The following is a 53,424-nucleotide window of genomic DNA, read 5'->3' as shown; positions in this document are numbered from 1 at the left end:
TGGCTGCCGTTCGCCGGGATCGCCCCGCACGTCGACGGCACCGAGGTGCTGCCGCCCACCGAGACCCGCTGCGTGGACCGCTTCGTACTGCTGGCCCTGGCCGCCGCCGACGACGCCCTCGCGGAGGCCGGCCTGGTGGTCGGCCGGGACGTGGATCCGGAGCGGGTCGCCGTGGTGATCGGCACCGGCGGCGGCGGTCTGGAGACCTTCGAGCAGCAGTCGCACCGCCGCCTGGAGCGCGGCCGCCCGGCCGTCAGCCCGTACCTGCTGCCGGGCATGCTCTCCAACATGGCGGCCGCCCGGATCGCCATCAAGTACGGGATGCGGGGCTACAGTTCGGCCCCGGTCACGGCCTGCGCGGCCGGTGCCCAGGCGATCGCCGAGGGCCTGCGGCTGATTCGGGCCGGCGAGGCCGACGTGGTGGTCTGCGGCGGCACCGAGTCCTCGCTGCACCCGACCATCGCCGCCGCCTTCACCAACGCCCGCGCCCTGGCGCAGGGTTGGGATGACCCGGCGCAGGCCAGCCGCCCGTTCGACCGGCGCCGCAACGGCTTCGTGCTGGGCGAGGGCGCCGGGGTGCTGGTGCTGGAGCGGGCCGAGCACGCGGCCGCACGGGGCGCCACCGTCCGGGCCGAGCTGCTCGGCTGGGGCGGCAGCACCGACGCCCACCACCCGACCATGCCCCGCCCGGACGGCGCCGGGGCGGCCGACTCGATGCGGGCCGCGCTGCGCAGCGCCGGCCTGGCCCCGTCCGACATCGGCTACGTGAACGCCCACGGCACCGGCACCAAGCTCGGTGACACGGCCGAATCCTCGGCGCTGAACGCCGTGTTCGGCGAGGACGGGCCCGCCGTCAGCTCCACCAAGGGCGCCACCGGCCACCTGCTGGGCGCGGCCGGGGCGGTGGAGGCGATCGTCTCGGTGCTCGCCGTGCAGCGGGGCCAACTGCCGCCCACCGTCAACCTGGAGGACCCGGACCCGGCCTGCGCGCTGGACCACGTCCGGCAGGCGCGCCACACCCCGGTGCGGGCCGCGCTCTCCAACTCCTTCGCCTTCGGCGGGCACAACCTCAGCCTGATCTTCGGCCAGCCGTCCACCACCGGCGCGCCTCACCAGCCTGGAGAGATCCGTTGACCGTCCAGAGCATCGCCCACGTCGAGTTCCACTGCGCGGACGCCGACCGCTTCGCCGCCGACCTGGCCACCGCCTTCGACTTCACCGTCACCCCGGCCCCGGCCGAGCCGGGGGTGCGCCGGATCTGGCTGACCCAGGGCACCATCCGCTTCCTGCTGGCCTCGGCCGAGCAGCCGGACCACCCGATCGCCCAGTACGTGGAGCGGCACGGCGACGGGGTCGCGGTCTTCGCGCTGGCCTGTGCCGACCCGGCCGCCGCACTGGACCGGGCGCTGCGCGGCGGGGCCCGTCCGCTCGCCCCCGGGCTGGTCGCGGGCTTCGGCGACGTGGCCCTGCGCTTCGTCCCGGAGAGCGACCAACCGGCCGACCAGCACGGCCTGCTGGGCTTCCTGGACCACGCGGCGCTGTGCGTGCCGGCCGGCGAGCTGGGCGCGGCGGTGCGGTTCTGCGAGGAGGCGCTGGGCTTCCGCCGGATCTACGAGGAGTACATCGAGGTCGGCCGCCAGGCGATGGACTCCAGCGTGGTGCAGAGCCCCTCGGGCCGGGTGACCTTCACCCTGATCGAGCCGGACGCGGCCCGCGAGCCCGGCCAGATCGACACCTTCCTGCGCAACCACGAGGGCGCGGGCGTCCAGCACCTGGCCTTCCACACCGCCGACATCGCCACCGCGGTGCGGGAGTTCACCGCGCGCGGGGTGAACTTCCTGTCCACCCCGGACGCCTACTACGAGCTGCTGCCGTCCCGGGTCGGCCCGACCAGCGTGCCGGTGGAGACGCTGCGCGAGCTGGCGGTGCTGGTGGACCAGGACCACGGCGGCCAGCTGTTCCAGATCTTCACCCGCTCGGTGCACGAGCGGCGCACCTTCTTCCTGGAGCTGATCGAGCGTCAGGGTGCCGAGACCTTCGGCTCCGCCAACATCAAGGCCCTCTACGAGGCCGTCGAACGCCAGCACGCCACCACCGCGGCCAACTGAGAGGAGCCGGAACCCATGACCGACGCCATCGCGAACGAGTTCAGCCTGACCGAGGCGGAGCGCGCCCTGCTCCCCACCCGGCAGGAGCTGGACCACTACGCCGAGCACGGCTGGTACCTGTCGAAGAAGCTGTTCACCGACGAGGAGCTGGACCTCCTCCAGGACGCCACCGACAAGTACTACGAGGGCCACCGGGACCGCACCCTGCCGGTCCGCCCGCCCCGGCTCGCCTCCTGGCAGCCCTCGGACGGCCCCGTCCAGCGGCACAACGACTACATCCACTACGAGAGCGAGGCGGCCGGGCGCATCCTGCGCAAGCCGCTGCTCGGCGCGGTGGCGGCGCTGCTGGCCCGCACCGAGGAGATCCGGGTCTTCCAGGGCACCCTGATCTACAAGCCCCCGGTGGCCGGCGAGCCGAGCAACCTGGTGCCCTGGCACTTCGACAAGCACTACTGGCAGACCAGCACCTCGGACCGGATGCTGACCGCCTTCATCCCCTTCCACGACTGCGGGGTGGAGAACGGCACCATCACCATGGTGGACGGCAGCCACCGCTGGCGGGAGCTGCCGGCCGGCGAGGACTCCAGCCGGCACTTCGCCGAGCGCGACAACTCCGAGCTGGACGACCTGCTCGCCGCCAACGCCGCGTTCAACGGCGTCGAGGTGGTCAAGGTCCCGGTCGAGATCCCGCGCGGGCACGTCTCCTTCCACCACTGCCGGACCTACCACGGCAGCGGTCCGAACCTGGCCGCCACCCCGCGCCGGGCCGTCTCGCTGCACCTCCAGGACGGCGCCAACGAGTACCGCCCGTGGGCGAAGGCCGACGGCACGCCGGTGGTCTACAACCACGACGTGCTGGTGCGCCGCACCCCGGACGGGCGCCCCGACTACGCCGACCCGGACTTCTGCCCGGTCGTCTGGCAGGGCGCGGTATGACCTCCCCCCACGGCCTGGACACGGTCCGGGACCGCTACCGGATGGTCCGGCTGATCCGCGGCTTCGAGGAGCTGGCGCTGGAGCTGGTCCGCAGCGGCGACATCGTCGGCGGCACCCACCCGTACATCGGCCAGGAGGCGGTGGCGGTCGGGGTCTGCTCGGCGCTGGCCCCGGGCGACCAGCTCACCTCCACCCACCGGGGCCACGGCCACGTGCTGGCCAAGGGCGCCGACCCGGCCCGGCTGCTGGCCGAACTCACGGGCCGTTCCACGGGGTTGAACCAGGGACGAGGCGGCTCGATGCACGCCGCCGACCTCTCGCTGGGCATCCTGGGCGCCAACGGCATCGTCGGTGCGGGCGCCCCGATCGCGGTCGGCGCGGCCTGGGCCGCCCGGCTGGCCGGGCAGCCGCGGGTGGTGGCCAGCTTCTTCGGCGACGGCGCGCTCAACCAGGGCGTGGTGCTGGAGGCCTTCAACCTGGCCGCGATGTGGCAGGTGCCGGTGGTCTTCGTCTGCGAGAACAACGGCTACGCCACCACCCTGCCCGCCTCGGTGGCGGTGGCCGGCAGCGCGCTGGGCCGGGCCGAGGCCTTCGGCATCAGGGCGGTGTCGGTGGACGGCATGGACACCGAGGCGGTCCGGGAGGCCGCGCTGGAGGCGGTCGAGCACGCCCGCTCCGGCGAGGGCCCGGTCTTCCTGGAGTGCGTGACCTACCGCTTCGAGGGCCACCACACCATGGAGCGCCGGCTCAGGCCGACCTACCGCACCGAGCAGGAGCTGGACGGCTGGCGGCTGCGGGACCCGCTCCAGCAGGCCGCCGCGCTGGTCGGGGACACCGCCGACCTGGACCGCGAGGTCGCCGAAGTCCTCTCGGCAGCAAGGGAGTTCGCCCTGAACTCCCCCGCGCCGGAGGTCTCCGGCGCGGCCGACCACCTGTACGCGAGCGGCCTTCGGCCCCGGGCGGGGGCGCTGGGATGAGCTGGCTCTCCTACACCAAGGCGCTCAACCGGGCGCTCGGCGACGCGATGGCCGAGGACCCCTCGGTGGTGCTGCTCGGCGAGGATATCGGCGCCGGGCTGGCCGGGCCGACGCTCGGGCTGCAGAAGCGCTTCGGTGCCGAGCGGGTGGTGGACACCCCGCTCTCCGAGCAGGGCTTCACCGGCATGGCGGTGGGCGCGGCACTGGCCGGGCTGCGGCCGGTGGTGGAGTTCCAGATCCCCGCGCTGCTCTTCCTGGTCTTCGAGCAACTGACCAACCAGGCGCACAAGTTCTCCCTGATGACGGGTGGCCAGGCCTCCGTGCCGCTGACCTGCCTGGTGCCGGGCTCCGGCTCCCGGGACGGCTGGGCCGGGCAGCACTCGGACCACCCGTACAGCCTGTTCGCCCACATGGGCGTGAAGACCGTGGTGCCGGCCACCCCGACCGACGCCTACGGCCTGCTCCGCTCGGCCGTCGCCGATCCGGACCCGGTGGTGGTCTTCGCCCCGGCCGCCGCGCTGGCCGTCCGGGACGACGTGACGGCGCCGCTTCCGGCCATCCCGCTCGGCCGGGCCCGGATCCACCGCGAGGGCACCGACGTCACGGTGGTGGCGGTCGGCCACCTGGTGCACGAAGCCCTGGCGGTGGCCGAGGAGTTGGCCGAGGAGGGGATCTCGGTGGAGGTCTTCGACCCCCGCACCCTGTACCCCTTCGACTGGGACGCGCTCGGCGCCTCGCTGGAGCGCACCGGCCGCCTGGTGGTGGTCGACGACTCCAACCGCAGCTGCGGCATCGGCGGCGAGGTGCTGGCCACCGCGGCCGAGCAGTTCCGCCTGGTGGCCCCGCCCCGACGCGTCACCCGCCCGGACGGCACCGTCCTGCCGTTCGCCCGAGACTTGGACCGCGCCCTGCAACCGGGCCGGGACCAACTGCGCCACGCCGTGAGGACCGTGGCCAAGCACTGACCGCAATCACTGTCCCCCTCCCGTTTCCACTTCCTGAGGAGCAGTCATGTCCAACCGTTACCACTGGGACCGTTCGCACCCCGGTCTGACCAGCCTGCAGGCGGCGATCGACCCGCTGCGCCGCGAGGTCGTCGGCCACACCATCTACGGTGAGCTGAACAGCCACGAGCGGGTCACCGCCTTCCTGGAGCGCCACGTCTTCGCGGTCTGGGACTTCATGTCCCTGCTGAAGAGCCTGCAGCGCGAGCTGACCAGCGTGGACGTCCCGTGGGTGCCCGCCGGCCCGACCGCCAGCCGCCGCCTGATCAACGAGATCGTGCTGGTGGAGGAGAGCGACGAGCTGGGCGAGGGCTTCATCAGCCACTTCGAGCTCTACCTCGGGGGCATGGCCCAGGCCGGCGCCGACACCACCGCGGTGGAGGCCTTCCTGGCCGAGCTGGGCCGGGGCACCGCCGTGCCGGAGGCGCTGAAGCTGGCCGGCGTGCCCGGGGCCGCGGTCGACTTCACCTCCACCACCTGGGAGATCATCGAGAACGCGCCGGTGCACTGCCGGGCCGCCGCCTTCGCCTTCGGCCGCGAGGACCTGATCCCGGAGATGTTCGAGCAGGTCATCAGGATCGAGGACCCGGACGGCAAGCTGACCACCTTCAAGGACTACCTGGCCCGCCACATCGAGGTGGACGGCGAGCAGCACACCCCGATGGCGATGCAGATGCTGATCGACCTCAACGGCGACGACCAGGCCAAGTGGGACGCCTGCGCCGAGACGGTCCGTCAGGCGCTGGCGGCCCGGGTCCGGCTCTGGACGGGCATTCAGGAGGCGTTCCCGGCGGTGCCGCTGACGGTCTGACGACCTGACGGACGGTGAGGGGCGGACGCGTCCGCACTCTGGACAGATACTGACGGGTACATGTACAAAAGCTGTCCCGGCAGCGTCCGCCCCTCTCGCCCTCACACGTTCAGCGCGCCCTCGTACCGCCCGTGTCCCCGCACCGCCGGTCGCCGCCGAAGCCGCATCTGCCCCCGCCCCTCCGAGGAGCATCATGCACTTCCGCACGCGCACCGCCGCCGTCGCCACCGTGGTCGCCCTGGCAGCGGGGACGGTGGCCGCCGCCGCGCCCGCGCCCGCCGCCGCCCCGGACCGCAACGGGGCCCGTACCGTCCGCGACGTGGTCACCGACCAGGACGGCAGCCGGCACGTCCGCTACGACCGCACCTACGCCGGACTCCCGGTGCTGGGCGGCGACCTGATCGAGCACCTGGCGCCGGGCGGCGCCCTGCGCGGCACCGACCGCGCGGCCGACGGCCCGGTCGCGGTCGCCTCCACCACGCCGAAGGTCTCCGGCGAGCGTGCCGGCGCCCAGGCCGTCCAGGAGCTCTCCCGCGCCGCCGGCGCCGACGGCAAGTCCGTCCAACGGGCCCAGGCCAAGCCGCAGTTGGTGATCGACGCACTGCACGGGGCGCCCCGCCTCGCCTGGCAGACCACCGCCACCGGCCAGGACTCGCTGGGCAACCCGGTCTCCCGGACCGTCCTGCTGGACGCCCGCACCGGCGCGCAGATCGACGCCTGGGACGCGATCGAGACCGCCTCCGGCGACGGCCAGTCCCTCTACGGCGGCACCGTCCCGCTGGAGACCACCGTCTCCGGCTCGACCAACCAGCTCAAGGACCCGACCCGGGGCAACACCTACACCGGCGACGCGGCCAACAAGACCGACCTCTGCTTCGGCTCCATCTGTTTCAGCCGGGCGCCCGCGACGCTGTTCACCGACGCGGACAACCACTGGGGCAACGGCACCACCACCGACCGGGCCTCGGCCGCGGTGGACGCCCAGTACGGCACCAACGTGACCTGGGACTACTACAAGAACGTCCACAGCCGCAACGGCATCGCCGGCGACGGCAAGGGCGCCTACAACCGGGTGCACTACGGCAGCAACTACAACAACGCCTTCTGGGACGACAGCTGCTTCTGCATGACCTACGGCGACGGGGACGGCAACGTCTTCGGCCCGCTGGTCGCGCTGGACGTCGCCGGGCACGAGATGTCCCACGGCGTCACCTCGCGCACCGCCAAGCTGGTCTACTCCGGCGAGTCGGGCGGCCTCAACGAGGCCACCTCCGACATCATGGGCACCCTGGTGGAGTTCTACGCCGCCAACCCCAACGACCCGGGTGACTACCTGATCGGCGAGGAGATCGTGAAGCCCGGCTTCGGCAAGGCCGCGCTGCGCTTCATGGACAAGCCCTCCAAGGACACCAAGTCGGCCGACTGCTGGAGCTCCTCGGTCGGCAACCTGGACGTGCACTACTCCTCGGGCGTGGCCAACCACTTCGCCTTCCTGCTCGCCGAGGGCAGCGGCGCGCGCGTGGTCAACGGCGTCTCCTACGACAGCCCGACCTGCAACGGCTCGACCGTCAACGGCATCGGCCGGGACAAGCTCGGCAAGGTCTGGTACCGGGCCCTGAGCACCTACATGACCTCCAGCACCAACTACGCGGGCGCCCGCACCGCCACCCTCAAGGCCGCCACCGACCTCTACGGGGCCGGCAGCACCGAGTACGCGGCCGTGGCCGCCGCCTGGTCGGCGGTCGCGGTCAACTGACCCTGCCTCGGCACCCGATCGGCCCGGACCGGCTCACGGTCCGGGCCGAAGTGCTCGGTGAGGCGGTCCAGCAGACGCTGGAAGTTGGCGGTGTCCTGCTCGTTCAAGGTATCGGTCCGCAATCCTGAGGGTTCGTTCGTTCGACCCTGCGATGCTCTCCCGAACGGCTCAACAGCCGATAAACGACACGCCGTTCGAACCGGAACCGATCGAACCCGTGCGCCGGGTCGTCAGAACCGTCCGAGCACCCGGTCGACCGCGATCTCGATCGCCACCCGGGCCGGGTTCTCCCGCGGCGCCCGGTAGCGGGCGGTGTAGCGGGCCACCGCCTCCGCCACCGCCCCGGGCTCGTCCCGCACCACGGCCCGGCCCTCCAGCGTGCACCAGCGCGCGCCGTCCACCTGGCAGACCGCCACCCGCAGGCCCTCGGGCCCGGCGGCCAGCACGTTGCGCACCTTGCGGCTGGAACCGCTGCTGATCACCCGGGCCGTGCGGGTCGCCGGGTCGTAGGTGACGCCCACCGGTGCGACGTGCGGGGTGCCGTCGGGGCGCAGCGTGGTGAAGGTGGCCAGGTGCCGCTCGGTCCAGAAGGAGAGGAAGGAGTCGCCGAGCGCGTCGAGATCGTGAGACATGCTCCGCATGCTACGGGGCCGGACGCGGCAAGGCCGTGACACCCCTGTGGCAGCTCCGTGGCAGCTCAGAGCTGCTTCCCGGGCCCGCGGCGCGGTAGCGTCAGCTCCGTCGCCCGCGTGGTGCGGGCGGCACGGGCGCCGTGCGGCGCCACGGGGAGCCGGGCGCGGGAGCGCCACGGGGAGGAGACACGGTGCGGGAGTTCGCGGTCGAGGGGTTCGCGGCCTGGCCGCCGCAGGGCGGGGCGAAGCGGCGCGGCAAGGACCTGCGGGCGAAGACGCCCCGCGAGGCGCACGCCTGGTTCGAGCCGCCGGTGGACCGGCCCTCGGTGGTGGAGTCGGTGGAATCGGCCAACGCCGGCCGGCTGGAGTCGCTGGTGCCGATCCGGGTCGGCCGGATGGCCGCCTCGCCGTTCGCCTTCCTGCGCGGCTCCGCCGGGCTGATGGCGGCCGACCTGGTCACCACCCCGACCAGCGGTCTGACCGCCCAGCTGTGCGGCGACGCGCACGCGGCCAACTTCGGCCTGTACGGCGACGCCAGGGGCCGGTTGGTGATGGACATCAACGACTTCGACGAGACGGTGCCCGGCCCCTGGGAGTGGGACCTCAAGCGGCTGGCCGCCAGCCTGGTGCTGGCGGGCCGTCAGGCCGGCGCGGACGAGGACGCGTGCCGCCGGGCCGCCTTCGACGCCGCCGGCTCCTACCGGCGCACCATGCGCCTGCTGGCGGGGCTGCCGGCCATAGACGCCTGGAACGCGGTGGCCGACGAGCACCTGGTGACCTTCGCCGAGGCGCAGGACCTGCGGGTGATCATCGAGGGGGTGGCGGAGAAGGCGCTGCGCAACACCAGCGCGCGCTTCGCCTCGAAGTCCACCGTCCAGGAGCCGGACGGGCGTTCGCGCTTCGTCCCGGCGCCGCCGGTGCTCCGGGCGGTCCAGGACTCCACCGCCGAGGCGGTGGCCGCCTCGCTCACCGCCTACCGCGAGAGCGTCCCGGTGGAGCTGCACCCCCTGCTGTCCCGCTACAGCGTGCAGGACGTGGCCTTCCGGGTGGTGGGCACCGGCAGCGTCGGCACCCGCTCCTACGTGGTGCTGCTGCTGGACCAGCGCTCGGAGCCGCTGGTGCTCCAGGTGAAGGAGGCCCGCCCCTCCGTGCTGCTGCCCCAACTCGCCCGCGCCGGCTACCCGGTGAGCACGCCCGTGGCGCACGAGGGCCAGCGGGTGGTGCTCGGCCAGAAGCGCATGCAGGTGGTCACCGACGTGCTGATCGGCTGGACCACGGTGGACGGACTCCCGTACCAGGTGCGGCAGTTCCGCAACCGCAAGGGCAGCGTGGACCCGGCGGCGCTGCAGCCCGCCCAGCTGGACGACTACGGCCGGCTGACCGGCGCGCTGCTGGCCCGGGCGCACGCGCACACCCTGGACGCCGCGGTGGCCTCGGGCTACTGCGGCAAGAGCGAGGCGCTGGACGAGGCGGTGGCCGCCTTCGCGGTGGCGTACGCCGACCGGACCGAGGCCGACCACGAGGAGCTGGTGGCCGCCGTCCGCTCCGGCCGCCTCCCGGCCGAGTCCGGAGTCTGACGCCCCGTCCCCTCCCCTCTCCTCCCCTGCTGCTCACCGCCGGGGCGCATCCGTTCGAGGGTGCGCCCCGGTTGCTCGGGCGGCGGCTCGAACGGTGGCTTGAACCCGGCGCGCGCTTGGCCGGTTCGCCCCCTACCTGACAAGGTCTGCGGGGCCTACGGTCAGTGGTGGCCCGGACCCGCTCCGTATCAGGGAGTACACCCCCCATGACCACTGCCCCCCTCATCCCGCTGCACTGCCTGCGCCAGCTCGAACCGGGGCCGCCGCGCCAGGCCGCCCTGCCGACCGGCACCCCCGTCTGGCTCTGCACCCGGCACGCGGACGTCCGCCAGGCACTCACCGACCCCCGTCTCGGCCGCGCCACCCTCTACGCCGAGGACGCCCCGCCGGTCACCCTGACGCCGAACATCCTCGACGTGCCCGACACCCTGATCAACCTGGACGGCCCCGAGCACCAGCGGCTGCGCCGCACCGTACAGCGCGCCTTCACGCCCCGGGCGATCGAGCGCTGGCGGCCCTGGGTCTCCTCCGTCATCGAGGAGCTGCTCGACGAACTCGCCGCCCAGGAAGGGCCGGTGGACGTCATCGGCGCCTTCACCCGCCCGCTGCCGGTCGCGGTGATCAGCCGGCTGATGGGCCTGGACGGCCTGGACATGAGTCGCCTCGGGCACTGGAGCGACCACGCGCTCTCCACCTCCGCCTACACGGCCGAGGAGATCGGTACCGCCATGGGCGAATTCGCGGGCTTCTGCCACCAGTTGGTGGTCGACCGGCGCAAGAACCCGGGCGAGGACCTGGTCAGCAGCCTGGTGCAGGCCGCCGACGAGACCGAGGGCGTCACCGACGAGCAGGTCATCATGCTGGTGCTCGGCCTGGTGGTGGCCGGCCACGAGACCACCATGACCACGCTGGGCAACGCGCTGGTCTACCTGCTCGGCGAGGACCGTGCCGCCTGGGCCCGGATCGCCGAGAGCAAGGAGGCCGCGGGCGCGGCGGCCGAGCAGGTGCTGCGCACCATCCCGCTGGGCGACCGGGAGGCCTTCCCCGGGCTGCTCCGCCGGGCCACCGAGGAGCTGGAGATCGGCGGCGTGACCATCCCGGCCGGGGCCATCGTGGCCGCCGACACCGGCGCGGCCAACAACGACCCCGAGGTCTACTCCCCCGTCCCCGAAGGCGGGTTGCGCGACCTCTTCGCCCCCCTCGGCACCCCGAGCCTCACCTTCGGTGCCGGCCCGCACCACTGCCTCGGCGCCTGGCTGGCCCGGATGGAGCTGGAGGACGGCCTCAACCGCCTCGCCGCCCGCTTCCCCGAGCTCTCGCTGGCCGTCCCCGCCGAGTCCATCGACTGGCGCACCGGCCTGCTCACCCGCAGCCCCAACACCCTCCCGGTCACCTGGTGACCGCCGCCCCCGGCCCGCTCGAGACCCGGGTGGACCGCACCCGCTGCGTCGGCACCGGCGCCTGCGCCGCCACCGCCCCCGACGACCTCACGCTCACCCCCGACGGCCGCGCCCACCCCCTGCGCACCACCCCCAGCGACCTCGACCTCCTCACCGAGGCCGCCGAACTCTGCCCCGTCGAGGCCCTCACCATCCACCGCACCGACACCGGCGAACAGATCGCCCCGTCCTACTGAGCACCGGGGCCGCCCGTCCCGCCCGGCGGCGCGGGCGGCCCCGCCCTGGAGAGCACCATGCCGTTCGAAGACGCCGTCCGCGCCCGGCTGCTGGCCCCCAACTTCTGGTACGTCGGCACCGTCAACGCCGACGGATCGCCCCAGGTGAGCCCGATGTGGGTGGACCTGGAGGGTGATGCCGAGCTCGTGTTCAACTCCTCGGTCGGCCGCGTCAAGGAGGAGAACCTCCGCCGCGACCCGCGCGTCTACCTCTCCCACGCGGACCCTGCCGACCCGTACGACCGGGTGCAGATCAGCGGGGTGGTGAGCCGCTTCGTCGAGGGCCCCGAGGCCGTCGAGCGGATGGACCGCCTCGCCCGCAAGTACCTCGGCACCGAACGCTACGAGTGGCTGGTCCCCGGCGAACACCGGGTGGCCGTCATCGTCCGCCCCGTGAAGGTCCGTCACATCGTCGGCGTGGAGCCCTTCCGCGCCGGGGCGGGGATCCCCCGGGACCCGGCGGGCTGACGGGTCGCCGGGTAGTCCGCCGGCCCGGCGACGGAACCGAGCGGGTCACGCGGCGGCGGGCCCGCCCGTCACCAGCTCGGCCAGTGCCCGCGGGGCACCGGCCTGGCCGCGGATGCCCGGGAAGGCGTTGACGTCCACGATGACCGGTTCGCCGGCCACCTCGAGGACGTCGACGCCGTACACCGTCAGACCGAAGGCCTCGCCGCAGCGCAGTGCCAGCTCGGGGTAGCGCGGCCGGTGGTCGACGGACCGCCGTTCCCCGTCGGCGAGTTCGGAGCGGCGCAGTTCGCCGAAGACCTGCTCGCCGACCACCCAGAGCTTGTGGTCCCAGCCGTCCCCGGGCAGGAACGGCTGGTACACCAACGGCTCCCCCGGCCAACGGGCCGTCAGTTCCGCCAGCTCCGCCGCGTCCCGGACCCCGGCGACCAGGTCGTCCTTCCGGCTGTGGCGGCTCTTCACCACCGCCGGGAAGCCCTGCGGCCCGGCCGAGGTCGCCACGAACGGCAGCCCGGCCGCCAGGGCGGTGGCCGCCATCCACGCGCGGTCCTGGCAGTTCCCGGTCGCCCCGGCGGAGTTCACCACCACGGCGCCGCGCAGCTCCAGCGCCCGGGCCAGCCCGAGCGCCGCCGGGGTACGGGCCTTGAGCAGGTAGACGTCGGCCGGGTCGGCCAGGTCCGGCTCGCCCCACTCCACCCGGTGCCCGGCCGCACCGAGCTCCCGCGCCGCACCGACCAGCAGCGGATGGCCCGGGTCGCGGCAGATCACCCCGACCCTCACCAGACCGCCCCCGCCACCGGGACCACCGACCGCGGTGCGGGCACGGAGGAGCCCCGCCGGGCCAGGTTGAGCACCGCCCGCGCCACCCGCGGCACCGCGTCCGGCACCTGACGGAAGCTCGGGAAGTCGTTGACGTCCACCACCACCGGCCCGTCGGGCCCGAAGACCACGTCCACGCCGAACAGGTCCAGCCCGTAGAGCTCGCCGATCCGGTGCACGATGTCGGCGACCTCGCGGCCCAGCGGCACCGCCCGCTCCGTCCGCTCCCCCGCCACCAGCGGGGAGGTCCGCTCGGTGGCGAAGAGCTCGCCGTCCGCGCTGTAGACCTTGAGGTCGATCCCGGAGTTGCGCACCCAGGGCTGCGCGATCAGCATCCCCTCTCCCGCGAACTCCGCCTCCAGCGAGGCGAGTTGGTCGATCGAGTCGACCCGGCGGACGGCCCGGCCCCGGCTGCCCTCGGCGGGCTTCACCACCAGCGGGTAGTAGTCCCCGGGGATACCGGCCAGGTCGGACGGCCGGGCCGCCGCCCAGGTGGGCGGCACCGGAAGGCCCTGCCCGGCGGCCCGGATGGCGGCCGACACCTTGTCCCGCACCACCCGGATCGCGCGGGCGTCGTTCACCGTGGTCAGGCCGGCCGCCGAGGCCGCCTCCAGCAGGCCGAGCCCCGGCCCGCCGGAGACCGTCTTCAGCACCCACACGTCGTGGCTGCCCGCCCGCACCAGCCCGTCCAGGGCCAGCAGCGAGCCGCTGGGCCGCAGCACGTCCACCCGGTGCCCCCAGTCCGCGAGCTGCCGGACCACGTCCCGGGGGATGCCGTCGTTCCGGTACAGCTCCTCCACCAGGAAGCAGATCCTCATCCGCCTTCGCCCCCTACCCGCCAGCCGTCTCGTCGTCAGAGACCGCCCAGCTTGCCATGAATCGGGCACCACAAGATCATTCGCCCCGTAAGGAATCGGCCACAGACCTGCCACAGTCCGACGGCCGATGTCACGGCTTCGTCCCGAGCCCGCCGCGGAACGGGCAGGTCAGGGACGGCTGTCCGCCTCTCCCATTACCCTTTCTTGGGAAAAGGCCCACCCGGGCACCGGCCCGCCGGCCGGGGCGAGGGGAGGGCCGTTGAGGAGGGGCAGTGCGCGACACCGTAACCCCGGGCCCCGTCCGGGCCGAGGAGGCCCGGCCGGCCGGACACCGAGTACCGACGCAGCACCGGGGAGGCTGCGGGCACACCGCGGCCCGCCCCACCCTGCGCCCGCGCGACCTGCACGACCTGCGCGCCCTGCCCGTCCCCGGCACCCTGGCCTACCCCGCGGGTGACCTGCTGGTGGTCTCCGGCCTCCCCGGAAGCGGCAAGTCCACGCTGATGGGCCGCTGTTCCACGGCTCCCGTGATCGACTCCCAGCACAGCCGCGAGCACTGGGCCGCCCGGCTCCCCGCCGCCCTCCCCTACGCGCTCTACCGTCCCCTGGTCCGGGCCCACCACTACCTCCGGCTGCGGCGTGCCCTGCTGGCGGGGGGCCCGCTGGTGGTGCACGACTGCGGCACCCTCCCCTGGGTCCGCGCCTGGCTCTCCCGCACCGCGGCCGCCCAGGGCCGCAGGCTGCACCTGCTGGTGCTCGACTCCACCCCCCAGCAGGCCCGGCAGGGCCAGCTCGCCCGGGGCCGCCGGGTCTCCGCCTACGCCTTCACCCGCCACCGCCGGGCCACCGGCCGCCTGCACGCCGCGCTCTCCGGCGGCCCGCTGCCCGGCTGCGCCAGCACCGTCGTCCTCTCCCGCCCGGGCGCGCTCGACCTGGAGCGGATCACCTTCACCGGCTGAAACGGCACCCGTTCCGGCTCACCGTCCGTCAACTCCGCGCCCGTACTGTCCCGACTGCACCGGCTGGCGGGGTGCGGCAGGACGGGTGAGCCCGACGGCGGGTCGCCGGTGGGGCGCGGCGCCGCTGGCTAGGGTGCGGTCATGACGGACACTGCCATGAGTGACACCGCGCGCGAGGCACGTCTGCGCCGGCTCGCCGAGCGCCTCGGCGCGGAGCACCGGACACCGGTCGAGCCGCTGTACGACCCGGAGCGGCGCAGTTGGACGCTCCGCTGGTACGACGGCCCCTCGGTGGCCGAGGTCCGCGCCGCGCTGCGGCACGAGGGCGCCGACCACCAGCAGGTGCTGCTCCGGCGGGACCTGACGCAGCGCGCGGTGGTGCTGGCCGCGATCCGGGAGACCAGGTCCGGCTCGCTGCGCCGCTGGGTGGGCAGCTGGGGCCAGCGCTACCACCTGGAGCAGATGATCGGTGACCGCCCCTACCCGGAGCGCACCACCGGCCCCCGCGAGGAGGCCATGCTCGACCGCCTCCTCACCGCCGCCACCACCGGTGCGACCGGCACCGGCCGCTGGGCCGTCCCCGACGAGCACCGCGCCTTCGAACTCATCGCCCGCGACGGCGTCGCCTGGCTGCTCCCCTCCCACGAGCCCGCCCGCCCCGGCGAGACCGACGGCCTGGGCCTGGACCCGCTGGAGTACCTCACCTCGCGCTACGCCACCGGCGAGCACCGCACCGCCTGGGAGACCACCCTCGCCCCCATGCCGCTGCGCGCCGCCGTCACCGCCGTGCACACCGACCGCTCCCCCTCCCCCGAGGCGGCCACGGCCGCCCTCGCCCTGCTGCCCACGCTGCGCGCCGAGCTCACCGCCCACCTCGACCACGCCGAGGCCGCCCTCCGCCGCGCCGCCGCCCCCGACCGCTGAGCCCGACCGCCGCCACCGGCTGCTGAACCCGACCTCACACTTCCCGTCCCAACTCCACCATCACTCTTGACTGTTCGTTGACCACCCCGCTGGGATGGGCCCGTGAGCGAGAAGCGGAACCTCCGACTCGGCGGCCTGTCCGGCTGCCTGGCCCTCCTCGTGCTGTCGGCCGGCCTGGTCGCCCTCCTGGTCTGGGCCCTCGGCAGCACCAGCGGCACCATGCACTGACCCTTCCCGGCCACCGGGAATCACCGGGCCGCGCCGTTCGCTGTCCCTGGCGGATTCCCCAGGACAGGAAGGGCAGTACCTGATGAAGACCCTGGTCGTCGGCGCCGGTGCCACCGGCGGATTCTTCGGTGCCCGGCTCGCCCGGGCCGGGCACGACGTGACCTTCCTGGTCCGGCCCGCCCGCGCCGCCCGGCTGCGCGAGCACGGCCTGCGGATCACCGGCCTGACCGAACTCCACCTGCCCGAGCCGCAGTTGGTCACCGCCGGCGAGCTCAAGGAGGACGGCTACCAGCTGGTCCTGCTCTCGGTGAAGGCCACCGCGCTCCAGACCGCCCTGGACGACCTCGCCCCGGCCGTCGGCCCCGGGACCGCGATCGTCCCGCTGCTCAACGGCCTGGCCCACCTCGACGCGCTGAACGCCCGCTTCGGCCCGCCCGCCGTGCTCGGCGGCGTGGCCAAGGTGGTCACCACTCTCGGCCCCGAGGGCGAGATCGTCCAACTCGCCCCGCCCGTCGACCTCACCGTCGGCGAGCAGGACGGCCGGCTCTCCGGGCGCGTCACCGCCATCCGCGACGCCCTCACCACGGCGGGCATCCCCACCGATCCCACCCCGGACGCGGTGGCCGCGATGTGGCACAAGTGGGTCTTCATCACCACCCTCGCCACCGTCACCGCCCTGATGCGCGGCACCGTCGGCGAGGTCAACGCCGCACCGGGCGGCACCGCCTTCGCCGAGGCCGTCCTCGCCGAGTGCGCCGCCGTCGCCGAGGCCGCCGGATTCCCCGTCCCCGCCCCCGAACTCGCCTTCACCCGAACCGTGGTCACCACCCCCGGCTCCCCGCTCACCGCCTCCCTGGCCCGCGACCTCGCCGCCGGCCTCCCCACCGAGGTCGAGCACCTCCTCGGCGACCTCACCGCCCGCGCTCGCACCCTCGGCGTCCCGACCCCCCTGCTCGACGTGGCGACCCTCCACCTGAGGGTCCATCAACTCCGTTGCGACTGAGGCATCCAGGCGGATGGTGCGTCCCGAACGGGGTAGAGATCCGGCGGGAGGTACGGATGGACGACGACCGCGGGGCCGGCATCGCGATGATCGTGGTGGGCACCCTGGTGTTCCTCAGCGTGCTGTTCTCCGGCGATGCGCTGCCGGTCATGGGGCGTGCCTTCACCGGGGCCGTCGCACTCATCTCGGTGATCATGGGCTTCGTGATGTCCATGGGGAAGAAGGTCGACGGCGACGAGGGGCGCGGCCCCGGCGGCGAGGACCTCTGACCCTTTGCAGGGTCAGCCCAGGTAGTCGTCCAGCCGGGCCAGGGCGAAGCCCTGTTCGGTGGCGGTGCGGATCACCAGGCGGGCCAGGTCGGTCATCGAGCCCTTCCACTCCTCGGGGCCGCGGAAGTGGGTGAGGATGATGTCGCCCGGGTGGAGCCGCTGGTCGAGGTGGCGGTACTCCATCCGGTCGGGGAAGGCCTCCTCGTTCCAGAGCGGCATCGCCGTGACGCCGCAGGAGGCGGCCGCCCGCAGCGTGTCGGCGGTGAACTCCCCGTACGGGGGCCGGAAGAGAGCCGGGCGCGGGCCCACCTCCCTTACCAGCTCGTCCTGTTGGCCGCAGATCTCCTCGTGCTGGCGCTGGTACCCGAGCCGGCGCAGGTCTTTGTGGTTGAGCGTGTGGTTGTTGACCCGGACTCCCTGCTCGTTCAGCTCGCGGAAGTACCCGTAGTCCTCCCGGGCCAGGTAGCCGGAGACGAACGCGCTGAACGGGACGCCGAGTTCACGCATCATCCGGTTGAAGCGGCGGTCCTTCTCCCGTCCGTCGTCGATGGTCAGGAAGACCACCTTGTCCGTGGTCGGCACCCGGCGCACCAGCGGCGGCAGCCCGTCCCCCTGCAGGCGGACGTGCGGGCCGTCCTCGCGCAGCACCGGCTTCACGGCGGGCGGCGCGGGCGCGGGCAGCGGCGGCGCGTCCAGCCCCCAGGCCCGGGCCAGCTCGGCCAGTTCGGGTCCGCGCAGCGGGACGGCCCGGGGCACGGCCACCTCGTGGCGCTCCTGCTGCTCGGCCCGGCCGGGCAGCTCGGCGGGGCGGGCCGCGACGGCCGGCGGCGGGGCCGTGTCGCGCCCCGGCGCGGTGGGCAGCGAGCCGCAGCCGGCGGCGGTGACGGCCAGACAGAGGCCCGCCAGGAGGCGGGCCCGGGGGTGAGCTGATCCGAAAGCCATACCAGTACATCTTCCGCACGCGCGGCCCGCCGCCACCTCGCCACGCCACCAGGTCCACCGAATGCCTCGCCGCCACCCACACCGGCACCGGCACCGGCACCCCACCGTGCACTCGTGACATCCCACCGGCCCCACCCGTGCACCGGTGAGTCTGTCCCCGCCACCGTTCCAGGACGTAGCGTCGTCGGACGAAGGCACCGGCCGCCCCGACTTCCTCAGCCCTGGGCCCCGGCCGGTGCCGGGCGGCCCGCACCCCCTCCGGTCGCGGGCCGCCCTCCCCACTCCCTCCCGCCCGCGACTTTCGTCGCACCCGCGCCGCGACCATCGGCGACTGCCACCGGACCCGCCCCGTCGTCTAGCCTCGCGTGGGTGAGCGAGCGCAACACTGAAGACTCCGGCGGAGGCCGGGCCGCAGCACTGCGGGCAAGGCTGGTGCGGGTGGTCCTGCCCGGCCCCTGGAACCGACGCACCGTCACCCGGGAGACCACGGGGGCGGTGCTCTCCGGAGCGCTGGCCGGCCTGCTCGACCTGGCGGCCTCCGGCCCGCCGCTGCGCACCGCGCTGGCCGCCACCGGCGCGGCCCTGCTCTTCCTGCTGCGGCGCGGCATGCCCCGCACCGTCCTGGTGCTGGCCTCGGTCGGCTGTGGGCCGGTCGCCGCCTGGCTGCCGACCCTGATCGCGGCCGGCTGGTCGCTCGGCAAGCGCGTCACCCGGGCCCGGGACGCGGTGGTCGCCTCGGTGGTGGCCTTCCTCGCGATGCTGGTCTACGACCTGGTCGCCGACCGGGACAAGCTGCCGCTTCCCGCCCTGCTCGGGGTCACCGTCGGCGCCTTCCTGGTACTCGCCGTGCTGCCCGCCGTCTTCGGCCGCTACCGGGAGCAGCGCCGCGCGCTGCTCACCGCGCTGGAGGAGCGCAACGCCCAGCTGCTCCGCGAGCGGGTCATGATCGCCCGTCAGGCCCGGCTGCGCGAGCGGCACCGGATCGCCCAGGACATGCACGACAGCCTCGGCCACCAGCTGGCCCTGATCTCGGTGCACACCGGCGCCCTGGAGGTCGACCGCACGCTGACCGACCGTCAGCGCGAGGCGGTCGGCGTGCTGCGGCAGGCCGCCGTGGACGCGATGCGGGAGCTGCGCGGCGTGATCGGCCTGCTCCGCGAGGACGACCAGGCGCAGGAGGAGCTGACCGGCGGCCTGGCCGAGATCCCCCGCCTGGTGGAGAGCTCCCGCGCCGCCGGGGCCGAGGTGACCCTCGCCCACCACGAGGGCCCGCGCAGCGCCACCACCGCCACCGGCCACGCCGCGTTCCGGATCGTCCAGGAGGGCCTGACCAACGCCCACAAGCACGCGCCCGGCGCCCCGATCACCGTCGCCCTGCGCTTCGAGCCGGACGCCCTGCTGGTCGAGGTGGTCAACTCCCCCTGCCCGCCCACCGCTCCCGGTGGCCCCGCCCACGCCCCGGTCAGCGGCGGCCAGGGCCTCACCGGCCTGCGCGAACGGGCCCGGCTGCTCGGCGGCATGCTGCACACCGGCCCGACCCCGGACGGCGGCTACCGCCTGGCCGGCGTGCTCCCGTACGACGGCACGGGCCGCCCGGCCGGGGAGGACCTGGAGGCCGATCTCGGCCTGACCCTGCCCGCCGGGGCCGCCCCGCTCAAGCGCCGCCGCCCGGCGCTCGGCTGCGCGGTGGCGGCCGGCGCGGTTCTGCTGGTCCTGGTGGGGCTGCTGGTCTGGGGCGGCGTCAAGTTCGTCGACTCCCTGAACAACACCACCCTCCCGCAGGACACCTACGCCTCCTTCCGGATCGGCCAACCGGAGGCCGAGGTCCGCCGGCAGCTCCCGCGCGGCAGCGGCTTCCTGACCGAGGGCTTCCAGCGCCAGGGCCCGCCGGTCCCGGCCGGGGCCGACTGCTCCTGGTTCCTCTCCGAGGACCAGCCCGACGGGATCTCCACCAGCGAGGTCTCCCGGCTCTGCTTCCGCGACGGCGTGCTGGTGGAGAAGGTGCAGTACCGTGCGGACGGATGAGTGCGGTGATCGTCGCCGCGCTCCGGGAGGGAAGAGCAGCACCGTGATCCGAGTCCTCGTCGCCGACGACGAACCGCTGATCCGCGCCGGGATCAGGATGATCCTGGCCAGCGAGGACGACATCGAGGTGGTGGCCGAGGCGGGCGACGGCCGTGCCGCGCTGGAGCTCGCCCGCGCGCACGCGGTGGACGTGCTGCTGCTGGACATCCGGATGCCGGTGCTGGACGGGCTCGGCGCGCTCGCCGAGCTGCCCCGCTACGCGCCCTCCGCCCGGGCCCTGATCCTGACCACCTTCGGCGAGCGCGAGAACGTCCTACGGGCCGTCACCTCCGGCGGTGCCGGGTTCCTGCTCAAGGACACCGCCCCGGCCGAGCTGATCCAGGCCGTCCGGGCAGCCGCCGTCGGGCACGCCTTCCTCTCCCCCGCCGCCACCCGCCACATCGTCGACAGCCTGGCCGCCGCCCCGGCCGCCGACGCGCGCGCCACCACGGCCCGGGCCCGGCTCGCCACCCTCGGCCCGCGCGAGCGCGAGGTCCTCGACCTGCTCGGCGAAGGCCTCTCCAACGCCGACGCCGGAGCCCGCCTCCACATGAGCGAGGCCACGGTGAAGACCTACGTCAGCCGGATCCTGGCCAAGCTCCACTGCGACAACCGCGTCCAGGCCGCCCTCCTCGCCCGCGACGCCCAGGGCTGACGCGCGGGGCAGCAGGGCGAACGTAGCCCGCGGAAGTGGTCACACCAGGGGCGCGGGGAACTGCGCGCCGGGGAACGGCAGGACGTGCAACTGGCTCGCGTGCCCCGATCTGACGGTGGTCCGCCTTCCGTACTCGCGCAGTTCCCCGCGCCCCTGGTGTGACCCGACTCCGTTGCCAGCTCAGCGCAGCCGCGTCCGCGTCCCCGGCCCGGAGCCCGCCCGGGCCGGACGGCGCGCGCGCGTACGCCGCGCGCCCTCGTCCTCCGAGCTCGCCGTTGACGCCAGGGCGGCCGCCCGAGCGGCGCGCAGGGCGAACGCCGCCGCCAAGACGGGCTCGCCGACGCCGAGTTCGGCCATCCGACCCTGGCAGGGGCCGCACCAGAGCGGGCTCGCCGCACTGCCGTCCCCGTACCGCAGGTCCTCCGGCGGCAGGTAGTGCACCCCGCACTCCTGGCAGACGAAGACCAGCCGCATCAGCCCCACACCTCCCCGGTACCACCGCACCGGCCACAGGGCGAGAGGTACCGGTGCTCGCGCGCGACCTGGTCGCCCCGGCCGTCGGTCTCCACCGTGTGCTCGATCTTCTCGGTCACCCGGCCACCCCCGCAGGCGGGGCAGAGCTGCGCCTCGGCCACCTTACCGTCACCTCCCGTGCACGGAACGTACCGACCGTACCGTGTCCCGGACTTGATCGCTGCCGCTCCACGGACCGGCGGACTGATCCGCTGTCATATTCCACTCCACCACGACCTTCCCCGCCCCGTCCCCCGCCATGCGCATGTTGACCGGTTCCCGCCGTCGTCCCTATGCTGCGGCCCTTCCGAGAACACGTTCCACCTCCGGGAAAGGCACCTCCGATCAGCAGCGCAGCGCAGGAGCGGGACACCACCGCCCCCCGGCCGACCGGCCGCCGCCGTTTCCTCACCTACCTGGTGGCCGCCCCCGCCCTCGCGGTCGGCGCCCAGCTGGCGCTGGACGCCGAGCCGGCCGAGGCGCTGGTGCAGGTCGGCGGCATCCCCGGCCTGCCCGCGCTGGCCGACCTCGGGGACGTGCTGATCCTGGCCGGGCTGCCGACCGCGCACCTGCTGGTGCTGGAGGTGACCGAGGCGGGCAAGGCGGTGCTCCAACTCCCGCGCCTGGAGGTCGGCCAGGGCCTCACCACCGCGATGGCGATGCTGGTCGCCGAGGAGCTCGACGCCCGCCTCGCCGACGTCGAGGTGCCGCTCTCGCCCGCCCGTCCCGAGCTGCTCTTCGCCCAACTCACCGGCGCGTCCAACTCGGTGCGCTCCCTCTACGAGCCGGTTCGCGCCGCCGCCGCGGCCGCCCGGGCCCGCCTGGTCACGGCGGCGGCGAACCGCTGGCAGCTGCCGGCCGGCACCCTGCGCACCGCCGACGGCCGGGTCACCGCGCCGGACGGCCGCTCGGCCGGCTACGGCGAACTCGCCGTAGCCGCCGCCGAGGTGGTCGTCCCGGCCGTCTCCACCGCGCCCAAGGCGGAGGGGCAGCAGCGGCTGGTCGGCACCCCGACCGGCCGGATCGACGCCCGGGACATCGTCACCGGCCGGGCCAAGTACGCCGGCGACCTCGACGTGCCGGGCGCGGTGCCGACCGTCGTGCACCGCCCGCCGACCATCGGCGGCACCGTCCGCTCGCTGGACGACACCGCCGCCCGCGCGATGCCCGGGGTGCTGGACGTGGTGCGGATCCCCACCGGCGTCGCCGTCCTCGCCGAGACCTTCGACCAGGCCCTCAAGGCCAAGGCCGCGCTGCGGGTGGACTGGCGTCCGGGCCCGCTCGCGGGAGTCTCCGACGCCCAGGTCCGGGCCGGGCTGCGGGCCGTCAACAAGCCCTTCCTGGTCCCCCCGCTGCTGACCCTCAGTCTGGACGCCGAGTTCGACTTCGCCTTCGTCAGCCACGCGCCGATGGAGGTGCTCACCGCCGTCGCGGACGTCCGCCCGGACCGGGCCGAGATCTGGTTCGCCGCGCAGTCCCCGATCGCCGCCCAGGAGCAGATCGCGGTCGAACTCGGCCTGCCCGTCCCGGCGGTGACGGTCCACGTGGTGCGGGCCGGCGGCTCCTTCGGGCGACGGCTGTTCCACGACGCGGCGCTGGAGGCGGCCAAGGTCTCCAAGGCTGCCGGACGGCCCGTCAAGCTGATGTGGACCCGCAACGACGACATCCGCCACGGCCGGGTCCGCCCCGCCAGCCACCACCGGGTGCGGGCCACCCACGCGCTCGGCCAGGTGCTCACCTACGAGCACCGGGTGGCCACCGTGCGGACCGACTTCGGGCACGGCCTGGGCGAGCTGCTCACCGCCGCCGGAGCCAGCCTGCCGGTCGGCGACGCGCTCTTCTCGCAGACCTTCTTCGACCTCACCCAGGAGGTCCCCTACGACCTCGGGGTCTCCACCCAACTGCTCTCCGAGCTGCCGTTGGAGATCCCCACCGGCAGCTGGCGCTCCGTCTACTCCGGCATGGTCCGGGTCGCCGACGAGGTGATGCTGGACGAGCTGGCCCGCACCCTGGGCCGGGACCCGGTGGCCTTCCGCCGCTCCCGGCTGACCAGTGCCACCGGCCGCGCGGTGCTCGACAAGGTGGCCCAGGCCGGGAGTTGGGGCCGCCCGATGCCGCCCGGCTGCGCCCAGGGCGTCGCCTACCACGCCGAGCACCGCTCGGCGGTCGCCTGCCTGATCGAGCTGGACGCCTCCGACCGGGCCAACCCCCGGGTCACCAAGGCCGTGATGGCCGCCGACGTCGGCCGGGTGATCAACCCGCGCGGGCTGGAGGCCCAGCTGCTGGGCGCCGTCACGGATGGCATCTCGGTCACCCTGCGGGCCGGTGTCCACCTGGACGACGGGGCCATCCGGGAAGGCAGTTACGCCGACTTCAAGTACGCCAGGCAGCGCCACAGCCCGCTCGCCTTCGAGGCGCACTTCCTGCCGCCGAGCGGCCCGCCCGGCGGTGCCGGCGAGCTGGGCTTCCCGGCCGCGGCCGCCGCCGTGGCCAACGCCTACGCCCGCGCGACCGGCACCAGCCCGCGCAGCTTCCCGATCGCCTTCTGAACCCCTTCTCCGCACTCCTCAAGGACCTCCACGTGCCCAGCTACCAGTTCGTCCTCAACGGCAGTCCGGTGACGGTCGAGGCACCCGCCGACATGCCGCTGCTCTGGGTGCTGCGCGACAAGCTCGGCGTCACCGGCCCCAAGTACGGCTGCGGGGTCGGCGTCTGCCGGGCCTGCACCAGCCACCTGGACGGCGCCGAGGTGCAGCCCTGCGTGGTGCCGGTGGCCGACTGCGCCGGACGCACCGTCACCACCATCGAGGGCCTGGCCGACGGCGACCGGCTGCACCCGGTGCAGGAGGCCTGGCTGGAGTGCGACGTCGCCCAGTGCGGTTTCTGCCAGCCCGGCCAGATCATGACCGCGGCCGCCCTGCTGAGGACCAACAAGTGCCCCAGCGACGCCGACATCGACCGGATCGAGAACGTCTGCCGCTGCGGCACCTACGCCCGCATCCGCGAGGCGGTGAAGAAGGCCGCCGCCAAGATGCCCTGACGGCGGGTCGGGACGCCTCCCGTCAGTGCAGGCCGGTGCAGGTGAGCGCATCGCTGTTCTGCGGGCCGAGACAGGCCCGCGCGGGGTTGTTCCCGTTGACCATCGCGGTCCAGACGTACTTCCGGGCACCGTCGGTCTTCTTGGTGTACTTCACCGAGTAGTCGCGGTTGGCCACCAGCACCGCACCGCCGTTCGGCGCGTCCACGCTGCGGGCCCACTTGGCCTTGCACGCGGCGCTGCCGAACAGCTGCACCTTCACGGACCCGTCGAGCGCCTTGGTCTCCAGCAGCTTGCCGTCCGAGGCGCAGCCGGTGGTGTCCGGGTCCTTGCCGTTGCAGCCCGCTCCGGTGCAGGCGGCCGCGGCGGCGGGCTGGGCGGGGGCGACGGCGATGCCGGTGGCGAGCAGCGCGAGCGAGGCCGTCAGGACGGCGAGCAGGCGCGAGGGGGCGGTGGCTTTGGACACGTGGTGCTCCGTTCACGGGGTGAAGGTCCGTATCCGGACTACCCGTTGGGGTGGTGCCCGCATGCCCCGCCACCTGGCGTTTCAGCAGTTCGGGTGACGGCCGGTCAGGCCGGGCGGCCCGTCAGGCCGGGGCCAGCCCGTACAGCACCTTGTCGTGCCCGATGAAGAGGTGCCGGCCGTCGGTGGCCACCCGCCAGTACTGGACGCCCGGTTCGGTGTCCCGGAAGGTCCACCGGACCTCGCCGGTGCGCTCGTTCAGCGCGCACACCCCGCCGCCCACGGGGCCCGGTACGAAGAGCGAGCCGGCCACCGCGACCGGCCGGCAGCGCGCGTCAAGCCGGAACGGCAGCTGGCAGGACCAGAGCTCCCGGCCGTCCGTCAGCTCGTTGCGGCTCACCACACCGTTGTCGCGCAGCAGGTAGACCTCACCTCCGGTGGCGTACGGCCGCAGCAGCCGGGTGTCGCCCTGCTCCTCCACGATCCACTCGACGCTTCCGTCCCGCACCGACAACGACCGTATCCCGGTGGCACGGTGGGCCACGTAGGCGTGCTCGAAACCGGCCTCCCGCCAGGTCAGCCCCTGGTCGGCCGGGGCCGACCAGAGCCGCTCCCCGGTGAAGCCGTTCAGGGCCACCACTTCGTCCCGGGTGCTGCGCGCGAGCAGGGTCCGGGTACCGGCGACCGACTGGAAGTCCATCAGGAACCCGCCGTCCTCGCCCGTGCCCGGCCGGCTCCACACCATCGCGCCCGAGGTCGTCGAGAGGGCGAACAGCTTCTCGTCGGACAGGTCACGGGTCCGCCCGTACAGGAACTCCCCCTCGACCGCGAGGAGTTCCCAACTCGGGTTCAGTGCAGGAGGGTTGGCCACCTCCAGGGAGATGCCGTAGCCGTGCGCGGAGAACCGGCCGATCCTGGTCTGGTACAGCAGGTCGCCGGCCGCCAGCAGGGTGTCGTCCGGGCCTCCGGGCATCGCCATGCGCTTCGCCACCGCGCCGGTCTCCGCGGTCAGCAGGAAGAGCTCCTCGCCGGTGACCACCATCGGGAGCACCGTCCGCCCGGTCACCCGCTCCGGAGCCTGCGCCTCGGGGGCGCGGAACGTCCAGATCGGCTCGGGCCCCTCGACCGCCGACGACCGCTCCGGCTCGTCCCCGGCACGGCCCCACCACCAGGCGGCCGCTCCGGCGGCCGCCAACCCGGCTCCACCGAACAGCAGTTGACGCCGCGACGGGCGGGAGGACCGCGGCTCCGCCGCCAACTCCTCGGCCCCGACGCCGGATCCGTCCCCCTCGGGCTCGTCGAAGACGATCGAGCCGACCTGCTCGCCAGCGGTCACCGCAGCCCCCTCGTCCGTCCGCGACCGGTCCAGACCTGGAGGATAACCCGCACCCGATAGGGTCGGACCGAGGGGACGGCCGACGATGCTCGTCTCGCGTCCGGCACCGTTCCACAGAGAGGCCCGCCCGCACCATGAGCCCCGAGCCCACGTACCTCGTCCTGCCCGGCTTCCAGAACTCCGACCACGACCACTGGCAGAGCGCCTGGGAGCGCACCGACCCGGCCCGGTTCCGGCGCGTCCAGCAGGCCGACTGGGACCAGCCGAAGGTCGGCGACTGGGTCGCCACCCTCGACCGCGCGGTACGGGAGGCCGAGGGCCCCGTGGTGCTGGTCGCCCACAGCCTCGGCTGCACCACCGTGGCCCACTGGGCCGCCAACCCGGACGGCAAGGTGGTCGGCGCGTTGCTGGTCGCCCCGCCGGACATCGACACCGCCGAGGTCCCCGAGCTGGTCAACTTCCGCCCGGTGCCGCTGCGCCCGCTGCCCTTCCCGAGCACCCTGGTCGCCAGCGGTGACGACCCCTGGTGCACCGCGGAGCAGGCCCGCCGGTACGCCGAGGCCTGGGGCTCGCGCCTGGTCGAGGCCGGCGACCACGGCCACCTCAACGCCTCCTCCGGCCTCGGCGACTGGCCGTTCGGCCGCGCCCTGCTGGACGGCCTCACGGCCTGACGTCCGCTCGGACGGTGGGGCCCCGGGCCCGGTCCGGCCGGCCCGGCCCCCGCCGACCACCCGGGCGTTCGCAGCCGCCGGGAGCCCCCGACGGTGACCCGCACCACACTTCTCCCCGTGTGAGCCGTGACACACGATCACCACGGCGCCGCCCCTCGGACACCCCGCACCCACAACCGGCACCAGGTCCTCATCCTCCTTTCACACCACGGGTGTTCGCGGCCACGGCCGTGACCTGCGCGTTGGCCCGGACCCCTGCCGAAGGGCCTTCCGGCGTCCACTACGCTCCCCGGAAGCACAGGGGTCCCACAGGTCCCCGGGCGATTTCCGTTATCGGAGCGCGGCCCCCCGATCTCCCATCACGACAGGGCAGTACGGACGGGCCGACGGAGAAGGTGAACCAGGCGGATGGACAGGCAGCACGCCGAACAGACCGGTCAGACGGTGCTTCAGGCACAGGCGGGTGACCAGCGGGCCACGGACGAGCTCATCGGCACCCACCTGCCACTCGTCTACAACATCGTCGGCCGCGCCCTCGGCGGCCACCCCGACACCGACGACGTCGTGCAGGAGACCATGCTCCGCGCCGTCGACCAGCTCCCCGCCCTCCGGGAGCCGAGCAGTTTCCGGTCCTGGCTGGTGGCCATCGCCATGAACCAGATACGCCGCCGCCACCAGGTGCTCCAGCAGGGCCAGCTGCCGATCGACCCCTCCTGGGACTCGGCCGATCCGGGCGCCGACTTCGTCGACCTCACCATCGTCCGGCTCGGCCTGTCCGGGCAGCGCCGAGAGGTCGCCGAGGCCACCCGCTGGCTCGACGAGGGCGACCGCGAGCTGCTCTCCCTCTGGTGGCTGGAGGCCGCCGGGGAGCTCAGCCGCACCGAACTGGCCGCCGCGATGGAGCTGCCCGCCGCGCACGCGGCGGTCCGGGTGCAGCGGATGAAGGGCCAGCTCGAGACCGCCCGGGTCGTGGTCCGCGCGCTGGCCGCCCAGCCCGCCTGCCCGCCCCTGGCCGAACTGACCGCCACCTGGGACGGCGACCCGTCCGCGCTCTGGCGCAAGCGGATAGCCCGGCACGCCCGGGAGTGCGCGTACTGCTCCCGGCAGTGGGAGGGCCTCTTCCCGGCCGAGGGCCTGCTGGCCGGCCTCGCCCTGGTGCCCGTGCCGCCCTCGGTCGACCCCGCCACCCTCCTCGCGGGCCACTCCCTCCTCCCCTCCGACGGCACCTCGGCCACCACCGTGCTGTCCGCCGCGCGCCCGGGCCGGGCGGAGCTGCGCCGCGCGGCCTCCGGCCGGGGCGGCCAGGGCACCACGGCCGGGCGCCACGGCCGCCGGGCCAAGCCCCGCACCCGCCGCCGCGTGCTGACCACCGTGATCGGCACCGCCGTGGTCACGGTCGCCGCCGTCGGCGTGGTCGGCGCCGACCAGGAGCCGCCCGCCCCGGCCCAGGCCTCCGCCCCCCGCATCGACGCCACCTCCGCTCCCGTCCTCCCCTCCCCGTCGGCCTCCACCGACGCCCAGGCCCCCTCGCCGGCCCAGAGCTCGGCCGCACCCACCTCGGCGAGCCCCACGCCGTCCCCCTCGCCCTCGGCCCCGAAGCCGTCCAGCCCGGCCCCCTCGCCGTCACCGTCGACCTCGCCGAGCCGGACCGCCTCCGCCGCGCCCACCACGGCCACCCGCGCCACCTCCTCCGAGCAGCGGGTGCTCGACCTGGTCAACACCGAGCGCGCCAAGAACAACTGCGGCCCCCTCAAGGCCAACGGCAAGCTCCAGGCAGCCGCCCAGGGCCACTCCGACGACATGGCCGCGCGGAACTTCTTCAGCCACACCAACCCCGACGGCAAGGGCCCGCAGCCCCGCATCGAGGCGGCCGGCTACGAGTGGAGCACCTGGGGCGAGAACATCGCCAAGGGCCAGAAGGACGCCGACTCCGTGATGTCCTCCTGGATGAACAGCTCCGGCCACCGCGCCAACATCCTCAACTGCTCCTTCACCGAGATGGGTGTGGGCATCCACACCGGCTCCGGCGGCCCGTGGTGGACCCAGGTCTTCGGCGCCCCCGCCTGACCCTCCCCCGCCGGCCCGGAATACCGTGTGCCGACCACCGGTTCACCGGCTGAGCCCGTTCCCGGCCGCCACCCCGCCGCCCCCGACCCGAAGGACCGATCCCCGTGAGCCTCTACGACATCCCGCTCCGCTCCCTCGACGGCACCCCGACCTCCCTCGCCGACCACAAGGGCAAGGCCCTGCTGCTGGTGAACGTCGCCTCCAAGTGCGGCCTCACCCCGCAGTACGCCGGCCTGGAGCGCCTCCAGCAGCGGTACGCCGACCGGGGCTTCACCGTCCTCGGCTTCCCCTGCAACCAGTTCCTCGGCCAGGAGCCCGGCACCGCCGAGGAGATCCAGACCTTCTGCTCGACCACCTACGGCGTCTCCTTCCCGCTCTTCGAGAAGATCGACGTCAACGGCGAGGACCAGCACCCCCTCTTCGCCGAGCTCACCAAGACCCCGGACGCCGAGGGCATCGCCGGCGAGATCCAGTGGAACTTCGAATAGGTCCGAACACCTAACACCAGTCTCTCACCTGCGGGAACGGGTACGACAGAGGCCCCCTGGACGGCTCACCAGGGGGCCTCTCGGCGTCTCGGTACGGCTAGGCCCGAGCTTCGCGGGCGGCCTTCTTCCGCGCAGCGACGTACGCCCAGTAGTCCTGCTCCGTGTGCTCCGCGATCTCCTGGAGGTGCTGGGCGATCCGGCCTGCCACCGCTTCGGGGTCGGCGTCCGCGACCGGAGGCAGGCCGCCTACCGCCTCCCACTCCGCGTAGGCGTCCACGACCGCCACGGCGTCCGGTGGCGTGCCGTCCTCCCACATCGCTCCGAGGACGGCGCGGAGGACCAGGAGGGCCCCGTCATAGGCCGCTGTGGCGCGGGCTGCCTGGACGCCCTTCCCGGTGTCCGGGACGCGCCTACGGAGGCGGTAGCAGGTCGCTGCGGCCACCTCCACCGCGACGGGCCAGTCATGCGGCCGGGGCGGGATGGTGTCGCTGGTCATTCCCCGTACCCCTCCGTCAGCCGGTCCAGGACCCACACGCACGCCTTCCACTGCGGGAGTTCGTCCCCCAGGGCGTGAACGTCCTTGACCCCCCACATGTACCGCACACAATCCCGGACGCCCTCCGGGTCGCGGTCGGCCACCGCCTCCGCGAGGGAGTCCGGAACGGGCCAGGGACAGGCACCTAGGTCCAGTTGATCGAAGGAGCGCGCCCACTGCTCCGGCGTCGCCGCCGCGACGTCCTCCGACTCGGAGGGGTACACATCCCCGGCGTCCTCGGGGATGTGGAACGGGATCTTCGCGGCCGGGATCGGGTCGATATCCTCCCCGGCCTCCCACGCGGCCTTGAACGCCTCCCGCCGGACCTCAACGGCGGCGAGCAGGAAGCGGGCCCCATGACGCTGTACGTCGTCGCTCTCCGGGTCGTCCAGCATCCGCCGGTACTTCGCTGCCTCGATCTCCCACCCGGTGAGCATGCCGTTCAGGTCGTCGTAGTTCAGATCCAGCGTGATCCGCCGGGCGTGGTCGTCCGCGTACGTCATGAGGGGCAGGGTACCGGCCGGGTGCGACAGAGGCCCCCTGGTCGTCACCAGGGGGCCTCACGGTCCCGTCTACGAGGGCAACCCCCGATCAGCAGCGTGCACGCCACCGGACGCTTCCTGTCGGGCATCCGGGCGGAGGGTGGCCACCCTCCGGAACTCCCGCACCCCAACAGGGGGACTCGGCCCGTCCCGCCGCGCTGAACCTCGCTCCCGGTCGAGCCGGGGGAGCCGCAAGAACCAACGGGGTGGGGCCGGGCCTGATCTTACGGCACGTCAGTTCCGCGGGACTCGGTTTCGGCAGCCAAGATCCGATCGGCCTCCGCTTCGAGCCGGTCCCCGAGTTCGGCGGGGAGCGGGCCACGGTCGTCCCACTCCCCCCGCTCGGCCGCCTTCACCGCCAACTCCCGGATGAGCGCGTGCCGAGCCTCACCGAACTGGGTCCGCTCCACCGCCTCCCGGTACATCTCCAGCGGGGTCTTCCCGGCCGCCAACCCTGCCTCGAACTCCGCGCGGACCTGGTCGTCAATCTCGTTGGTAGTCATGCCGCTTCGCTACCCGACCCCTGACACGGGTACGCCCCCTGCCCGGCGTGGACAGGGGGCGCGCGGGAGCACGGCTAGACGGCCCGCTCCGGCAGCTCCGGGACGTGCCACTCCTCCGGGGGCTGGAAGCCGGTCAGGGAGCCGTCGAAGGGCCACGCGCGGGCCTCGGCGAGCTTGGCCAGCCTCTCCCCCTCGGCGCGGACCTCGGCGGCCAGCTCGGCGGACCAGTAGGCCGGGTGGCCGGTCTTGGCCACGAAGCTCTCTTCGTCCTTGAACTCCGGCGTGCCGTCCGGCTGGACCACGAGGTCTAGTTCCAGGTCGGTGATCACCACGTCCAGGCCGTCCCACCGCCGGTGCTCCAGGTTCACGTACCAGCCGGTGAACTCGCCGGAGAGGTTCCACCGCCACCACACCGCGTGCGGCTGGTCGTTGGGGTGCCAGATCAGCGCGCCGTCGGAGTACCAGGTCCCGGCCTCCAGCGGGTAACCGCCCTCCGGCCGGTCGGCCGGGTCCAGGTCGCGGAGGTGGGCCCCGTCGGGGAGCACCGCGCGCCAGGCCGGGGAGCTGCCGTACACCCACAGGAACAGGCCCTCGGGGCTCTGGCGTACGACGGTCAGAGGGACGATGACGCTGGTCTGGCCGCCGTACGTGAAGTGCCAGCGGACCACGGTGCCGGGTTCAAGGTGCATGGGCGGGAGCCTACGCCGAAGCCCCTCCCTGATAGGAGCAGGGAGGGGCTTCGGTGGCGGGACCTAGGACCAGGCCGGCGGCGGGACGAAGGTCCCTCACCTCACGGTCATCCAGGGCCGGGTCTGTACGTTCCGCCCGTCCGAGGGTGCCGGGCGGAGCCAGAGCCGCACGCTCTCGCTGGAATAGCCGGAGGCGTCGCCTATCGCCAGCGCCGTGAACCCGGCGGCGTCAGCTGCCCGGCAGGAGTCCCGAAGGTTCTGCTCCAGCATGAGGGGCATCTCCCGGTACAGGACCGCCGCTGTGCGGACCTGCCACAGGACCGGGTGAAGCCCCGGCGGGGGCAAGGCCGGAGCCTCCGGCAGGCAGGACGCCGCTAACCGGTATGGGTCGTCCATCAGACTCCCTCCACGGTTGTGGTGGAGACGCGGACGATGTCCACCATGTTCCGGGTGAACTCGGCGTGTCCCGTCTCCCGGGTGTGCCCGGTCATCTGCTCGCGGAGGGCGGCACGGTCCAGCAGATCGGACGTACTCCCAGCCATCCACTCACACCCCTCGCGGCCGGGTTCCTCCGGGTCGGGCCCGTTGCACAGGGCCACGCCGAGTGCCGGGGCTTCCGACAGAACGGTGTACTCCGGGTGCCTGAACGCCTGCGGGGTGGCGGCGGGCCGGAGGATCAGAGCGTCCTCCTTGGCTCGCCGCTCCCCCTCCTGGTCGAGCCGCTTCGCTTCGGCCATGAACCCCGCCAGGCCCGGGAAGCGGCCCCCCTGACCGGCCGTCACTCGCTCACCTCCGCCCGCTCCGGGAGCTGGTCGGCGGACTGCTGCACCGGCACGGCCGGGCCGTCGCCCTGGTCGGCGATGTGGTGCTCCCGCGTGGGGTGCCCGCTGCCGTCCTGGTCGAAGAACCCGGACTGCTGGCGGTTCCAGCGGGCGATCTTCTCGGGGGTAAGTGCCATGGTTGGACTCCTAGTTGAAGTAGCTTCGGAGGACGATGCCGAGCGGGACACCGAGCAGGACGGCCCCGGCGACTATCAGGGCCCAGGTCTCGGCGGCCGTGGTCTGCCGTCGGCGACGGCGGCCCATCAGGCGAGCCCCTGGAGCCGGGCCCGGATGGCGAGCACCCTCGGGCACGCGCCGAAGCGGGCGTGAACTTCCTTGTCCTGCCTGATCTTTCGGAGCGCGTAGTGACCGCCGTGGGCACGCACGTGGTTCATGCGGGCGGTCAGCTGGTCGCACTCCGCGCAGGCGGGGAGCGCGTTGCGGTTCACGCCGCCTTCCCCGCCCTGGCGGTCAGCGGGCGAAGCCGGATGGGCTGTATGGGGTACGGCTCCGACGGCGGGCCGAACGGGCAGTCGTCCGGGGTGAGTTGGTGTCGCAGGCGGTACACCCTGGCGTCCGTGGCCTTGCTGAAATCGCCGACGGCCAGCGCGTCCGCCTCCTCCTGGTCGTAGCGCCTGCACGTCGCGCACCTGGGCTCATGCACGGCCGCCACCCCCGACCCGGTCCACCTTCGGCCGGAGGATCAGGTCCGGCGGGTAGAACGCTGCGGCGTGCACCTGGGCGGCGATCGGCGGGAAGGGCCTCCCCCGGTCCTCGCGCGGCTTCTCCGGGGCCTGGGCCTGCCGGGGCTTCTTCGGGGCGCTCACGCCGCCTCCCGGGCCGGGTACGGGTGACCCATGACGGACTCGTAGAACCCGTAGGGGTCGAACGCCTCGGGGTCCACCCACCGGAGCGGGGACGGCCGGGCAGCCCGGAGCGCTTCCCCCTCGGCGAAGTCCTTGGCGACTGCTTCCACCAGGGCCCTGCTGGCCCTCTTCTTGTTCCGCCCCTGGGAGTCCACAGGGGCGTCCGTGCTCCGCTCTGACGTGCGGTCGGCACTTGTCATGCTGTTCCCTCACGATCGGCCCGTGAGGACCCCCGGGAAGACCGGAGGTCTGCCACGGGGTGCGCGGGGCTTTCTCTGCGGCAGGCGCAGTCCCCACGGCGGGCAGCCGGGGGCTTTCTCTGCGGGCTTGCAGTCCCCGGGCGGTACCCCCAGCGTCACCAGGGGGACACCGATCGTAAGGCCACGAAATCCCGTGGGACAAGCTATTCGGCCAACAGGGCTGGAACCTGACCATTCGTCATATTGATTCCAGGGCTCCGCTTTTGGTGATCAAGCCCCCCACCAGCGCCCGAATCGACACCCCGTCAGGGTCACGCTCCGTCGCCGCCGGCTTCCTGTCTGCGTAACCAGCGGGGCCGTCACAGCGGCGCGTCGGGGTCCTCCACGTAGTCCTCGCCGGTCAGCTCGTAGACGTTCCGCTCGTAGCTCCAGTGCCGGTGCACCAGGGCCAGGAGCCGCCCTGTCGCCTTGTGCCGGATCGTGATCCGGAAGTAGAGCGGTCGCGCCTCCCCCGGCCGCTCGGCGAGGAGCTGGCCCGCGATGCCCGCCGCTCCGGCCACGTACCCGGGAAGGTCTTCCCGCGCGGGCACGTAGGTCTCCGCCGGGTTCTCCCAGCGGCCATCCCGCGACCGCAGGAGGGACCACGGCTCATTCAGGTTCCGCCCCTCCACCCAGATCACCAGGTTGGGGGGCGCATGCTCGGCGTCCATGTGCTCCCCCTACCCGCCCCCGCGTGCGCTCCACCGCCCGGGGGGCCTGGTGTCACCCGGCTGGCCGGGGGCGGGGCCTGGTGTCACTCCCCGCCGAAGGAGTCCAGCGAGGGGTCAAGGTGGACGGCGGCACGCCACAGGCCCGGCTGGACGGACCGGCCTGCCTGGTCGTGGAGTCTCATCAGCTCGGCGGCGGCTTCGCGGCGGACGGCCTGGCGCACGCCCTCGGGGATCTCTTCGGGGTTCATGCCGACCACCCTACGGAGGGTGGGGCCTGGTGCCGCAGGCACCCCTATGTTACCGATGGGTAACAACCTGGAGGGCGGGGCCTGGCGTCAGCACCCCAAGGTGCACCGGAGTGCAGCTACCGCACGCGCTCACGCGATCACCGAGCGACATACTTGCAGGTCAGAGGGGGCGGCGAGGTGGTCAGTGTAGTTATGTATGAAGTGTAGATAGATCTAAAAATAAATACACTCCTCCCCCTCTAGACCTAGACCCTAACCACGGAGGTGCAACTTCACCTGCACTTCGTACACTCCTGCACAACGCAAAGAGGCCCCGGGCACTGATTGGATATCCAATCAGCACCCGGGGGCGGGGTCTGGCGTCAGGCGGGAGGGTGGGGCCTGGTGTCACCGGCGGGACGACACGGTACCGATCACGATCATCGCGAGTGCGAGCACGTACCCGGCAGTGCCCACGATGGAGCAGACGAGACCGGCGGTCGCCTGCCCATACCCTCGGCCCTTACGAGCGAGGATGATCCCGAGGGGGCCGGTCACGAGACCGATGAAGGGGATCACGAGGGTGATGATCCCGAGGACCAGGGCGGCAGTGGCAGAGCCAGGGGCGGGGGTGCGGGTGGCGGTGGTGCTCATGGTGCTTCCTGTCAGGTGGGGGCGGGGCCTGGTGTCAGAACGTCTGACCCGGCAGCATCAGTACGGCGTCTCCGACGCACGGGGGTTCCACGTGGGCGGATGCGGGGTCCAGTCCAGCGGCGGCAATGCGCTCCGCCTCCGCCTCGGCTGCTTTCTCGTCGGCGGCGTCCACGATCAGGACGTGCACTCGGATGATGTCCACCGGAACTCGGAACTGTGGCATGGTGCTCTCTCGATCGGCCGGGGTGGGGCCTGGTGTCAGCGCTCATTGGATATCCAATCAGCGACTACGGAGGGTGGGGCCTGGTGTCAGCGGGTAATGCCGGCCGGGGGTGGGGCCTGGTGTCAGGCGGCCACGTCGGCACTGATCCACCAGTCACAGTGGCCCATGTCGTAGGCGGCCCTCACCTGGTTGGCGACGTACGGGAGGTCCAGGGTGTCCGCCCAGGCGTCCACGCCTGCCGGGCTCAGCCGGAAGCCTCGGCGCTTACTGGCGTCTCGCGCACCCTTGGCGTACGCCTGCCCGGCCACGGTGCACGAGGCATCCCGGGTGACCGGGAACCAGGCGATCCGTCCGGCGGCCGGGTACTGCATCACGATGACCCCGCCATCCTCCAGGGTCACCCTGGCATCGTGGCTGACCACGTGGCGGGCAAGCCGCTCCCCCAGGGTGTCCCCCATGGTCACCGGCACGTCGTCCCCGGGGCCGGTCACGTAGGCCAGTCCAAGCGCGTGGTCCCGGATGGCGTCGCGGGTGGTCGCGTAGCGGGTGTGGTTGTCCATGGGGTCTCTCCTTGGGTCTTGCAGCCCCTCGGCGGGGCCTACAGCGTCTTGCGGGGGCCCGGCCGGTAGTCGGTACCGGCCGGGCCCTGGTCGGGCGTCCTAGGGGCCTTCTAGGACGTCATGCGGTCGAACACTTCCGATCGCTGTTGGTCGAACCGAGCTTCAATGGCCTGCCGAAGTCTCCCGGCAACGCTCGGGGTGATGCGGTGCTCCATTTCGGCCCGGTGGACGGAGGCGCGGTCAGCCTCCCGCTGGGCGGTGAGTCGGTCCAGCTCCCGCATCTCCCGGGGGTGCGCTGTGCGCCACGCTCGTTCCATCTGGCGTGCGGCCTGCCTCTCGGCCGACCGCATCGCCTCGTCGGGCACGACACGTCCGGCGCGGGCCCCGCCCATACCGGTACCCACGTTCCCGCCTAGGTGACGGTTTCGGCTCATGATCACCACTCCAGTCTCAACCGGGACCGGATCTCGTCCAGGCCGGTCGTTGCGGTCGGTCGTTCGCTCATCTCGGCCCGTCCGGCACAGCACCGGCAGACCAGCGTGTCCGGGTGGAACTTCCGCATGCGTCCCTGTCGCCTACGGGCGCAGATGCTCACTCCGTCGTCGTCCAGGAGGTGAGGCACCTCCCCCGCCCCGACGGTCCCGAGCGCGTACCACTCCGGCACGTCTCGGACGGCCAGCGTTTCGCCGACGGCGCTCATACCTTCCACTCCAGTTCGTCAAGGTTGGGGGTGTACGCCAACAACTCCAGGTTGACGTACAGCTCGGCACTGGCGACCATGCCCCGGGCGTCGCGCGGGTGGGCGTACGAGCGGACGAACCACTCCCCGGTCTGAACGTCCTTCCACGCGACGCTGTACGGCTTGCTGGCGTCGCCATCCTCCAGACCCGTACCGGCTCCGGCCGCGACGTGCCACGCGCGGTGGAGGGTCTTCCCCTCCTCACACTGGAGGGTGGGCAGCCAGCACACGGGGCAGGCGGTCACGTGCTCGGCGTGCGCGTTGTACGCGGCGTCCAACTCGGTCATCTCGGGTCCTTTCGGGGGGGGGTGCGCTGGTGTCAGGCTAGCGGACTTCCGTGCGTCCATGGCGCGGAACCACCGGAGTGGTTCCCACCAAAGGCGCACGGGGTCACAGGCGGCGGAACACGTGCCCGCTGGGCGTGTGGAAGTAGTCCGATTCCCAAGCGATCATGTCGAGTCGGGGCGTCCACCCCCGGCACTCGCCGATCACGGCGCGGTACTCGTCGTCCGTCTGCATGAGCTGGTCATGGGCGAAGTCCTCCAAGCTCTCCCACTCCCCGTGGAAGGCATCTTCGAAGCTCTCGACCGCGTACGCTGCGTCCCCCACATGAGCGGCGTAGTCGGTCAGCGCTTCCATCTCGCAGACGAGACCGGCGTCATCGGCAAGGGTGATCAGGTGGTCAGACATGCGGCTCACGGGGGTGCCTCCAGGGCGGGGGTTGGGTGGTGGTCGGGGCGGTCATCCTCACGCCCTGCCGTGGCTCCACACTCTCACGGCGCTGATTGGATATCCAATCAGGACGGGGTGGGGTATCCCACACTCACGCGGCGCGGCCGTAGGTGGCGCGGTAGCCCTTGGCGGACCCGCGCACGATGGCGCGTACCTCGCTGCGGTAGGCCGCTCCCTGCTTGGCAGCGTAGCCGTCAAGGTAGGGCCGGAGAACGTCCTCCAGGGGCTCCCCGTGACCCCACCGGCTGTGGACGCTCTGACCGTTCGGGCCGTTGAACAGGGTGGTTTCCCAGACGGCCGGGCGCGACTCCTCCAGAGCGCACGACCGGCACAGGGGCTCACCGCGCTTGGCCAGCATCACGGTCAGCCACTCGTCGCAGTCCGAGCACTGGGTGTAGCCCATGCTGCGGCATGCGTCCTCCACCATCTCCATGGTGATGTGGTCAAGCTGCGGGCAGTCCAGGGCCCGGAGTACGTCGTCCCCGTCCACGCCGTCCGGCAGGGTGAGGGGCGACCCCTCCACCTCCTCCACCATGGCGTTCCACTCCCGCTGAGAGTGGTCCGACTCGTCCAAGATCGGGTAGTCCGAGAGGGCACACGCGACACCCTCAGCAGCGTCCCGCGCCGCGCGGTTGTCAGCGTCATACATGATCCAGTCTCCGGCCTGATCCCAGGTGGTCCCGATGCTGCCGCACTCCCGCATCATGATGCCCATGGTGGCCGCCCAGTTGGACTGTTCCAACACGCGCTGTGCTTCGGTGCTCACGTAGCCGTCCCCGTCCGGCAACAACGCGCCGGTGTGGTCCAGAACGAGACCGATCCGAGTCCAGCCGTGCGCGTCCGCCTCATCCAACAACGTGGCCACCGCGCCATAGGTGTGCTCCACCGCCTTGTGAGCTTCGTCCGTGAGTCGGGTCTCCCCGAGCACGTGGCCGCACGTGTCGCACTCCCGCTCGGCCAGTTCGGTACCGGCGTAGACCTCGCTGGCGTAGCTGCTGACCGCCGCGCACGGGGTGCAGGTCACGTTGCCGTCATACTTGCTGATGCCAACCATCTTGGACATGAGGGTTCCTCCTACGGGGATTGGGGAGTTCGGCCGGAGCGGGACACTCACGCTCCCGGCCACATCTCGACACTCTCACAGTGCTGATTGGATATCCAATCAGCGTGGGGTGGGGTAGTTCACACCCCCATGCCGGAGCACGCGGGGCGCATGCCTGCCGCGCACTCCGCCGTCAGGGCGTCGACCACGGCGGGCACGCTGGCAGCCTGCCGGTAGCCGGTGGAGCCTTCAAGGCCCCATGACCCATCTTCGAAGATGACGACCGGGTACCCGGCCACGACGTGACCGGCGGACCGTGCCCGAGTGAGGGCAGCGTCACACCCTGCCGGATCATCCTCGCACTCGTCGTACACGCGGTCCGCTTCGGCCAGCACCGCCCGAACCTCCGCCCGGGTGTCCGGGGGCTGCACGGGGTCACCAGCGGCCGGAGAGGACGCGGCGGCTAGGACGAGTCCAACGAGGGTGAGACAGGCGGCCAGAGCGGCGCACAGGCGATTCACGGGGGGTCTCCGTTCGGGGGTGAGTCGGGTGAATGAACCGGGGAGCGTCAGCAGACGCCCCGGTCACGGTCGTACGCGCTGCGGGTGTCGGGGGTCACAACCACGGGGGCGGCCACCAACAACGCCCGGTCGCGGTCGTAGTCGCTGACGGCGGGTGCCGCACACTCGGCGGCCGGACGGCGGCCAGCGAGGTGCTTCCGCGCACCCCGGACGGCGCAGAGCACCCACAGCGGGACGGCGGCCAGGATCAGGCTCCCGGTCCAGTTGCCCGTGTGCCACGGCCCGGCGGCCAGCAACAACAACCCGGACAGGGACACGGCGGTGAGGGTGGCACGCATGACGGGGCCTCTCGGTGGGGGTGGTGGGTGATGGGTTCGAACGTACGGGGTGCGCTGATTGGATATCCAATCAGCGGGGTGTGGCTGTGGTCACGTGGCTGATTGCTTGTTCGCGCATTGCTGTTGTGGCACGTGCGCACATGCTCATTGCTGGCCGCACGTGCTCGTGCTCGCACTACGTCGTTGCGCGTTCGTGGTCAAGGCTCAACAGCTCGTTGTGACTGTGAACGCATTGAGTGTTCGCGTCTTGACGAACGCGCTTTGAAGTGGCAACGCGGCGCGCGTCACGACGTGGCCGCTGTCACAACGCGAATCGCTTGACGACAGAGGGGGTGGGGGGGTACTCCCGTGCGCGCGCGTTCACTGGCCGGTGCGTCATGGCACCTCGGGTTCTGTGCGATCGCCGGAGGCTCCTTTCTTCGCCACGTTCCCGCAGGTCAGGGCCACCTGACGCACCCCGGTTAATAGCTATGCAGGCACCCCCGCGCGCGTGCGCGCACGTATGCGGCACCCCGGGGACCTGCTCCCCACGGGCCAACGTCTCCCGGACCTCTCTCCCCGGTCGAGACACCCGTGGGGCCCTCTTGCTTCCGGGCCACAGCGGTGAGCACAGCTCCCGTGGTCGGCCCGGTGACTACTCAGACAGATGCCGGCCGCGACAGAGAGTGATCCGCGTGAGTTCGTCCCGACGGTCCACCCCTCTCCCCCGCGACTGGCCCCGGCGACGCCGGGCGGCCATGTCCCGCGCCTCGTGGATGTGCGAATGGGTCCGCTACGACACGGGGGAGCCCTGCATGGCTCCGGCCCGGCACTGCGACCACATCGTCCCGGCCTCTCAGGGCGGCTCCGATGAGGCTGACAACCTCCGTGCCCTCTGCGACTGGCACGTGCGGGCGAAGGACATGAAGGACGCGGCAGCGAAGACCAAGGGCCGCCAGCGCGGTTGGCAGCGCGCCCGACGGCCCCACCCGGGAGAGATCCGTGAAAATTGACCTCAAGATCAAGGACCCGGCCCGGCTCCGCTCGGCGCTGATCAAGGCGTATGAGACCGAGCTTGACCTAGAGCCCGCCGACCACCAGGCGATCACGCTGGCATCTCAGATGATGGCCCGTGCCGCCCACCTTGACGAGCTGGTGGAGTCCGAGGGGCAGATGGTCCCCGGCGGGAACCGCGCGGGCATGTTCGTACTCCACCCCGGCATCACCGAGGGCCGTCAGCTTCGGCAGGCCGCCGGGAACCTCCTGGCGAAGATCCGGGGCGAGGGCGAGGGAGCCGAGCGCGGCCACAACGCCCGCTCCGCTGCCGGGGCCCGTTGGGGGAACCGTGTCTAAGCTCTCCGCGCAGGGTCGCAAGCACGTGAAGGCCGAGAACTTCGCGCTGCCCGGCCGCCGCTACCCGATCCACGACCGCAGCCACGCCGTCAACGCGCTGGCCCGCGTCTCCCAGTACGGGACGCCTGCCGAGAAGGCGGCCGTCCGGGCTGCCGTGTACCGCAAGTACCCGGCGCTGAAACGGAGGGCCGATGGCAAGGCGTAAGGTCCGTCGGTCGGCGGGTCCGAGCAACGAGGCCCAGCGCATCGCGCGGACGATCACCTACTACGAGGTCTGTTTGGCCGACGAGATCCCGCGCCCCGCGCAAATGGAACTCTGGGCCGCCGACTTCTCCGAGCCCTTCGCCGCCGGGGAGCACGTCTCCGCCGAGCTGGCCGCACATCTGGAGGACGCCGCGCAGGCCGAGGCCGCGCGCTGATTGGATATCCAACGAGTGAGGAGCGGACATGCGGTACGAAGCTGTCCGCACGATCCCGGACGACGTGCCAGAGCGCACGTTGGCCGGTGAGATCCTTCGTTGGACCGCCCACTTCTTCCGGGCGGACTGGAAGTACACGCCGGAGCAGATCCGCATCCTGGCGCGCTGGTACTCGCTGAACGAGGCCGGAGAGTTCGACTTCAACCATGGCACCGTGCGCCGGGTGAAGGGTCACGGCAAGGACCCGTTGTTCGCCTCGGTGTGCGCCGCCGAGCTGGTCGGCCCGGTCCGCTTCGGAGGCTGGCGCGAGGACGGCTCTCCGATCGGCGTCCCGCCGAAGGAGGCGTGGGTCCAAATCTTCGCCACGTCGGCGACGCAGAACACGAACACCATGTCTGCGCTGTTGACGATCTACAACGACAAGGCGATTGAGCGCTACTCGATCGACCTGGGGCAGGAGAAGTGCTACGCCCGCCAGGCCGACACGGACGGCCGCCTGTGCCGCCTGGAGGCCAAGGCGTCCAGCTACCGCGCCGCCGAAGGTGGCCGCCCATCGTTTGCTCTGATGAACGAAACGTGGCACTGGGTGGCTTCCACGCAGGGCCCGAAGCTCAGCCAGACGATCCGAGCCAACGCGGTCAAGGTCGAAGGCCGCTGCATGGAGATCACGAACGCCCCGGTCATCGGCGAGGAGTCGGTGGCCGAGAGCACGTGGTACGACTTCCAGAAGCAGCGCGAGGGCCGGGCCCGGAACACGGGGCTCTACTACGACTCCGTTGAGGCTCCGAGCGGGGTGGACCTGGCCGACGAGGACCAGCTACGCGCCGCGATCGTGTGCGCCCGTGGCGATGCCGTCTGGATCAACCCGGACCGCGTCATGCCGGAAGTCTGGTCGGCCTCCATCACCGAGGACGAGTCCCGCCGCAAGTACCTGAATCAACTCACCGTCGCCGAAGACGCTTTGGTGGACCCCGAGGTTTGGGGTCGGACCGAGGTGGACCCATCGGCCGGCCTCCGTAAGGGGGACCGGATCGTCCTGGGTCTGGACGGCGGCAAGACCGACGACGCGACCGCCCTCGTGGCAATCCGCGTGCGGGACAAGCTGGTTCAGAAGCTCGCCGTCTGGGAGGCCCCGGACGGTCCGGCCGCGAAGGGCTGGGAGGTGGACCAGGGCGAGGTGTCCGACTTCGTCGGCCACGCCTTCGCTACCTACCGCGTTGCGGCCTTCTTCTCCGACGTGGCGGGCTGGGAGTCCTACGTCGCCGAATGGTCGGAGACCTACGGCCCGGACCTCCGGCTCCGTGTCGGCACGCGGTCCGCCGTCGGGTTCGACATGCGGCAGAACCAGCGCGAAATCACGATCGAGCACCAGGCCATGGTGGGTGCGATCGAGTCGGAAGCTCTCCCCCACGTCGCGGACTACACGCTGACGCGGCACACGACCAACGCCCGCAAGCGGCACAACAAGTACGGCATCTCCTTCGGCAAGGAGTCGCGGGAGTCCAAGAACAAGGTGGACGCCTACGCGGCGATGTTGCTGGCGTGGATCGCCTACCGCCGCTTGATCGAGTCGGGCAAGCACAAGCCCGCCGTTCAGCGGCCGGGCACGATCGAGACCCGAGGAGGTTTCTGATGGCGGAAGCCTCTGTGGTCCTCAAGCGGGCCGCGCACGCTGACACGCTGATCACGCGGGACCGGCAGCGTCTCAACCTGGTGGACCGGTACACCCGGGGCTACCACCGCGCGCCGTACGTCCCTCGTAAGGCGAATCCCGAGTTCAAAGACCTGGTGAAGCGGTCCATCACGAACGTGATGCCGCTGGTCATCGACACCCCGGCGAACGCCCTCCGTGTGGAGGGCTACCGCCGGGCGGGCCAGGAGAAGAACGCGCCTGAGTGGGAGTGGTGGCAGCGGAACCGGCTGGACGACCGCCAGGCGGCCGTGCACCGCGCCGCGCTGGCCGACGGCGTCGCCTACGTGGCGGTGACGCCGGACCCCCGCCGGGGGAAGCGGGCCCCACTGGTCAGGGCCTTCCCAGCCCTGACTACCACGGCGGTCTACCAGGACCCGGTGTACGACGAGTTCCCGTTGTACGTGCTCCACGCCCCGCCGAAGGACTCCACCTCGGATGAGCACCGCATCGGCTACCTGTGGGACGACTACGCGGAGTACGTCATCGACTTCGACGCCGACCGAGGCGCGAAGGTCATCACGACGAAGCCTCACGGCCTCGGGGTCTGCCCGGTCGTCCAGTTCACCCCGGGCCGGGATCTCCACGGCCGCGCGGTCGGCCTGGTCGAGCCGCTGATTGTTGTTCAGGACAAGCTCAATCAGCAGGTGTTGTCCCTCCTCCTCGCGGAGCACTGGGGCGCGCACGCGATCCGCTACGGGACGGGCCTGGCCCCGACCGAGCGCCTGGACGAGTTCGGCGATCCGATCACGGACGAGAAGACCGGCGAAGTCCTGTACGACGTGCCTTCGTTGGACCCGTCCATGCTGCTGATGGCTCCGAACGCCGACGCGAAGTTCGGTCAGCTCCCGGCGATGCCGACGGGGGACCTGCGCGCGGATATCGACCAGACGATGCAGAGCATCTGCGCCATCTCGCAGACCCCTCCGCACTACCTGATGGCCGACATGGTGAACCTGTCGGCGGACGCCCTGGTCGCGGCGGAGTCCGCGTTTCAGCGGCGGCTCTCCGCCATTCAGGACTCTTTCGGGGAGTCCTGGGAGAGCGTCCTCCGGCTGATCGCCCGCATCGTCGGGGCGGCCGGCACTGACGACGAGTCAGGTCAGGTCACGTGGGCCGACAAGGGCAACCGCTCGTTGGCCCAGGCCGCCGACGCGCTCACGAAGTTGATGCAGCAGGGCGTCCCCCTGGCCGTCGCCCTGCGCAAGGTCCCGGGGTTCAGTCAGGCCGACGTGGACGAGTCGGTCAAGGCCGCCGAGGAGGCTGCCCGGAAGGCCGAGGCCGCTGAACGAAGGGCGATGAGCGATGGCATGGGTTCCGCAGGTGACCGCGATGGCGGCGGCCAGCGAGGCGTACGACCAGGCTCAGGCCAGGATCGGTGACGCCTTCCAAGCCGAGTGGGCTGCCGTGCTGGCTGCCACGACCCCGGCGAGGCTGGCGGCTTCGATGACCTCCGCCGGGGCCCGGTACCGCGCCGCGATCCGGGCTCAGGCTCGGGCGTCGCGGGCCCTGGCCATCTCCTACTACCGGCTGCGCCGGGCGCTGGAGACTGGCCGGGTGATCGGCGGGCCCGGTTACGTGCCGGGGGCCTCGCTGGGCTCCCTCTGGCAGGACTTCAACCGGCTCACGGGCAAGCGGACCGGCTCCGGACCGCGCACGCCTCTGCCCGTGGACCGGGTGGACCCGTTCCCTCGGGAGAACCTGGAGCGCGAAGCCGCGAAGGCCGAGAAGGCGTTCCGGGAGTCCGTGACGGAGCCCGTCCGCAAGCACGAGGCCGAGCGCGGTTCGTCCGCCCTGGATGACGCGGAACTCGTCGCCTGGGAGCGGGAGTTCATGGACTCACTCCGTGAGGAGTCCGGGGCCGCCGGGGAGAAGGTGGCCCGCGACGAGGGCCGTGGAGTGATCCACGAGGCCCTTCCGAACGACCCGGGGGCGGTGGGCTACTACCGCGAGTTGCGGAGCCCGAAGCCCTGCTACCGCTGCCTAATGGTGGCGAGCATGGGCGCGGTGTACAAGTCCCGCGCCAGCGCCGGGTTCCGCTACCACCTCAACTGCAAGTGCCGCCCCCAACCGATCTTCTCGCGCGCCTACACCCTGCCCACTGCCAACGCGCGGGCGGTGCGCCTCTGGAAGGCGTTCAAGGAAGCCACCGGCGGTGGTGACCAGGAGGCGTGGCGCACGTGGCTGCACAACACCGGCCACCTCAAACGACCCCCTAAGAAGACCTAGGAGAGACCTTGTCCGAGCAGCAGACCCCCACCCCCGCCGAGGCGATCCCGGGCGGCGTCGCCCACCCCGCCACCGAGGCCGGCACTGACGGTCAGTCAGGCCGCGGGACTGGGGCCCCGGAGACTCCTGCAACTCCCGAGCCCCCGAAGCCGGTTGAGCCGGACTACAAGGCGCTCTACGAGAAGATGACCGCCGACCTGGAGGCCGCCAACGAGCGCGGCCAGGAGGCTGGAGTGGAGGCGGACGAGCTTCGCGCTCAGGTGGCCCTCCTCCAGGAGCAGGCCCTTCGGGACCGGATCTCGGCCGAGTACGCTCTCCCGCCCGCGCTGGCCCGGCTGGTCCAGGGCGGCGACGAGGAGTCCGTCCGTAAGCACGCCGAGGAGCTGGCGGCCGTCGCCGCTCCGAAGCCGGAGCTGGGCCGAGGCGGACTGACGCCGGACGCCCCCGCGAAGCTCTCCCCGGAGGAGCTGGCGCGCAAGGCGCTCGCTTCCTCCCTGGCCTGGTAATCGGCCGCCAACTCCCACGCCCGTAGGGCCTCCTGCGGGCTTCCCTCTTCCTGAAAGGCACCATCATGGCTAACAGTTTCCTCACCGAGGAGTCCGGCCACATCGCGGCCACCGCCGTTGCGATGCTCCGTGACTCGCTGGTCCTGGGCCGCCTGGTCCACCGCGACGCCGAGGGCGAGTTCCACGGCCGCGTGGGCAACTCGGTCAACATCGAGATCCCGGGACACGCTGGCGGCGCGATTGACATCGCCCAGTCCGGCGACATCGGCAACTCGAAGATCAGCACCTACAACGACGTCAAGGACGACAGCCAGGCGCTCAAGCTGACGAACCACTTCGCCCACCCGGTGAAGCTCACCGCCAAGGAGATGACCCTTGACGTGGACGACTTCGCCTCGCGCGTGCTGGCCCGCCAGGTCCGGGAGCTGGCCGAGAAGGTGGAGGGCAGCATCGCGGCCCTGCTGAACACCGAGATCAGCGCCGTCAAGACCACGGACGCGGTCACCGACGCCGCCAAGATCCTGAGCGCGGTCACCGCTGCGGGCGTTCTCCTGGACGAGAACGGCGTCTCCGAGGACGGCCGGGTCATCGTCGCGTCCCCGCAGTCGTACGGCCTGCTGGTGGACAACGAGATCCTGACCAAGGTCAACGAGAGCGGCGCGACCGGCGCTCTCCGCAAGGCCGAGGTGGGCGAGGTGCGCGGCTTCACCGTGTACAAGTCGAATTTCGTCAAGGAGGGCATGGTCGCCATGTCCCGCCAGGCGTTCATCGCGGCCATCGTTCCCCCGGCTGCGGCCATGGGCACCAAGTCCGCGTCCGTCTCTGAGGGCGGCTACGGTCTGCGCTGGCTCCAGGACTTCGACATGGGCAGCGTCTCGGACCTGTCTGTCCTGGACACCTTCTTCGGCGCGGCCAAGACCAAGGCCCAGAAGACCCACGATGGCCGGACCCTGGTCCGCTCCGTCGCCATCCGAACCTCCAAGGTCACCTCTGGCGGCTGAGCCTCACTCAGAACGGAGGCTCGGACATGCCGCCGATCAGCGCAGACGCGCTGTTCCGACGGCTGGGGAAGCCCGCCCCGCTCGAAGGTGAGGAGCTGGGGCGGGCGGCTGCGGCCGTCGAGGACGCATTCGCCCTGGTGCAGGCGCACGGCCACCCGGCGTGGACCGTGGACAAGCACCCGAAGGCCATCACAGCTCTCGTGCTGGCCGTCGCGGAGCGGAAGTTCCGCAACCCGGAGGGCCTGGTCCAGGAGCAGGCCGGTGAGGTCTCGTACCGCATGGGCGAGAACACTCCGCAGGGGCTCACGCTGACGCGCGGGGAGCTGATGTTGATTCAGAAGGTCTCCGGCCGGGCGGGCATGAAGTCCGTCCGCGTTCAGCGGGATGTGCTGATTGGACATCCAATCAGCTACCCCTACCAGAATCCCCCGGGCCCCTGGGGGCTCACGTGAACATCTGGGAGAAGGCCCACACTGCGGCGACGGTCTACCCGATGGTTCGCGTGGACGACGGGTACGGGGATCTCCGGCCGAAGCCCGCCGAGACCGGCACGACCTACCGCGCGTGGGTTCAGCCGGTCGGCGACGCGGCCGGGTGGCGTGCGCCGGTCGGCGCTCAGGTCGGCTGGTCTCCCCCGCTGCGGCTCAAGCTGCTGTTCCCGCCGGACACTCCCATCTCGGAGTGGGCCCGGGTGGACGTGTACGGGGATCGCTGGACCGTGGTGGACCCGCCCCGGCGGCACCACGGCGTCACCGACCGCATGAAGTTCGTGACCGTGATCGTTGAAGGAGGCGGCCAGGATGGCGACGGTTGACCCGAAGCTGGACGAGCGTATCGCCGGGATGCCCGGCGTCATGGCCGAGTTGAAGGCCGAGGCCCTGGAGCGAGAGCTTCGGGCGAAGGCCGTGGCCGCCCTGCACATCGAGACGGGCGCGTTCATCGAAGGCATCAAGGTGAAGCGCCACCGCAAGGGCTACGCCGTGCTGTTCAGCGACCCTGAGTCCCTGGACAAGAACTATGGCGGGTTCAACAAGCGGGCCGGTCGGCACGTGGACGGCGTCCACGCGATTGAGGCGGCTCTCCTGTGAAGCCCTTCAACTACGAGATGCCGGACGCGGAGCGCCTGGTCCTCCTCGCGCTCCGCGCCGCCTTCCCTGGGGTCCGCTGCGCCGTATACCTGCCTACCGACTGGCAGAAGACGCTCCGTCAGGTCGGCCGGCTCCTGATCGCCCGGCGGGTCGGCGGGAACGAACGGGTACCCGGCCATGTGGATTCCGGCATGTTCAACGTGCAGTGCTACGCCCTGAGTCGGCGCGACGCCTCGGAGATGGCCCGGCAGGCTCGGGCGGCCCTCCGCCGGGCGGCGCGCGACCAGTTCGCGGGGCCGGACGGGCACCTCCAGAACTTCCGCGAAGTGACCGGCCCGTTCATGACCACGGACCCGCTCACAGAGGCGCAACCGGACTTCTACCGATTCACCGCCAATTACATGATCGACACGCGGCCCCGCCGCTGAAAGGAGTCACGGCGATGGCCGGAGACGACAAGCTCACCCCCGCAAAGTCCGCCGAACTGGTACCGGGTACCGGGTTCATTTTCGCGGCCCCGGTCGCGGAGGCTTCGAAGACCTTCCCGGAGCTGCACAAGCTCACCGACGCGGCGAAGATCGTGGCCGAGATCGAGGCCATGACCGGTGGCTGGAAGTCCATCGGGAACACCTCGCTGGAGAACGGCATCGAGATGGCGTCGGAGGGTGACGAGCCCGAGGTTCTGGGGTCCTGGCAGGCCCCGTCCCTGCGGACGACCAACCCGAAGAAGGTCTACAGCCTGACCATGGCTCTCCACGACTTCACGGCGGAGACGTTCAAGCTGTACTACGGCAGCTCGAAGGGCGCGGAGGCGGACGGCACCTTCGCCATCCCGGTCAACCCGGAGGCCCAGGACCGCGCGCTGCTCATCGTGGGCGTGGACGGCACCAAGGCCGTTGCCTGGCACTACGCCCAGACGAAGATCCTCGGATCGGACGCGGTCAGCATCGACCCGGCGGCCATGTCCGAGATGCCGGTGAAGGCCACCGTTGTTGCTCCGGCGACCGCCGACCGCGTCGGCACCGTTACCCCGGTCTTCCAGATCGGCGCGGCCCCCACCGAGGCGGGCCAGTAACACCCGAGCCGGGCCCCAACTTCGGGGCCCGGCTCACTCATTGGATTACCAATCAGCGAGAGAGCTGGAGAGATCATGAGCAAGAAGACCAAGAGCACCACTCTGTCCTTCAAGGACCTCAAGGCCGAGGCCGAGCGCAAGCACGGTCAGGGCTTCGCCTTCATCGCCGAGAACGGCAAGCGCGTGTCCCTGCGCCGCCTGGAGGCCGTCCCGGGTGGTGACCTCAAGGCGGTCATGGGCTACATGGACGTGATGCAGTCGGAGAAGGTCTCCGACGGCGGCCGGATCGAGGCCATGGGCAACCTCCTGGTGGCCGTGGCCTCGGACAAGGCGGCCATGCGCGCCTCGGTGGACGCGCTCCCCCTGGACGCCGTGATCCAGGTTTGCGAGGGCTGGATGGAGGCCGTTTCGGTGGGGGAAGCGTCGGCCTGATCAGGCTGCTGGACCGTCATGGGGCGGAGGTGGCGGCCGACTTGCGCCGGTTCTACGGGGTGGACCTCGTGGACTGGGTGCGCGGCCGGTACTCCTCCCTGTACGTCACCGCTCTGATCGGGGCACTTCCCGACGAGTCTGCGACCGTGGCGGCCCTCCGGGGCGGCCGGGATGCCCTGGGCTGGGGCCCGCAGGCTTACGTGCTCGCGGACCTGGTGGACGCCGTGCAGGCCCTCACACACGTGCAGGTGGCCAAGGCGTCGAAGAACCCCAAGTCCGTTGAGAAGCCCACTCCTTACCCCCGTCCGTACGCCAAGAAGGGGCGTCGCTCGGGGTCTAGTCCGTTCGCTGCGGCGCTGGCCCGAGGGGTCGGCGAGGGCGGTGGAGCTGTCACGGACAGTTCGGCCGGCGGGCACGGACAGTCAATCAAGCTACCGGCGGCGGTGGTCCAGCGCTCCGGTTCGCTGCCAGCGGTTCCGCCGGTCCGACTCACCTAGGAGGTGAGGCTATGGCCGGGCCTGGAGGCCGCGAGGCAGGCCGCGTACACATCCGAGTAGTTCCGGATACCGACGGGTTCCGTCAGCGGCTTAAGAACTACCTGGAGATGCTGGAGAAGTACTCCAAGCTCAAGATTCAGCTCAACCTGGACACGGGCGACGCTGCGGCCCGAATACAGGAGCTGGCCCGCGACCGGCGGGTGAACATCAGCGTGGACGCGGACACCGCCGAGGCGGCGGCTCGGATCGCCGCGCTGGCCCGCGATCGTAGGGCGACCATCGACGTGGACGCCGACACCGGCCCGGCAGACCGGACGGTCCACGCCTTCATCCGGCGGAACTGGCGGTGGGGTATCCCGCTGCACGTGACGCGCCGGTCCTTCGAGAAGGTGAAGACTTCCGTCCGCGAACTCGGCCGAGGCTTCCGGACGTTGGGGCAGGGCTTCGGCCAGCTCTTCACCACGAGCCTTGAAGGTACCTTCGCGGGACTCAAGACCATGGGCGACGCCCTCAAGGAGATCGGCTCCGCCACCCTCCAGGGTGCGGCCGGGTTCGCTCAGATGGGCTTGGCGGTCGCGCCGGTCCTGGTGGCCGTTATGGCGCTGGCGTCGTGGGTCGCGGTGGTGGCCTCGGGCCTGATCGGCGTGCTGGCCCTGGCCGCTCTGCCGGTCCTCCCGATCGGCCTCGCGGCCATCGCGGCGGCTGGTGACTTCAAGAAGCTCGAAAAGTCCATCGAGAACGCGATGGGCAAGGTCAGCGAGGCGCTACAGCCCGCCACCAAGGCCATCCGCGAGCAAATGGGCGGCGCGGTCAAGCAGGTGACGGCCTGGTTCGAGCAGGCCGAACCGAAGATCAAGGCGTTCTTTGACGCGGGCGCGAAGTTCGTTGCCCCCATGGTGGACAGCATCCTCCAGTTCACGGACATGCTGTTCCCGAAGTTGACGGCAGCGATGAACTCGCCGGGCATGAAGGCGTTCACGGACGCGCTCCCGGCCGCGCTGGTCCGTATCGGCGAGACCCTGGGCGACTTCTTCGTCCGGCTGGCCGACGGCGGCGACCGCTTGAAGCTGATCCTCGACCCGCTGAACGACGTGCTCCGCGAGTTCATGTTGGGCATCGCGGATCTCGCGGTGGCGTTCGCCCCGGAGATCGCTGAGTCGATCAAGTGGTTCGCGGACTCGCTGCGGAAGTTCTTCCAGATTTTCAAGGACAACGCCGAGGCAACTGCCGCCCTGATGCGCCTCGTTGACCTGACGTTGCGGGCCTTGCTGCTCGTGATCGAGGTCGTCATGGCAAACTGGGAGGGCATGGCCGTCGCGGCGGTGGCCCTCTGGCACGCCTTGCAGACGGCCTGGGACGGGATCGTGGCGGGGACGAAGGCAGCGTGGTCGGCAGTGACCGAGACCGTTTCGTCATGCTGGAACGCGATCTACTCGACCGTGTCCGGCTGGATCGGCACGACCGTGGACGCGGTGGCGTCGGCCTGGCGGTCGGTGGTCGAGTGGACGCGCTCCACCTGGGCCGATGTGAAGTCGGCCGTCTCGGACGCCTGGAACTCGATCTACTCGACCGTGTCCGGCTGGATCGGGACCACGGTCGATGCCGTGGCCTCCGCCTGGCGGTCAGTGGTCGAGTGGACCACGTCCACGTGGAACTCGGTGAAGCAGGCCGTTTCTGACGCCATGTCGAACCTCAAGAGCGCAGTGTCCGAGGGCGTTTCCAACGTGGTCTCGTTCTTCGCCGAGCTGCCGGGCAAGATCCTCGGGGCCATCGGCGACCTGGGCTCGCGCCTGTTCGAGGCAGGCAAGAACGCCATCTCTGGCCTGGTGAACGGCCTCAAGTCGGTGAGCATCCCATCCATCAGCGATATCGCGGGCGGCCTCAAGGGCGGCATCGGGAGCATCCTCGGACGCTCCGAGCCCGGCCCCAATCCGCTGGCCGGGCCGGTGGCGCTCGGATACGCCCGGAGCCCGCTGGACGAGGCGGCGAAGCCGTTCGCGGCCTTCGCCGACTCCGGCGCGCTGGCGTACGGCCGCCGGGCCGTTGGCGGGCTGGGCCATGTCTCGGGCGGCGGGTCGCTGATTGGAAATCCAATGAGCGCGCCACAGATCACCGTTCAGGCCCGCACGGACGCCGACCCGTACGAGATCGGCAAGCAGATCGCCTGGGAACTCAAGACGAGTGGGAGGTAACCCATGATCCCGCCCTACACGGGCGAGGCGTGGACGGCGGAGTTCGGAGGGGTCACCATGGGTGGCCCCTCCTCCGTCGTCTTGGAGGAGGTTTCCGGCCTCCTGGACGCGCCCGAAGTTCGCACCAGCGACGCCGAGTTGCTGCAACGGGATGGCCTCGTGCCCGGCACCGACTACATGGGCGGCCGGAGCGTGACTCTGTCCGTCGTCGCCCTGGAGCCGGCCGATGTGCCAGCCCTCCTAACTGCCTTCCGGCCGGGGGGAGTTGAGCGCCCGTTCCGGTTCGCCTTCCCCGGCATCGCGGGCGGCCTGGGCCAGTTCATGGCTCGGGTCCGTCGCCGGTCGGGAAAGGTCGATGATCAGTACGTGGCCGGGGCCCGACGCTTCGACGTGGAGCTGTTCGCCACGGACCCCCGGCTCTACTCCGGCGGCCCGGACCCCAACCGGCTGGAGATATCGGTCCGCGTGCCCCGACAAGGGTCGCCGATCTTCCCGCTGCACTATCCGTTCGACCTGGGCGGCCGGGAGAAGACGGGTTACGCCGCGCCGAGCCTGGTCAACTACGGCTCGGTGCCGGTCTATCCGGTGATCCGGCTGACGCCCCGCGCCGGGTCGGTCCTGAACCCGAAGCTGACGCTGGTGCGGGGCGGCGTACGGCGGACCTTCGCCACTCAGGGCCTTCCGGTCTCCCGGGGGGACACCCTGCTCATCGACATGGCGGCCCGGCGGATCACGCTGAACGGCTCCAGTCGGTTCGGGATGGTGCTCCCGCAGTCGGAGTGGTTCGCGCTGGAGCCCGGGGCCAGCGTCATGCACCTGGACGTAGAGGACGGCCCGGAAGGGCTGACGGCGAGTGTCGAGTGGCGCTCTGCCTGGATGTGAGGAGTAGTCAACATGGCAGGTAGTGAACTGAGGGCTCCGCTGTTCGCGCAGGCGGGCCGTTACGATGCGCTGGACTTCCGGAACATGATCGGGAGGACCCGGGGTCACCAGGTCGGCCCGGCCGGGCCGGAGGCGCTGGCCGTGACGAAGGTCGGTGACGGCAACTCGGTGTCTGTGGCGGCCGGTTCGGTGTGGCTGCCGGACGACGTACAGGCCGACCACGAGGGCGCGGTGTACTTCGCCCACCTGGACCAGGCCGTCACCCTGGCCATCCGGCTGCCGGGAGCTGGCGGGAAGACTCGGACGGACCTGGTCATCGCGTACGCGGACCCTGACGGCGCGGAGACCCCGGCAGCCGCCTACCGCAGCACTGCTGGCCGCTTCATGCAGCCGGTCTGGTACTCACAGGACGGCACGCCGTACTCCGAGAACCCTGACGACCTGTCAGTGCCGGCCGGTGCCTCTCGCCTCGGGTCCTCCTACACAGGAGGCTGGACCATCGCGGTAGTTGAGCCGTCCGCGCCCGGCCTGACGGACTGGCGAATCCCGGACAACGCGGTGATCCTGGCCAAGGTCGAGAGTGCCGAGACCGGCGTCTCCGGCGTCCAGGACTACCGGTTCCGCGACGTGTCCGAGCTGATCCGTGGTCAGCTCCAGGTGGACACGACCCCGCTCCGGCACCTCCGGACGGCCGGGGACCAGACCGTTGGCCAGCTGGCCCGGATCGCCCCGGCGGGCTCCCTGATCTACGACCACAAGGCCAAGACGATGGTGGTTGTCACGGACCAGGCTCAGGGCTACGTCAAGGGCCTGGCGGCGCGTCGGCAGACGCGCAACTTCCAACAGGGCGACTGGGACAACTGGTTCCCGTCTGAGCCGAGCCCGCAGAACTGGATGGACATAGGGGCGATCACGCTGGACCCCGTCCCCTATGACCGGAACGTGGATGTGATCTACAACCTGACGGCCAAGGAGGTCGTGG

69 protein-coding genes and 1 pseudogene (2 of these 70 only partly in view) are annotated in these 53,424 nt (G+C 71.9%); 42 read left to right on the top strand and 28 right to left on the bottom strand.

Annotated features, from left to right (window positions below; all coding sequences use genetic code 11):
* From ACWCYY_RS18635 to ACWCYY_RS18605, 7 genes are all read left to right on the top strand, one after another.
* A protein-coding gene (locus ACWCYY_RS18635) for a beta-ketoacyl-[acyl-carrier-protein] synthase family protein (RefSeq protein WP_345279893.1) crosses the window boundary here: on the top strand, window positions 1-1,134 show its 3' portion. It extends 141 nt beyond the left edge of the window; 1,134 of the gene's 1,275 nt are visible here — the last part of the coding sequence; its start codon lies beyond the left edge, outside the window; it ends in the stop codon at window positions 1,132-1,134.
* Entirely contained in the window at window positions 1,131-2,108 is a 978-nt protein-coding gene (gene hppD / locus ACWCYY_RS18630; RefSeq protein ID WP_345279895.1) for a 4-hydroxyphenylpyruvate dioxygenase, read from the top strand. Before ACWCYY_RS18635 ends, hppD begins: the two co-directional genes overlap by 4 nt.
* Before the next feature lie 15 nt (window positions 2,109-2,123).
* Complete coding sequence (locus ACWCYY_RS18625) at window positions 2,124-3,044, top strand: phytanoyl-CoA dioxygenase family protein (RefSeq protein ID WP_345279897.1); 921 nt, start codon at window positions 2,124-2,126, stop codon at window positions 3,042-3,044.
* Window positions 3,041-4,021 (top strand): thiamine pyrophosphate-dependent dehydrogenase E1 component subunit alpha, encoded by a 981-nt coding sequence (locus tag ACWCYY_RS18620; protein WP_449796662.1) that lies wholly within the window; start codon window positions 3,041-3,043, stop codon window positions 4,019-4,021. The genes ACWCYY_RS18625 and ACWCYY_RS18620 overlap by 4 nt, the downstream gene beginning before the upstream one ends.
* Window positions 4,018-4,986: an alpha-ketoacid dehydrogenase subunit beta gene (locus ACWCYY_RS18615; RefSeq protein ID WP_345279901.1), complete on the top strand. Its 969-nt coding sequence runs from the start codon at window positions 4,018-4,020 to the stop codon at window positions 4,984-4,986. The genes ACWCYY_RS18620 and ACWCYY_RS18615 overlap by 4 nt, the downstream gene beginning before the upstream one ends.
* Window positions 4,987-5,032: 46 nt before the next feature.
* Complete coding sequence (locus ACWCYY_RS18610) at window positions 5,033-5,836, top strand: DUF3050 domain-containing protein (RefSeq protein WP_449796661.1); 804 nt, start codon at window positions 5,033-5,035, stop codon at window positions 5,834-5,836.
* A 193-nt stretch (window positions 5,837-6,029) separates the two neighbouring features.
* Window positions 6,030-7,592, top strand: a complete 1,563-nt coding sequence (locus ACWCYY_RS18605) for a M4 family metallopeptidase (RefSeq protein ID WP_449796660.1) — start codon at window positions 6,030-6,032, stop codon at window positions 7,590-7,592.
* Here ACWCYY_RS18605 and ACWCYY_RS18600 read toward each other — a convergent pair.
* Together ACWCYY_RS18600 and ACWCYY_RS18595 are read right to left on the bottom strand one after the other, a co-directional pair.
* The gene (locus ACWCYY_RS18600) at window positions 7,526-7,699 is read right to left on the bottom strand and encodes a hypothetical protein (protein ID WP_345279907.1); all 174 of its coding nucleotides are present in this window, start codon (window positions 7,697-7,699) and stop codon (window positions 7,526-7,528) included. The two genes, ACWCYY_RS18605 and ACWCYY_RS18600, sit on opposite strands and share 67 nt — an antisense overlap.
* A gap of 123 nt (window positions 7,700-7,822) precedes the next feature.
* Window positions 7,823-8,224: a pyridoxamine 5'-phosphate oxidase family protein gene (locus ACWCYY_RS18595; RefSeq protein ID WP_345279909.1), complete on the bottom strand. Its 402-nt coding sequence runs from the start codon at window positions 8,222-8,224 to the stop codon at window positions 7,823-7,825.
* A gap of 140 nt (window positions 8,225-8,364) precedes the next feature.
* Between ACWCYY_RS18595 and ACWCYY_RS18590 the strand changes: the two genes are divergently transcribed.
* The 4 genes from ACWCYY_RS18590 (at window position 8,365) to ACWCYY_RS18575 (ending at window position 11,944) form a co-directional block, all read left to right on the top strand.
* On the top strand, window positions 8,365-9,801 hold the full coding sequence (locus ACWCYY_RS18590; RefSeq protein ID WP_449796659.1) for a DUF2252 domain-containing protein: 1,437 nt from the start codon (window positions 8,365-8,367) through the stop codon (window positions 9,799-9,801).
* Window positions 9,802-10,007: 206 nt separating this feature from the next.
* Complete coding sequence (locus tag ACWCYY_RS18585; RefSeq protein ID WP_345279913.1) at window positions 10,008-11,201, top strand: cytochrome P450; 1,194 nt, start codon at window positions 10,008-10,010, stop codon at window positions 11,199-11,201.
* On the top strand, window positions 11,198-11,437 hold the full coding sequence (locus ACWCYY_RS18580) for a ferredoxin (RefSeq protein WP_345279915.1): 240 nt from the start codon (window positions 11,198-11,200) through the stop codon (window positions 11,435-11,437). The genes ACWCYY_RS18585 and ACWCYY_RS18580 overlap by 4 nt, the downstream gene beginning before the upstream one ends.
* A 57-nt stretch (window positions 11,438-11,494) precedes the next feature.
* Complete coding sequence (locus tag ACWCYY_RS18575) at window positions 11,495-11,944, top strand: PPOX class F420-dependent oxidoreductase (protein WP_449796658.1); 450 nt, start codon at window positions 11,495-11,497, stop codon at window positions 11,942-11,944.
* A 45-nt stretch (window positions 11,945-11,989) separates the two neighbouring features.
* On the opposite strand, the gene ACWCYY_RS18570 is transcribed toward ACWCYY_RS18575, so the two are convergent.
* Together ACWCYY_RS18570 and ACWCYY_RS18565 are read right to left on the bottom strand one after the other, a co-directional pair.
* On the bottom strand, window positions 11,990-12,721 hold the full coding sequence (locus ACWCYY_RS18570) for an ATP-grasp domain-containing protein (RefSeq protein ID WP_449796657.1): 732 nt from the start codon (window positions 12,719-12,721) through the stop codon (window positions 11,990-11,992).
* Window positions 12,718-13,578, bottom strand: coding sequence for an ATP-grasp domain-containing protein (locus ACWCYY_RS18565; protein ID WP_345279922.1), 861 nt, complete (start codon window positions 13,576-13,578; stop codon window positions 12,718-12,720). Before ACWCYY_RS18565 ends, ACWCYY_RS18570 begins: the two co-directional genes overlap by 4 nt.
* A 272-nt stretch (window positions 13,579-13,850) precedes the next feature.
* Between ACWCYY_RS18565 and ACWCYY_RS18560 the strand changes: the two genes are divergently transcribed.
* From ACWCYY_RS18560 to ACWCYY_RS18540, 5 genes are all read left to right on the top strand, one after another.
* The gene (locus ACWCYY_RS18560) at window positions 13,851-14,537 is read left to right on the top strand and encodes an AAA family ATPase (protein ID WP_449796656.1); all 687 of its coding nucleotides are present in this window, start codon (window positions 13,851-13,853) and stop codon (window positions 14,535-14,537) included.
* A gap of 141 nt (window positions 14,538-14,678) precedes the next feature.
* Entirely contained in the window at window positions 14,679-15,461 is a 783-nt protein-coding gene (locus ACWCYY_RS18555; RefSeq protein ID WP_449796655.1) for a hypothetical protein, read from the top strand.
* 102 nt (window positions 15,462-15,563) lie between these two features.
* A complete protein-coding gene (locus ACWCYY_RS18550) occupies window positions 15,564-15,689 on the top strand; it encodes a hypothetical protein (protein WP_345279925.1) in 126 nt (41 codons plus the stop codon).
* Window positions 15,690-15,771: 82 nt separating this feature from the next.
* Complete coding sequence (locus ACWCYY_RS18545) at window positions 15,772-16,692, top strand: 2-dehydropantoate 2-reductase (RefSeq protein ID WP_449796654.1); 921 nt, start codon at window positions 15,772-15,774, stop codon at window positions 16,690-16,692.
* 56 nt (window positions 16,693-16,748) lie between these two features.
* Window positions 16,749-16,961, top strand: coding sequence for a hypothetical protein (locus tag ACWCYY_RS18540; protein ID WP_380150026.1), 213 nt, complete (start codon window positions 16,749-16,751; stop codon window positions 16,959-16,961).
* A gap of 12 nt (window positions 16,962-16,973) precedes the next feature.
* On the opposite strand, the gene ACWCYY_RS18535 is transcribed toward ACWCYY_RS18540, so the two are convergent.
* The gene (locus ACWCYY_RS18535; RefSeq protein ID WP_449796653.1) at window positions 16,974-17,903 is read right to left on the bottom strand and encodes a polysaccharide deacetylase family protein; all 930 of its coding nucleotides are present in this window, start codon (window positions 17,901-17,903) and stop codon (window positions 16,974-16,976) included.
* 369 nt (window positions 17,904-18,272) lie between these two features.
* Between ACWCYY_RS18535 and ACWCYY_RS18530 the strand changes: the two genes are divergently transcribed.
* Both ACWCYY_RS18530 and ACWCYY_RS18525 read left to right on the top strand, forming a co-directional pair.
* On the top strand, window positions 18,273-19,928 hold the full coding sequence (locus tag ACWCYY_RS18530) for a sensor histidine kinase (protein ID WP_345279928.1): 1,656 nt from the start codon (window positions 18,273-18,275) through the stop codon (window positions 19,926-19,928).
* A 43-nt stretch (window positions 19,929-19,971) separates the two neighbouring features.
* Complete coding sequence (locus tag ACWCYY_RS18525; RefSeq protein WP_345279930.1) at window positions 19,972-20,622, top strand: response regulator transcription factor; 651 nt, start codon at window positions 19,972-19,974, stop codon at window positions 20,620-20,622.
* Between the two features lie 180 nt (window positions 20,623-20,802).
* Here ACWCYY_RS18525 and ACWCYY_RS18520 read toward each other — a convergent pair whose 3' ends face one another.
* Window positions 20,803-21,096, bottom strand: coding sequence for a hypothetical protein (locus ACWCYY_RS18520; protein WP_449796652.1), 294 nt, complete (start codon window positions 21,094-21,096; stop codon window positions 20,803-20,805).
* Entirely contained in the window at window positions 21,096-21,257 is a 162-nt protein-coding gene (locus tag ACWCYY_RS18515) for a hypothetical protein (protein ID WP_345279934.1), read from the bottom strand. The genes ACWCYY_RS18520 and ACWCYY_RS18515 overlap by 1 nt, the downstream gene beginning before the upstream one ends.
* Before the next feature lie 297 nt (window positions 21,258-21,554).
* Here ACWCYY_RS18515 and ACWCYY_RS18510 point away from each other — a divergent pair, with 297 nt between their 5' ends.
* Together ACWCYY_RS18510 and ACWCYY_RS18505 are read left to right on the top strand one after the other, a co-directional pair.
* Window positions 21,555-23,684 carry a molybdopterin cofactor-binding domain-containing protein gene (locus tag ACWCYY_RS18510; protein ID WP_449796651.1) on the top strand — a complete coding sequence of 710 codons (2,130 nt, stop codon included), beginning with the start codon at window positions 21,555-21,557 and terminating at the stop codon, window positions 23,682-23,684.
* A gap of 32 nt (window positions 23,685-23,716) precedes the next feature.
* Entirely contained in the window at window positions 23,717-24,175 is a 459-nt protein-coding gene (locus tag ACWCYY_RS18505) for a (2Fe-2S)-binding protein (RefSeq protein WP_449796650.1), read from the top strand.
* Between the two features lie 22 nt (window positions 24,176-24,197).
* Here the strand turns inward: ACWCYY_RS18505 and ACWCYY_RS18500 are convergent, their stop codons facing one another.
* Window positions 24,198-24,638 carry a DUF2690 domain-containing protein gene (locus ACWCYY_RS18500; protein WP_449796649.1) on the bottom strand — a complete coding sequence of 147 codons (441 nt, stop codon included), beginning with the start codon at window positions 24,636-24,638 and terminating at the stop codon, window positions 24,198-24,200.
* 121 nt (window positions 24,639-24,759) lie between these two features.
* The gene (locus ACWCYY_RS18495) at window positions 24,760-25,971 is read right to left on the bottom strand and encodes an outer membrane protein assembly factor BamB family protein (protein ID WP_449796648.1); all 1,212 of its coding nucleotides are present in this window, start codon (window positions 25,969-25,971) and stop codon (window positions 24,760-24,762) included.
* 134 nt (window positions 25,972-26,105) lie between these two features.
* Here ACWCYY_RS18495 and ACWCYY_RS18490 point away from each other — a divergent pair, with 134 nt between their 5' ends.
* From ACWCYY_RS18490 to ACWCYY_RS18480, 3 genes and pseudogenes are all read left to right on the top strand, one after another.
* The gene (locus ACWCYY_RS18490; protein WP_449796647.1) at window positions 26,106-26,642 is read left to right on the top strand and encodes an RBBP9/YdeN family alpha/beta hydrolase; all 537 of its coding nucleotides are present in this window, start codon (window positions 26,106-26,108) and stop codon (window positions 26,640-26,642) included.
* A 408-nt stretch (window positions 26,643-27,050) separates the two neighbouring features.
* A complete protein-coding gene (locus ACWCYY_RS18485; protein ID WP_345279946.1) occupies window positions 27,051-28,709 on the top strand; it encodes a sigma-70 family RNA polymerase sigma factor in 1,659 nt (552 codons plus the stop codon).
* Window positions 28,710-28,813: 104 nt separating this feature from the next.
* Window positions 28,814-29,194, top strand: a pseudogene (locus ACWCYY_RS18480) (glutathione peroxidase); the annotation flags it as partial.
* Between the two features lie 100 nt (window positions 29,195-29,294).
* On the opposite strand, the gene ACWCYY_RS18475 reads toward ACWCYY_RS18480, so the two are convergent.
* The 19 genes from ACWCYY_RS18475 to ACWCYY_RS18385 form a co-directional block, all read right to left on the bottom strand.
* Window positions 29,295-29,693 (bottom strand): hypothetical protein, encoded by a 399-nt coding sequence (locus tag ACWCYY_RS18475; RefSeq protein ID WP_449796646.1) that lies wholly within the window; start codon window positions 29,691-29,693, stop codon window positions 29,295-29,297.
* Complete coding sequence (locus ACWCYY_RS18470) at window positions 29,690-30,235, bottom strand: hypothetical protein (RefSeq protein ID WP_449796645.1); 546 nt, start codon at window positions 30,233-30,235, stop codon at window positions 29,690-29,692. The genes ACWCYY_RS18475 and ACWCYY_RS18470 overlap by 4 nt, the downstream gene beginning before the upstream one ends.
* Before the next feature lie 263 nt (window positions 30,236-30,498).
* Window positions 30,499-30,777: a hypothetical protein gene (locus ACWCYY_RS18465; protein ID WP_449796644.1), complete on the bottom strand. Its 279-nt coding sequence runs from the start codon at window positions 30,775-30,777 to the stop codon at window positions 30,499-30,501.
* Between the two features lie 74 nt (window positions 30,778-30,851).
* Complete coding sequence (locus ACWCYY_RS18460) at window positions 30,852-31,466, bottom strand: DUF402 domain-containing protein (protein WP_449796643.1); 615 nt, start codon at window positions 31,464-31,466, stop codon at window positions 30,852-30,854.
* 395 nt (window positions 31,467-31,861) lie between these two features.
* Window positions 31,862-32,248 carry a hypothetical protein gene (locus ACWCYY_RS18455; RefSeq protein WP_449796642.1) on the bottom strand — a complete coding sequence of 129 codons (387 nt, stop codon included), beginning with the start codon at window positions 32,246-32,248 and terminating at the stop codon, window positions 31,862-31,864.
* Window positions 32,245-32,424, bottom strand: coding sequence for a hypothetical protein (locus ACWCYY_RS18450; RefSeq protein ID WP_449796641.1), 180 nt, complete (start codon window positions 32,422-32,424; stop codon window positions 32,245-32,247). The genes ACWCYY_RS18455 and ACWCYY_RS18450 overlap by 4 nt, the downstream gene beginning before the upstream one ends.
* Before the next feature lie 126 nt (window positions 32,425-32,550).
* Window positions 32,551-32,736, bottom strand: coding sequence for a hypothetical protein (locus ACWCYY_RS18445; protein WP_449796640.1), 186 nt, complete (start codon window positions 32,734-32,736; stop codon window positions 32,551-32,553).
* A gap of 207 nt (window positions 32,737-32,943) precedes the next feature.
* A complete protein-coding gene (locus tag ACWCYY_RS18440) occupies window positions 32,944-33,114 on the bottom strand; it encodes a hypothetical protein (RefSeq protein WP_449796639.1) in 171 nt (56 codons plus the stop codon).
* A complete protein-coding gene (locus tag ACWCYY_RS18435; RefSeq protein WP_449796638.1) occupies window positions 33,111-33,263 on the bottom strand; it encodes a hypothetical protein in 153 nt (50 codons plus the stop codon). Before ACWCYY_RS18435 ends, ACWCYY_RS18440 begins: the two co-directional genes overlap by 4 nt.
* Window positions 33,264-33,712: 449 nt before the next feature.
* A complete protein-coding gene (locus ACWCYY_RS18430) occupies window positions 33,713-34,063 on the bottom strand; it encodes a hypothetical protein (protein ID WP_449796637.1) in 351 nt (116 codons plus the stop codon).
* Between the two features lie 83 nt (window positions 34,064-34,146).
* Entirely contained in the window at window positions 34,147-34,311 is a 165-nt protein-coding gene (locus tag ACWCYY_RS18425; RefSeq protein WP_449796636.1) for a hypothetical protein, read from the bottom strand.
* A 387-nt stretch (window positions 34,312-34,698) separates the two neighbouring features.
* Window positions 34,699-34,944 (bottom strand): hypothetical protein, encoded by a 246-nt coding sequence (locus ACWCYY_RS18420; protein WP_449796635.1) that lies wholly within the window; start codon window positions 34,942-34,944, stop codon window positions 34,699-34,701.
* 345 nt (window positions 34,945-35,289) lie between these two features.
* On the bottom strand, window positions 35,290-35,727 hold the full coding sequence (locus tag ACWCYY_RS18415; protein WP_449796634.1) for a hypothetical protein: 438 nt from the start codon (window positions 35,725-35,727) through the stop codon (window positions 35,290-35,292).
* 436 nt (window positions 35,728-36,163) lie between these two features.
* A complete protein-coding gene (locus tag ACWCYY_RS18410) occupies window positions 36,164-36,427 on the bottom strand; it encodes a hypothetical protein (RefSeq protein ID WP_449796633.1) in 264 nt (87 codons plus the stop codon).
* Window positions 36,424-36,753 carry a hypothetical protein gene (locus ACWCYY_RS18405; protein WP_449796632.1) on the bottom strand — a complete coding sequence of 110 codons (330 nt, stop codon included), beginning with the start codon at window positions 36,751-36,753 and terminating at the stop codon, window positions 36,424-36,426. The genes ACWCYY_RS18410 and ACWCYY_RS18405 overlap by 4 nt, the downstream gene beginning before the upstream one ends.
* Window positions 36,754-36,856: 103 nt before the next feature.
* Complete coding sequence (locus ACWCYY_RS18400) at window positions 36,857-37,156, bottom strand: hypothetical protein (protein ID WP_449796631.1); 300 nt, start codon at window positions 37,154-37,156, stop codon at window positions 36,857-36,859.
* 133 nt (window positions 37,157-37,289) lie between these two features.
* Window positions 37,290-38,261: a hypothetical protein gene (locus ACWCYY_RS18395; protein ID WP_449796630.1), complete on the bottom strand. Its 972-nt coding sequence runs from the start codon at window positions 38,259-38,261 to the stop codon at window positions 37,290-37,292.
* A gap of 119 nt (window positions 38,262-38,380) precedes the next feature.
* Window positions 38,381-38,635, bottom strand: coding sequence for a hypothetical protein (locus tag ACWCYY_RS18390; protein WP_449796629.1), 255 nt, complete (start codon window positions 38,633-38,635; stop codon window positions 38,381-38,383).
* A 173-nt stretch (window positions 38,636-38,808) separates the two neighbouring features.
* Window positions 38,809-39,099 carry a hypothetical protein gene (locus ACWCYY_RS18385; RefSeq protein WP_449796628.1) on the bottom strand — a complete coding sequence of 97 codons (291 nt, stop codon included), beginning with the start codon at window positions 39,097-39,099 and terminating at the stop codon, window positions 38,809-38,811.
* Window positions 39,100-39,476: 377 nt separating this feature from the next.
* Here ACWCYY_RS18385 and ACWCYY_RS18380 point away from each other — a divergent pair, with 377 nt between their 5' ends.
* The 19 genes from ACWCYY_RS18380 to ACWCYY_RS18290 all read left to right on the top strand — a co-directional run.
* Window positions 39,477-40,091 carry an HNH endonuclease gene (locus ACWCYY_RS18380; RefSeq protein ID WP_449796627.1) on the top strand — a complete coding sequence of 205 codons (615 nt, stop codon included), beginning with the start codon at window positions 39,477-39,479 and terminating at the stop codon, window positions 40,089-40,091.
* On the top strand, window positions 40,081-40,431 hold the full coding sequence (locus ACWCYY_RS18375) for a hypothetical protein (RefSeq protein ID WP_449796626.1): 351 nt from the start codon (window positions 40,081-40,083) through the stop codon (window positions 40,429-40,431). The genes ACWCYY_RS18380 and ACWCYY_RS18375 overlap by 11 nt, the downstream gene beginning before the upstream one ends.
* Complete coding sequence (locus ACWCYY_RS18370; RefSeq protein ID WP_449796625.1) at window positions 40,424-40,636, top strand: hypothetical protein; 213 nt, start codon at window positions 40,424-40,426, stop codon at window positions 40,634-40,636. Before ACWCYY_RS18375 ends, ACWCYY_RS18370 begins: the two co-directional genes overlap by 8 nt.
* Window positions 40,623-40,850, top strand: a complete 228-nt coding sequence (locus tag ACWCYY_RS18365; RefSeq protein ID WP_449796624.1) for a hypothetical protein — start codon at window positions 40,623-40,625, stop codon at window positions 40,848-40,850. Before ACWCYY_RS18370 ends, ACWCYY_RS18365 begins: the two co-directional genes overlap by 14 nt.
* 28 nt (window positions 40,851-40,878) lie before the next feature.
* Window positions 40,879-42,483, top strand: coding sequence for a terminase (locus ACWCYY_RS18360; protein WP_449796623.1), 1,605 nt, complete (start codon window positions 40,879-40,881; stop codon window positions 42,481-42,483).
* Window positions 42,483-43,922: a phage portal protein gene (locus ACWCYY_RS18355; RefSeq protein WP_449796622.1), complete on the top strand. Its 1,440-nt coding sequence runs from the start codon at window positions 42,483-42,485 to the stop codon at window positions 43,920-43,922. The genes ACWCYY_RS18360 and ACWCYY_RS18355 overlap by 1 nt, the downstream gene beginning before the upstream one ends.
* On the top strand, window positions 43,873-44,769 hold the full coding sequence (locus tag ACWCYY_RS18350; RefSeq protein WP_449796621.1) for a VG15 protein: 897 nt from the start codon (window positions 43,873-43,875) through the stop codon (window positions 44,767-44,769). The genes ACWCYY_RS18355 and ACWCYY_RS18350 overlap by 50 nt, the downstream gene beginning before the upstream one ends.
* A gap of 8 nt (window positions 44,770-44,777) precedes the next feature.
* Entirely contained in the window at window positions 44,778-45,275 is a 498-nt protein-coding gene (locus ACWCYY_RS18345; protein WP_449796620.1) for a hypothetical protein, read from the top strand.
* Window positions 45,276-45,340: 65 nt separating this feature from the next.
* Complete coding sequence (locus ACWCYY_RS18340; RefSeq protein ID WP_449796619.1) at window positions 45,341-46,276, top strand: P22 phage major capsid protein family protein; 936 nt, start codon at window positions 45,341-45,343, stop codon at window positions 46,274-46,276.
* 26 nt (window positions 46,277-46,302) lie between these two features.
* Window positions 46,303-46,728: a hypothetical protein gene (locus ACWCYY_RS18335; protein WP_449796618.1), complete on the top strand. Its 426-nt coding sequence runs from the start codon at window positions 46,303-46,305 to the stop codon at window positions 46,726-46,728.
* Window positions 46,725-47,090 carry a hypothetical protein gene (locus ACWCYY_RS18330; RefSeq protein WP_449796617.1) on the top strand — a complete coding sequence of 122 codons (366 nt, stop codon included), beginning with the start codon at window positions 46,725-46,727 and terminating at the stop codon, window positions 47,088-47,090. Before ACWCYY_RS18335 ends, ACWCYY_RS18330 begins: the two co-directional genes overlap by 4 nt.
* Window positions 47,077-47,364, top strand: coding sequence for a DUF5403 family protein (locus ACWCYY_RS18325; protein ID WP_449796616.1), 288 nt, complete (start codon window positions 47,077-47,079; stop codon window positions 47,362-47,364). The genes ACWCYY_RS18330 and ACWCYY_RS18325 overlap by 14 nt, the downstream gene beginning before the upstream one ends.
* Entirely contained in the window at window positions 47,361-47,792 is a 432-nt protein-coding gene (locus ACWCYY_RS18320; protein ID WP_449796615.1) for a phage tail termination protein, read from the top strand. The genes ACWCYY_RS18325 and ACWCYY_RS18320 overlap by 4 nt, the downstream gene beginning before the upstream one ends.
* Before the next feature lie 14 nt (window positions 47,793-47,806).
* On the top strand, window positions 47,807-48,439 hold the full coding sequence (locus ACWCYY_RS18315; RefSeq protein ID WP_449796614.1) for a phage tail tube protein: 633 nt from the start codon (window positions 47,807-47,809) through the stop codon (window positions 48,437-48,439).
* A 75-nt stretch (window positions 48,440-48,514) separates the two neighbouring features.
* Entirely contained in the window at window positions 48,515-48,871 is a 357-nt protein-coding gene (locus ACWCYY_RS18310) for a hypothetical protein (RefSeq protein WP_449796613.1), read from the top strand.
* Window positions 48,872-48,900: 29 nt separating this feature from the next.
* A complete protein-coding gene (locus ACWCYY_RS18305) occupies window positions 48,901-49,368 on the top strand; it encodes a hypothetical protein (protein WP_449796612.1) in 468 nt (155 codons plus the stop codon).
* A 107-nt stretch (window positions 49,369-49,475) separates the two neighbouring features.
* Complete coding sequence (locus ACWCYY_RS18300) at window positions 49,476-51,560, top strand: phage tail protein (protein ID WP_449796611.1); 2,085 nt, start codon at window positions 49,476-49,478, stop codon at window positions 51,558-51,560.
* Window positions 51,561-51,617: 57 nt separating this feature from the next.
* A complete protein-coding gene (locus ACWCYY_RS18295; protein ID WP_449796610.1) occupies window positions 51,618-52,442 on the top strand; it encodes a phage distal tail protein in 825 nt (274 codons plus the stop codon).
* A gap of 12 nt (window positions 52,443-52,454) precedes the next feature.
* On the top strand, window positions 52,455-53,424 hold the 5' portion of the coding sequence (locus ACWCYY_RS18290) for a hypothetical protein (protein ID WP_449796609.1). The gene runs 236 nt beyond the window's last position; the window shows 970 of its 1,206 coding nt (coding positions 1-970); the start codon lies at window positions 52,455-52,457; its stop codon lies beyond the right edge, outside the window.

Source organism: Kitasatospora sp. NPDC001664 (assembly GCF_053596675.1).
The sequence above is the reverse complement of the archived record's forward strand: the minus strand, read 5'-3'. Positions and strand labels throughout refer to the sequence as shown.

Excerpts from the sequence above, each read along its gene's own strand:
- ACWCYY_RS18625 (WP_345279897.1), top strand. The coding sequence starts at position 2,124 with ATGACCGACGCCATCGCGAACGAGTTCAGCCTGACCGAGGCGGAGCGC.
- ACWCYY_RS18620 (WP_449796662.1), top strand. The coding sequence starts at position 3,041 with ATGACCTCCCCCCACGGCCTGGACACGGTCCGGGACCGCTACCGGATG.
- ACWCYY_RS18615 (WP_345279901.1), top strand. The coding sequence starts at position 4,018 with ATGAGCTGGCTCTCCTACACCAAGGCGCTCAACCGGGCGCTCGGCGAC.
- ACWCYY_RS18610 (WP_449796661.1), top strand. The coding sequence starts at position 5,033 with ATGTCCAACCGTTACCACTGGGACCGTTCGCACCCCGGTCTGACCAGC.
- ACWCYY_RS18605 (WP_449796660.1), top strand. The coding sequence starts at position 6,030 with ATGCACTTCCGCACGCGCACCGCCGCCGTCGCCACCGTGGTCGCCCTG.
- ACWCYY_RS18595 (WP_345279909.1), bottom strand. The coding sequence starts at position 8,224 with ATGTCTCACGATCTCGACGCGCTCGGCGACTCCTTCCTCTCCTTCTGG.
- ACWCYY_RS18585 (WP_345279913.1), top strand. The coding sequence starts at position 10,008 with ATGACCACTGCCCCCCTCATCCCGCTGCACTGCCTGCGCCAGCTCGAA.
- ACWCYY_RS18575 (WP_449796658.1), top strand. The coding sequence starts at position 11,495 with ATGCCGTTCGAAGACGCCGTCCGCGCCCGGCTGCTGGCCCCCAACTTC.
- ACWCYY_RS18565 (WP_345279922.1), bottom strand. The coding sequence starts at position 13,578 with ATGAGGATCTGCTTCCTGGTGGAGGAGCTGTACCGGAACGACGGCATC.
- ACWCYY_RS18555 (WP_449796655.1), top strand. The coding sequence starts at position 14,679 with ATGACGGACACTGCCATGAGTGACACCGCGCGCGAGGCACGTCTGCGC.
- ACWCYY_RS18545 (WP_449796654.1), top strand. The coding sequence starts at position 15,772 with ATGAAGACCCTGGTCGTCGGCGCCGGTGCCACCGGCGGATTCTTCGGT.
- ACWCYY_RS18540 (WP_380150026.1), top strand. The coding sequence starts at position 16,749 with ATGGACGACGACCGCGGGGCCGGCATCGCGATGATCGTGGTGGGCACC.
- ACWCYY_RS18535 (WP_449796653.1), bottom strand. The coding sequence starts at position 17,903 with ATGGCTTTCGGATCAGCTCACCCCCGGGCCCGCCTCCTGGCGGGCCTC.
- ACWCYY_RS18520 (WP_449796652.1), bottom strand. The coding sequence starts at position 21,096 with ATGCGGCTGGTCTTCGTCTGCCAGGAGTGCGGGGTGCACTACCTGCCG.
- ACWCYY_RS18490 (WP_449796647.1), top strand. The coding sequence starts at position 26,106 with ATGAGCCCCGAGCCCACGTACCTCGTCCTGCCCGGCTTCCAGAACTCC.
- ACWCYY_RS18485 (WP_345279946.1), top strand. The coding sequence starts at position 27,051 with ATGGACAGGCAGCACGCCGAACAGACCGGTCAGACGGTGCTTCAGGCA.
- ACWCYY_RS18475 (WP_449796646.1), bottom strand. The coding sequence starts at position 29,693 with ATGACCAGCGACACCATCCCGCCCCGGCCGCATGACTGGCCCGTCGCG.
- ACWCYY_RS18470 (WP_449796645.1), bottom strand. The coding sequence starts at position 30,235 with ATGACGTACGCGGACGACCACGCCCGGCGGATCACGCTGGATCTGAAC.
- ACWCYY_RS18465 (WP_449796644.1), bottom strand. The coding sequence starts at position 30,777 with ATGACTACCAACGAGATTGACGACCAGGTCCGCGCGGAGTTCGAGGCA.
- ACWCYY_RS18460 (WP_449796643.1), bottom strand. The coding sequence starts at position 31,466 with ATGCACCTTGAACCCGGCACCGTGGTCCGCTGGCACTTCACGTACGGC.
- ACWCYY_RS18450 (WP_449796641.1), bottom strand. The coding sequence starts at position 32,424 with ATGGCACTTACCCCCGAGAAGATCGCCCGCTGGAACCGCCAGCAGTCC.
- ACWCYY_RS18430 (WP_449796637.1), bottom strand. The coding sequence starts at position 34,063 with ATGGACGCCGAGCATGCGCCCCCCAACCTGGTGATCTGGGTGGAGGGG.
- ACWCYY_RS18425 (WP_449796636.1), bottom strand. The coding sequence starts at position 34,311 with ATGAACCCCGAAGAGATCCCCGAGGGCGTGCGCCAGGCCGTCCGCCGC.
- ACWCYY_RS18420 (WP_449796635.1), bottom strand. The coding sequence starts at position 34,944 with ATGAGCACCACCGCCACCCGCACCCCCGCCCCTGGCTCTGCCACTGCC.
- ACWCYY_RS18415 (WP_449796634.1), bottom strand. The coding sequence starts at position 35,727 with ATGGACAACCACACCCGCTACGCGACCACCCGCGACGCCATCCGGGAC.
- ACWCYY_RS18410 (WP_449796633.1), bottom strand. The coding sequence starts at position 36,427 with ATGAGCGCCGTCGGCGAAACGCTGGCCGTCCGAGACGTGCCGGAGTGG.
- ACWCYY_RS18405 (WP_449796632.1), bottom strand. The coding sequence starts at position 36,753 with ATGACCGAGTTGGACGCCGCGTACAACGCGCACGCCGAGCACGTGACC.
- ACWCYY_RS18400 (WP_449796631.1), bottom strand. The coding sequence starts at position 37,156 with ATGTCTGACCACCTGATCACCCTTGCCGATGACGCCGGTCTCGTCTGC.
- ACWCYY_RS18395 (WP_449796630.1), bottom strand. The coding sequence starts at position 38,261 with ATGTCCAAGATGGTTGGCATCAGCAAGTATGACGGCAACGTGACCTGC.
- ACWCYY_RS18385 (WP_449796628.1), bottom strand. The coding sequence starts at position 39,099 with ATGCGTGCCACCCTCACCGCCGTGTCCCTGTCCGGGTTGTTGTTGCTG.
- ACWCYY_RS18380 (WP_449796627.1), top strand. The coding sequence starts at position 39,477 with ATGGCACCTCGGGTTCTGTGCGATCGCCGGAGGCTCCTTTCTTCGCCA.
- ACWCYY_RS18365 (WP_449796624.1), top strand. The coding sequence starts at position 40,623 with ATGGCAAGGCGTAAGGTCCGTCGGTCGGCGGGTCCGAGCAACGAGGCC.
- ACWCYY_RS18360 (WP_449796623.1), top strand. The coding sequence starts at position 40,879 with ATGCGGTACGAAGCTGTCCGCACGATCCCGGACGACGTGCCAGAGCGC.
- ACWCYY_RS18355 (WP_449796622.1), top strand. The coding sequence starts at position 42,483 with ATGGCGGAAGCCTCTGTGGTCCTCAAGCGGGCCGCGCACGCTGACACG.
- ACWCYY_RS18350 (WP_449796621.1), top strand. The coding sequence starts at position 43,873 with ATGGCGGCGGCCAGCGAGGCGTACGACCAGGCTCAGGCCAGGATCGGT.
- ACWCYY_RS18340 (WP_449796619.1), top strand. The coding sequence starts at position 45,341 with ATGGCTAACAGTTTCCTCACCGAGGAGTCCGGCCACATCGCGGCCACC.
- ACWCYY_RS18335 (WP_449796618.1), top strand. The coding sequence starts at position 46,303 with ATGCCGCCGATCAGCGCAGACGCGCTGTTCCGACGGCTGGGGAAGCCC.
- ACWCYY_RS18325 (WP_449796616.1), top strand. The coding sequence starts at position 47,077 with ATGGCGACGGTTGACCCGAAGCTGGACGAGCGTATCGCCGGGATGCCC.
- ACWCYY_RS18315 (WP_449796614.1), top strand. The coding sequence starts at position 47,807 with ATGGCCGGAGACGACAAGCTCACCCCCGCAAAGTCCGCCGAACTGGTA.
- ACWCYY_RS18310 (WP_449796613.1), top strand. The coding sequence starts at position 48,515 with ATGAGCAAGAAGACCAAGAGCACCACTCTGTCCTTCAAGGACCTCAAG.
- ACWCYY_RS18300 (WP_449796611.1), top strand. The coding sequence starts at position 49,476 with ATGCTGGAGAAGTACTCCAAGCTCAAGATTCAGCTCAACCTGGACACG.
- ACWCYY_RS18295 (WP_449796610.1), top strand. The coding sequence starts at position 51,618 with ATGGGTGGCCCCTCCTCCGTCGTCTTGGAGGAGGTTTCCGGCCTCCTG.